48 protein-coding genes and 1 pseudogene are annotated in these 57,671 nt (G+C 72.0%); 38 read left to right on the top strand and 11 right to left on the bottom strand.

What is annotated here, in order from left to right; genetic code table 11:
* The first annotated feature begins 84 nt into the window (after positions 1 to 84).
* The 3 genes from pyrE (at position 85) to fbaA (ending at position 2,801) form a co-directional block, all read left to right on the top strand.
* Positions 85 to 672 (top strand): orotate phosphoribosyltransferase, encoded by a 588-nt coding sequence (gene pyrE / locus AC24HA_RS16310; RefSeq protein WP_425707587.1) that lies wholly within the window; start codon positions 85 to 87, stop codon positions 670 to 672.
* A 238-nt stretch (positions 673 to 910) separates the two neighbouring features.
* On the top strand, positions 911 to 1,594 hold the full coding sequence (locus AC24HA_RS16305) for a TrmH family RNA methyltransferase (RefSeq protein WP_487563550.1): 684 nt from the start codon (positions 911 to 913) through the stop codon (positions 1,592 to 1,594).
* A gap of 184 nt (positions 1,595 to 1,778) precedes the next feature.
* Positions 1,779 to 2,801, top strand: a complete 1,023-nt coding sequence (gene fbaA, locus AC24HA_RS16300; RefSeq protein WP_425707589.1) for a class II fructose-bisphosphate aldolase — start codon at positions 1,779 to 1,781, stop codon at positions 2,799 to 2,801.
* A 242-nt stretch (positions 2,802 to 3,043) separates the two neighbouring features.
* On the opposite strand, the gene cysK is transcribed toward fbaA, so the two are convergent.
* On the bottom strand, positions 3,044 to 4,006 hold the full coding sequence (gene cysK / locus AC24HA_RS16295; RefSeq protein ID WP_425707590.1) for a cysteine synthase A: 963 nt from the start codon (positions 4,004 to 4,006) through the stop codon (positions 3,044 to 3,046).
* Between the two features lie 228 nt (positions 4,007 to 4,234).
* Here cysK and AC24HA_RS16290 point away from each other — a divergent pair, with 228 nt between their 5' ends.
* Positions 4,235 to 5,521 carry an adenylosuccinate synthase gene (locus AC24HA_RS16290; RefSeq protein WP_425707591.1) on the top strand — a complete coding sequence of 429 codons (1,287 nt, stop codon included), beginning with the start codon at positions 4,235 to 4,237 and terminating at the stop codon, positions 5,519 to 5,521.
* 233 nt (positions 5,522 to 5,754) lie between these two features.
* On the opposite strand, the gene AC24HA_RS16285 is transcribed toward AC24HA_RS16290, so the two are convergent.
* Positions 5,755 to 6,717 carry an LppM family (lipo)protein gene (locus tag AC24HA_RS16285; protein WP_425707592.1) on the bottom strand — a complete coding sequence of 321 codons (963 nt, stop codon included), beginning with the start codon at positions 6,715 to 6,717 and terminating at the stop codon, positions 5,755 to 5,757.
* Positions 6,718 to 6,888: 171 nt separating this feature from the next.
* Here AC24HA_RS16285 and AC24HA_RS16280 point away from each other — a divergent pair, with 171 nt between their 5' ends.
* From AC24HA_RS16280 to purQ, 5 genes and pseudogenes are all read left to right on the top strand, one after another.
* The gene (locus AC24HA_RS16280) at positions 6,889 to 8,754 is read left to right on the top strand and encodes a phosphoenolpyruvate carboxykinase (GTP) (RefSeq protein ID WP_425707593.1); all 1,866 of its coding nucleotides are present in this window, start codon (positions 6,889 to 6,891) and stop codon (positions 8,752 to 8,754) included.
* Between the two features lie 477 nt (positions 8,755 to 9,231).
* Complete coding sequence (gene purD / locus AC24HA_RS16275) at positions 9,232 to 10,605, top strand: phosphoribosylamine--glycine ligase (protein WP_425707594.1); 1,374 nt, start codon at positions 9,232 to 9,234, stop codon at positions 10,603 to 10,605.
* Positions 10,606 to 10,747: 142 nt separating this feature from the next.
* Positions 10,748 to 11,665, top strand: a complete 918-nt coding sequence (locus tag AC24HA_RS16270) for a phosphoribosylaminoimidazolesuccinocarboxamide synthase (protein WP_425707595.1) — start codon at positions 10,748 to 10,750, stop codon at positions 11,663 to 11,665.
* A gap of 49 nt (positions 11,666 to 11,714) precedes the next feature.
* A pseudogene (locus tag AC24HA_RS16265) lies at positions 11,715 to 11,972 on the top strand (phosphoribosylformylglycinamidine synthase subunit PurS); the annotation flags it as partial.
* A 116-nt stretch (positions 11,973 to 12,088) separates the two neighbouring features.
* Positions 12,089 to 12,790 (top strand): phosphoribosylformylglycinamidine synthase subunit PurQ, encoded by a 702-nt coding sequence (gene purQ / locus AC24HA_RS16260; protein ID WP_425707596.1) that lies wholly within the window; start codon positions 12,089 to 12,091, stop codon positions 12,788 to 12,790.
* Positions 12,791 to 12,851: 61 nt separating this feature from the next.
* Here the strand turns inward: purQ and AC24HA_RS16255 are convergent, their stop codons facing one another.
* Positions 12,852 to 13,508: a hypothetical protein gene (locus AC24HA_RS16255; protein WP_425707597.1), complete on the bottom strand. Its 657-nt coding sequence runs from the start codon at positions 13,506 to 13,508 to the stop codon at positions 12,852 to 12,854.
* 242 nt (positions 13,509 to 13,750) lie between these two features.
* Here AC24HA_RS16255 and AC24HA_RS16250 point away from each other — a divergent pair, with 242 nt between their 5' ends.
* The 4 genes from AC24HA_RS16250 (at position 13,751) to AC24HA_RS16235 (ending at position 15,697) form a co-directional block, all read left to right on the top strand.
* Positions 13,751 to 14,014, top strand: a complete 264-nt coding sequence (locus AC24HA_RS16250; RefSeq protein WP_425707598.1) for a hypothetical protein — start codon at positions 13,751 to 13,753, stop codon at positions 14,012 to 14,014.
* A complete protein-coding gene (locus tag AC24HA_RS16245; protein WP_425707599.1) occupies positions 14,011 to 14,403 on the top strand; it encodes a type II toxin-antitoxin system VapC family toxin in 393 nt (130 codons plus the stop codon). Before AC24HA_RS16250 ends, AC24HA_RS16245 begins: the two co-directional genes overlap by 4 nt.
* Positions 14,404 to 14,532: 129 nt before the next feature.
* Positions 14,533 to 15,102 (top strand): dihydrofolate reductase family protein, encoded by a 570-nt coding sequence (locus AC24HA_RS16240; protein ID WP_425707600.1) that lies wholly within the window; start codon positions 14,533 to 14,535, stop codon positions 15,100 to 15,102.
* Positions 15,103 to 15,121: 19 nt separating this feature from the next.
* Positions 15,122 to 15,697, top strand: a complete 576-nt coding sequence (locus AC24HA_RS16235; protein ID WP_425707601.1) for a dihydrofolate reductase family protein — start codon at positions 15,122 to 15,124, stop codon at positions 15,695 to 15,697.
* A 157-nt stretch (positions 15,698 to 15,854) separates the two neighbouring features.
* On the opposite strand, the gene AC24HA_RS16230 is transcribed toward AC24HA_RS16235, so the two are convergent.
* The gene (locus tag AC24HA_RS16230; RefSeq protein ID WP_425707602.1) at positions 15,855 to 17,021 is read right to left on the bottom strand and encodes a hypothetical protein; all 1,167 of its coding nucleotides are present in this window, start codon (positions 17,019 to 17,021) and stop codon (positions 15,855 to 15,857) included.
* A gap of 283 nt (positions 17,022 to 17,304) precedes the next feature.
* Here AC24HA_RS16230 and AC24HA_RS16225 point away from each other — a divergent pair, with 283 nt between their 5' ends.
* The 3 genes from AC24HA_RS16225 to AC24HA_RS16215 all read left to right on the top strand — a co-directional run bounded on the left by AC24HA_RS16225 (position 17,305) and on the right by AC24HA_RS16215 (position 19,068).
* Positions 17,305 to 17,598 (top strand): type II toxin-antitoxin system Phd/YefM family antitoxin, encoded by a 294-nt coding sequence (locus AC24HA_RS16225; RefSeq protein WP_425707603.1) that lies wholly within the window; start codon positions 17,305 to 17,307, stop codon positions 17,596 to 17,598.
* A gap of 38 nt (positions 17,599 to 17,636) precedes the next feature.
* Positions 17,637 to 18,017 carry a PIN domain-containing protein gene (locus AC24HA_RS16220; protein ID WP_487563549.1) on the top strand — a complete coding sequence of 127 codons (381 nt, stop codon included), beginning with the start codon at positions 17,637 to 17,639 and terminating at the stop codon, positions 18,015 to 18,017.
* A gap of 157 nt (positions 18,018 to 18,174) precedes the next feature.
* A complete protein-coding gene (locus AC24HA_RS16215; protein ID WP_425707605.1) occupies positions 18,175 to 19,068 on the top strand; it encodes an NADP-dependent oxidoreductase in 894 nt (297 codons plus the stop codon).
* Positions 19,069 to 19,100: 32 nt separating this feature from the next.
* Here AC24HA_RS16215 and AC24HA_RS16210 read toward each other — a convergent pair whose 3' ends face one another.
* Entirely contained in the window at positions 19,101 to 19,556 is a 456-nt protein-coding gene (locus AC24HA_RS16210) for an SIP domain-containing protein (protein ID WP_425707606.1), read from the bottom strand.
* A gap of 216 nt (positions 19,557 to 19,772) precedes the next feature.
* Between AC24HA_RS16210 and AC24HA_RS16205 the strand changes: the two genes are divergently transcribed.
* Positions 19,773 to 21,986 (top strand): malate synthase G, encoded by a 2,214-nt coding sequence (locus tag AC24HA_RS16205; RefSeq protein WP_425707607.1) that lies wholly within the window; start codon positions 19,773 to 19,775, stop codon positions 21,984 to 21,986.
* A gap of 375 nt (positions 21,987 to 22,361) precedes the next feature.
* On the opposite strand, the gene AC24HA_RS16200 is transcribed toward AC24HA_RS16205, so the two are convergent.
* From AC24HA_RS16200 to AC24HA_RS16185, 4 genes are all read right to left on the bottom strand, one after another.
* Positions 22,362 to 24,320 carry an ABC-F family ATP-binding cassette domain-containing protein gene (locus tag AC24HA_RS16200; protein WP_425707608.1) on the bottom strand — a complete coding sequence of 653 codons (1,959 nt, stop codon included), beginning with the start codon at positions 24,318 to 24,320 and terminating at the stop codon, positions 22,362 to 22,364.
* A 222-nt stretch (positions 24,321 to 24,542) separates the two neighbouring features.
* Entirely contained in the window at positions 24,543 to 25,547 is a 1,005-nt protein-coding gene (locus AC24HA_RS16195; RefSeq protein WP_425707609.1) for a MaoC family dehydratase, read from the bottom strand.
* Between the two features lie 76 nt (positions 25,548 to 25,623).
* A complete protein-coding gene (locus tag AC24HA_RS16190) occupies positions 25,624 to 27,003 on the bottom strand; it encodes a 3-oxoacyl-ACP reductase (RefSeq protein WP_425707610.1) in 1,380 nt (459 codons plus the stop codon).
* Positions 27,000 to 28,322 (bottom strand): acetyl-CoA C-acetyltransferase, encoded by a 1,323-nt coding sequence (locus tag AC24HA_RS16185; protein ID WP_425707630.1) that lies wholly within the window; start codon positions 28,320 to 28,322, stop codon positions 27,000 to 27,002. Before AC24HA_RS16185 ends, AC24HA_RS16190 begins: the two co-directional genes overlap by 4 nt.
* 130 nt (positions 28,323 to 28,452) lie before the next feature.
* Here AC24HA_RS16185 and AC24HA_RS16180 point away from each other — a divergent pair, with 130 nt between their 5' ends.
* The 5 genes from AC24HA_RS16180 (at position 28,453) to AC24HA_RS16160 (ending at position 33,746) form a co-directional block, all read left to right on the top strand.
* Complete coding sequence (locus tag AC24HA_RS16180; protein WP_425707611.1) at positions 28,453 to 29,430, top strand: TetR/AcrR family transcriptional regulator; 978 nt, start codon at positions 28,453 to 28,455, stop codon at positions 29,428 to 29,430.
* On the top strand, positions 29,427 to 31,580 hold the full coding sequence (locus AC24HA_RS16175) for an acyl-CoA dehydrogenase family protein (RefSeq protein WP_425707612.1): 2,154 nt from the start codon (positions 29,427 to 29,429) through the stop codon (positions 31,578 to 31,580). The genes AC24HA_RS16180 and AC24HA_RS16175 overlap by 4 nt, the downstream gene beginning before the upstream one ends.
* 401 nt (positions 31,581 to 31,981) lie before the next feature.
* Entirely contained in the window at positions 31,982 to 33,085 is a 1,104-nt protein-coding gene (locus tag AC24HA_RS16170) for a hypothetical protein (protein WP_487563548.1), read from the top strand.
* Positions 33,082 to 33,360, top strand: coding sequence for a hypothetical protein (locus AC24HA_RS16165; RefSeq protein WP_425707614.1), 279 nt, complete (start codon positions 33,082 to 33,084; stop codon positions 33,358 to 33,360). The genes AC24HA_RS16170 and AC24HA_RS16165 overlap by 4 nt, the downstream gene beginning before the upstream one ends.
* A complete protein-coding gene (locus AC24HA_RS16160; protein ID WP_425707615.1) occupies positions 33,357 to 33,746 on the top strand; it encodes a TA system VapC family ribonuclease toxin in 390 nt (129 codons plus the stop codon). The genes AC24HA_RS16165 and AC24HA_RS16160 overlap by 4 nt, the downstream gene beginning before the upstream one ends.
* Before the next feature lie 114 nt (positions 33,747 to 33,860).
* Here AC24HA_RS16160 and AC24HA_RS16155 read toward each other — a convergent pair whose 3' ends face one another.
* Complete coding sequence (locus AC24HA_RS16155) at positions 33,861 to 34,829, bottom strand: hypothetical protein (RefSeq protein WP_425707616.1); 969 nt, start codon at positions 34,827 to 34,829, stop codon at positions 33,861 to 33,863.
* A 376-nt stretch (positions 34,830 to 35,205) separates the two neighbouring features.
* Between AC24HA_RS16155 and AC24HA_RS16150 the strand changes: the two genes are divergently transcribed.
* A complete protein-coding gene (locus AC24HA_RS16150) occupies positions 35,206 to 36,168 on the top strand; it encodes a nucleoside hydrolase (protein WP_425707617.1) in 963 nt (320 codons plus the stop codon).
* A 266-nt stretch (positions 36,169 to 36,434) separates the two neighbouring features.
* On the opposite strand, the gene AC24HA_RS16145 is transcribed toward AC24HA_RS16150, so the two are convergent.
* On the bottom strand, positions 36,435 to 37,250 hold the full coding sequence (locus tag AC24HA_RS16145) for a QueT transporter family protein (protein ID WP_425709963.1): 816 nt from the start codon (positions 37,248 to 37,250) through the stop codon (positions 36,435 to 36,437).
* A gap of 581 nt (positions 37,251 to 37,831) precedes the next feature.
* Here AC24HA_RS16145 and AC24HA_RS16140 point away from each other — a divergent pair.
* The 15 genes from AC24HA_RS16140 (at position 37,832) to AC24HA_RS16070 (ending at position 57,624) form a co-directional block, all read left to right on the top strand.
* Positions 37,832 to 39,547, top strand: a complete 1,716-nt coding sequence (locus AC24HA_RS16140; protein WP_425709964.1) for an ABC transporter ATP-binding protein — start codon at positions 37,832 to 37,834, stop codon at positions 39,545 to 39,547.
* Positions 39,544 to 40,323, top strand: coding sequence for an energy-coupling factor transporter transmembrane component T family protein (locus tag AC24HA_RS16135; RefSeq protein ID WP_425709965.1), 780 nt, complete (start codon positions 39,544 to 39,546; stop codon positions 40,321 to 40,323). The genes AC24HA_RS16140 and AC24HA_RS16135 overlap by 4 nt, the downstream gene beginning before the upstream one ends.
* Before the next feature lie 67 nt (positions 40,324 to 40,390).
* Positions 40,391 to 41,308: a nucleoside hydrolase gene (locus AC24HA_RS16130; RefSeq protein ID WP_425709966.1), complete on the top strand. Its 918-nt coding sequence runs from the start codon at positions 40,391 to 40,393 to the stop codon at positions 41,306 to 41,308.
* A 123-nt stretch (positions 41,309 to 41,431) separates the two neighbouring features.
* A complete protein-coding gene (locus AC24HA_RS16125) occupies positions 41,432 to 42,181 on the top strand; it encodes an MBL fold metallo-hydrolase (protein WP_425709967.1) in 750 nt (249 codons plus the stop codon).
* Positions 42,182 to 42,301: 120 nt separating this feature from the next.
* Positions 42,302 to 43,279, top strand: coding sequence for a phosphoglycerate dehydrogenase (locus AC24HA_RS16120; protein WP_425709968.1), 978 nt, complete (start codon positions 42,302 to 42,304; stop codon positions 43,277 to 43,279).
* 10 nt (positions 43,280 to 43,289) lie between these two features.
* The gene (locus tag AC24HA_RS16115) at positions 43,290 to 44,087 is read left to right on the top strand and encodes a hydroxypyruvate isomerase family protein (protein ID WP_463647816.1); all 798 of its coding nucleotides are present in this window, start codon (positions 43,290 to 43,292) and stop codon (positions 44,085 to 44,087) included.
* Entirely contained in the window at positions 44,084 to 46,132 is a 2,049-nt protein-coding gene (otnK, locus tag AC24HA_RS16110) for a 3-oxo-tetronate kinase (RefSeq protein ID WP_425709970.1), read from the top strand. The genes AC24HA_RS16115 and otnK overlap by 4 nt, the downstream gene beginning before the upstream one ends.
* Positions 46,125 to 46,793 (top strand): class II aldolase/adducin family protein, encoded by a 669-nt coding sequence (locus AC24HA_RS16105; RefSeq protein ID WP_425709971.1) that lies wholly within the window; start codon positions 46,125 to 46,127, stop codon positions 46,791 to 46,793. Before otnK ends, AC24HA_RS16105 begins: the two co-directional genes overlap by 8 nt.
* Before the next feature lie 4 nt (positions 46,794 to 46,797).
* Complete coding sequence (locus tag AC24HA_RS16100; RefSeq protein WP_425709972.1) at positions 46,798 to 47,517, top strand: substrate-binding domain-containing protein; 720 nt, start codon at positions 46,798 to 46,800, stop codon at positions 47,515 to 47,517.
* A 125-nt stretch (positions 47,518 to 47,642) separates the two neighbouring features.
* Positions 47,643 to 48,392: an NAD-dependent epimerase/dehydratase family protein gene (locus tag AC24HA_RS16095; RefSeq protein ID WP_487563545.1), complete on the top strand. Its 750-nt coding sequence runs from the start codon at positions 47,643 to 47,645 to the stop codon at positions 48,390 to 48,392.
* 53 nt (positions 48,393 to 48,445) lie between these two features.
* Positions 48,446 to 49,120 carry a GntR family transcriptional regulator gene (locus AC24HA_RS16090; protein ID WP_425709973.1) on the top strand — a complete coding sequence of 225 codons (675 nt, stop codon included), beginning with the start codon at positions 48,446 to 48,448 and terminating at the stop codon, positions 49,118 to 49,120.
* 455 nt (positions 49,121 to 49,575) lie between these two features.
* Positions 49,576 to 51,933: a phosphoribosylformylglycinamidine synthase subunit PurL gene (gene purL, locus AC24HA_RS16085; protein WP_425709974.1), complete on the top strand. Its 2,358-nt coding sequence runs from the start codon at positions 49,576 to 49,578 to the stop codon at positions 51,931 to 51,933.
* Positions 51,934 to 52,230: 297 nt separating this feature from the next.
* Complete coding sequence (gene gdhA, locus AC24HA_RS16080; protein WP_425709975.1) at positions 52,231 to 53,565, top strand: NADP-specific glutamate dehydrogenase; 1,335 nt, start codon at positions 52,231 to 52,233, stop codon at positions 53,563 to 53,565.
* A 215-nt stretch (positions 53,566 to 53,780) separates the two neighbouring features.
* On the top strand, positions 53,781 to 54,647 hold the full coding sequence (locus tag AC24HA_RS16075) for a DsbA family protein (RefSeq protein ID WP_425709976.1): 867 nt from the start codon (positions 53,781 to 53,783) through the stop codon (positions 54,645 to 54,647).
* Between the two features lie 418 nt (positions 54,648 to 55,065).
* Positions 55,066 to 57,624: a bifunctional metallophosphatase/5'-nucleotidase gene (locus tag AC24HA_RS16070; protein WP_487563544.1), complete on the top strand. Its 2,559-nt coding sequence runs from the start codon at positions 55,066 to 55,068 to the stop codon at positions 57,622 to 57,624.
* Positions 57,625 to 57,671 lie beyond the last annotated feature (47 nt).

Here is a 57,671-nt window from a genome sequence, read left to right as displayed (position 1 = left end):
GGGCCGGGGTGACCGGCCGCGCCGGGCGTCGGACCCGCGCGGGGTGAGCGTCGGCGTCGGGCCGGGTCCGGCTACCCTCGCTCCGTGACCTCGACGCCCGCACCTGCCTCGAACGACCCCCAGCGCGCCCGCCTCGCCGCCTTCGTCGGCGAGCTCGGCGTGGTGCGCGGGAGGGTCGTGCTCTCCTCGGGCAAGGAGTCCGACTACTACGTGGACATGCGTCGCGTGACGCTGCACCAGGAGGCCGGTCCGCTGCTCGGGCACGTCCTGCTCGACCTGCTCGAGGAGGAGGGGCTCGGGGCCGGCGAGATCGACGCCGTCGGCGGGCTCACCCTCGGCGCCGACCCGGTGGCGACGGCGATCATGCACGCCGCGTCGTCGCGGGGTCAGGGGGTGGACGCGTTCGTCGTGCGCAAGGAGGCCAAGGCCCACGGCATGCAGCGGAGGATCGAGGGCCCGGACATCGCGGGCCGGCGGGTCGTCGTCGTGGAGGACACGTCGACGACCGGCGGCTCCGCCCTGACCGCCGCGCACGCCGTGGCCGAGGCGGGGGCGGAGATCGCCGCCGTCCTCGTGGTGCTCGACCGCGCGACGGGTGCCCGCGAGGCCGTCGAGGAGGCCGGTCACCGCTACCTCAACGCGCTCGAGCTCGCCGACGTCGGCCTTGCCTGACGAGCCGAGTCGCTCATCCGCCGACCGGCGCTTTCCCGCCGCCGGCGGGCCCCAAAGTGCCGTGGCCGGCCACCTCCCGCCTGCCGCTGACCACCCCGCTGCTGCCGCCGACCACCTCCCTCCTGCCGCGGCCAGCCCTGACCGGCCCCCTCCTGTCGCCGAGGCAGTCGGCAAACCGGTGAGTCAGCGCCCCGCGTCGACTGACTCGGCGGTTGCCCGATTGACTCGACGGGGCGGGGTGCCGGACGAGGGCGAACCGAGGGAGTCCGAGCCGAGGAGCTTCCCCGCCGACACCCCGGACATCGCCGACGACGACGAGCGCAGCGTCGGCGTCGGACCGTGGCAGGGAGAGGTGCCGGACGACCCGCGGCTGGACCCCGAGCTGCTGGCTGCGGGGGACCGGCGCAACGTCGCGGACCACTACCGGTACTGGAGCGTCGAGGCGATCCGCGCCGACCTCGCCTCCCGGGCGCACCCGCTGCACCTCGCACTGCTCAACACCGGGCGCGACCTCAACATCGGCTCGCTCGTGCGCACCGCGAACGCGTTCAACCTGGCGTCGGTGCAGATCGTCGGCCGGCGCCGGTGGAACCGCCGTGGCGCCATGGTCACGGATCGCTACCTGAACGTCGAGCACCGCGCGGACGCCGCGGACCTGCTCGCGTGGGCGCGCTGCCGGGGGCTCGCCGTGCTCGGGCTCGACAACCTGCCGGGCGCCGTCCCGCTCGAGGGGCGGGCGCTGCCGCGGGAGGCGGTCCTCGTCCTCGGCGAGGAGTCGGCGGGGCTGCCGGACGAGCTGCTGGCCGGCTGCGACCTCCTGCTCGAGATCACCCAGCACGGCTCCACGCGGTCGCTCAACGTGGCCGCCGCCGGCGCGATCGCCATGCACGCGTGGATGACGCAGCACGCGGTGCTCGGGTAGGTGCACCGATGCCGACTCCCTCCGGCGCCCTCTCGGCGACCTCGGGCACGCGGGCACGTCGGCCGCCGTCCCAGGAGCGACGGATGCCCCGGACATGTCGGAGGGACGGATGCCCCGAACATCGCGCCCGGATCGGTGGGATGATCGGGCCGACAGCACCACGCCCCAGTTCAGGAGGTCCACGATGCCCATCGCTACCCCGGACGTATACGTCGAGATGATCGACCGGGCCAAGGCGGGCAAGTTCGCCTACCCGGCCATCAACGTCACGTCCTCGCAGACCCTGACGGCCGCGCTGCGCGGCTTCGCCGAGGCCGAGTCCGACGGCATCATCCAGGTCTCCGTCGGTGGCGCGGAGTACGCGTCCGGCTCCACCGTCAAGGACCGCATCGCCGGCTCCCTCGCGCTCGCCGCATATGCGAAGGAGGTCGCCAAGGGCTACCCGGTGACCGTCGCGCTGCACACCGACCACTGCGCCGAGCCGAACCTCGACTCGTGGGTCCGCCCGCTCCTGGAGATCGCCAAGGCCGAGGTCGACGCCGGTCGTCTGCCCGCGTTCCAGTCGCACATGTGGGACGGCTCGACGGTCGACCTCGAGACCAACCTCCGCATCGCCGAGGAGCTCCTCGAGAAGTCCGTCGCGGCCCGCACGCTGCTGGAGATCGAGATCGGCGTCGTCGGCGGCGAGGAGGACGGCCACGAGGCCGAGATCAACGAGAAGCTGTACACCACCGCGGAGGACGGCCTGGCCACGGCCCGCGCCCTCGGCACCGGTGAGAAGGGCCGGTACCTCACGGCCCTGACCTTCGGCAACGTCCACGGTGTGTACAAGCCGGGCGCCGTCAAGCTGCGCCCCGAGCTGCTCGGCGAGATCCAGAGCGCGGTCGGCAAGGAGGTCGGCAAGGAGAACCCGTTCGACCTCGTGTTCCACGGCGGCTCCGGCTCGACCTCCGAGGAGGTCGCCACCGCGGTGCGCAACGGCGTCATCAAGATGAACGTCGACACCGACACCCAGTACGCGTTCACGCGCCCGGTCGTGGAGCACATGTTCCGCAGCTACGACGGCGTGCTGAAGATCGACGGCGAGGTCGGCAACAAGAAGCAGTACGACCCGCGCGCCTGGGGCAAGGCGGCCGAGGCCGGCATGGCCCAGCGCATCGTCGAGTCCTGCGAGTGGCTCGGCTCGGCGGGCACGAAGATCGCCTGACGAGCCCGTAGCGCCGGCCGCCCCGGCGCGAAGCGCGATCCCCACGACGGCGGGGCGCGGCACCCGTAGGTGCCGCGCCCCGCCGTCGTCCGTGCGACAGAGGTCCGCTCACTCGTGGGCCGGACGCACGTGCGTTAGAACCGCGCTCATTGGTCATGTGGGGTGGGCAGGAGTCCGCTGACTGGTCATATGGGGCGGGCAGAAGTCCGCTCACTCGTCGTGCGGGGCGGGCAGAAGTCCGCTCACTCGTCGGTGGGGCGGACATGGTCGAAGAGCTCGGAGGAGACGTAGCGCTCCCCGCCGTCGGGCAGGATCGCCACGATCGTCCGCCCCGCGTGCTCCGGTCGGCGCGCGAGCCGTGCCGCGGCGTGCAGGGCCGCCCCGGAGGAGACGCCGAGGAGCAGCCCCTCGGTGCGCGCCGCCCGCCGCGCCCAGCCGATGGCCTCGTCCTGCGGGACGGTGACGATCTCGTCGATGAGCTCCAGGTCGGTCACGGGCGGCACCCCGTTGCCCCCGGTGATGCCCTGGATCTTGTGCGCCTGCCACTCGCCGCCGCTGAGCACCGGGGCCTCCGCGGGCTCTACGCCGACGAGCCGGACGTCCGGGTTATTTGTGCGCAGGAACCGCCCGGCCCCGCTCAGGGTGCCGCCGGTGCCCGTGGTCGCGACGAGCACGTCGACCCGCCCGCCGGTGTCCGCCCAGATCTCCGGTCCGGTCGTGGCCTCGTGCACCCCCGGGTTGGCCGGGTTGCCGCCCTGGCCGGACAGGAACAGCGTCGGGTCCTCCTCGACGAGCCGGTTGGCGTACTGGTTCGCCCCCGCCATGCCCTCGGCGCCGGGCGTGAGGACGAGCTCGGCGCCGAACGAACGGATGAGGGCGCGGCGCTCGTGGGACACGTCGTCGGGCAGCACGATGACCACCCGGTAGCCGAGGAGCGCCCCGATCCACGCGAACGCGATGCCGGTGTTGCCGCTGGTCGCCTCGAGGATGGTCCCGCCCGGGGCGAGCCGCCCGTCCGCCTCCGCCGCCCGCACGATCGACAGCGCGGTGCGGTCCTTGACGCTGGAGGCCGGGTTGTACGCCTCGAGCTTGCCGAGCACGGTGGCCGGCGGTGCCTGCCCTGCGTCGTCGTGCAGGAGGCGGCCCACGCGCACCAGCGGGGTCCGGCCGACCAGGTCGGTGGCGTTCTCGGCGATCGCGGTCATCTCAAGCTCCTCGGGGATCGATGACGGTGAGCCTCGCACCAGCACCCGACGTCGTACCCCGCTACCGCACACGGTTCCGGATCGTGGACACGGAGCGCCCGGCCCGCGTCGGCGCGCCCGCCGTCCCCGAGCACGCAGGACACGGAGCGCCCGGCCCGCGTCGGCGCGCCCGGGTACGCTCGAGCGGTCGTCGGGGCGCCCGGCGCCAGCGAGCAGAGGGAGCAGCACATGCCGGCAGTCGTGGTCGTCGGGGCCCAGTGGGGCGACGAGGGCAAGGGCAAGGCGACCGACCAGCTCGGCAGCCGCGTCGACTACGTCGTCAAGTTCAACGGCGGCAACAACGCGGGGCACACGGTGGTCGTCGGCGACGAGAAGTACGCCCTCCACCTGCTTCCGTCGGGCATCCTCAGCCCCGGCGTGATCCCGGTGATCGGCAACGGCGTCGTCGTCGACGTCGACGTGCTCTTCGAGGAGCTCGACGCCCTGGCGGCCCGCGGCGTCGACGTCTCGCGCCTGCGGGTCTCCGCGAACGCGCACCTCATCCCCAGCTACAACCGCACCCTCGACAAGGTGACGGAGCGCTTCCTCGGCAAGCGCCAGATCGGCACCACCGGCCGCGGCATCGGCCCCACCTACGCGGACAAGATGAGCCGCGTGGGCCTGCGCGTCCAGGACCTGTTCGACGAGTCGATCCTGCGGCAGAAGGTCGAGGCCGCGCTCGACTTCAAGAACCAGGTGCTCGTCAAGCTCTACAACCGGCGCGCGGCGGACGTCGACGTCGTCGTCGACGAGCTCCTCACCCACGCCGAGCGGCTACGCCCGATGGTCAGTGACGTCGCCCTCGAGCTCAACCAGGCCCTGGACACGGGCAAGATCGTCCTGTTCGAGGCCGGCCAGGCGGCCATGCTCGACGTGGACCACGGCACCTACCCGTTCGTCACCTCCTCCTCCGCGACGGCGGGCGGCGCCTGCACCGGCTCGGGCGTCGGCCCCACGCGGATCGACCGGGTCGTCGGCGTCATCAAGGCGTACACGACCCGGGTCGGCGAGGGTCCGTTCCCCACCGAGCTCGACGACGACATGGGCGAGCACCTGCGCAAGACCGGCGGCGAGTTCGGCGTGACCACCGGACGCCCGCGCAGGACCGGCTGGTACGACGCCGTCATCGCCCGCTTCGCCTCGCGCGTCAACGGGCTCACCGACCTCGTGCTCACCAAGCTCGACGTCCTCACGGGCCTGGAGCGAGTCCCGGTGTGCGTGGCCTACGACGTCGACGGCGTCCGCCACGACGAGATGCCCGCCGACCAGTCGGCGTTCCACCACGCGACGCCGATCTACGAGGAGCTGCCCGGCTGGTGGGAGGACATCAGCGACGTGCGCCGCTTCGAGGACCTGCCACAGGCCGCCCAGGACTACGTGCTCGCCCTCGAGGAGATGTCCGGGACGCGGATCTCGGCGATCGGGGTGGGACCGGACCGCGAGGCGACGATCGTCCGCCACGACCTCATCGACTGACCGAGTTCGGCTGCCGGAAGGGCACGAAGGGCCACAACCGACGCCGACGCCTCCGGGCTCGACGGCGACGACACCTCTCGCCCCGGCTCCTCCTGTCACGGCTCCTCCCGTCACGCCACGCCCGACGACGACGGCCGCCTCCCGAAGGAGGCGGCCGTCGTCGTTGCTGCGGGACCGGGGCTCCGCCCGGCCGGACGTCTGCTCCGGAGGTGCGCTCCGGCGTCGTGCGGGGTCTACTGCCAGCCCTGGCCCTGCGGGGGCTGCTGACCCGGCTGGCCGGGAGGCGGCTGCTGGCCGGGCTGACCCCAGCCCTGCTGGCCCTGACCGGGGCTCTGCGCGCCCCAGCCCTGCGGCGGCTGTCCGCCGCCCCACTGCTGACCCTGCTGGTCCCATCCGGCCTGGCCGGGCGAACCCGCGCCCCACTGCTGCCCGGGCTGCCCGCCGGCGCCCCACTGCTGGCCCTGGTCCCACTGCTGCTGGCCGCCGTAGCCGCCGGCCCCGTAGCCGCCACCGCCGTAGCCACCGCCGCCGTAGCCGCCGGACTGCTGCGCGGCCGCGGCACGCTTCTTCTTGGAGCCGCTGCGGACCACACCCACGACGATGAGCACGACGATGAGCACCACGACGCCGATGCCGACCCACAGCGCCCAGCCGGGGATGCTGTCGAGGAATCCCGGGGACGCCGAGCCGGTGGCCGTGATCCCGTCGCGCATGTGCTCGATGCCGGTGAACGTCACCCGGTTGCCGTCGACCTCGCCGCCGCCGCCGTCGATGACCTCGCCGGGGAAGACCACGGTGGTGGTGAGCTCGGGGGCGCCGCCCAGGGCGGCCATCTCGTCGGGGTTGATCGTCGGGTCGCCCTGGAGCTGGAACGTGAGGACGTCGCCCTCCTGCGTGACGACGTAGCTGCCGTCGTCGTTGGTCATCTGGTCCGTGGGGCCGGTCGCCTCGACGGTGCAGCCCGGCTGGCCGTTCTCCTCGTAGTCCTCGGCCGTCACGGTGCCGCCGTTGACAGGCGCGTCGCCACTGTCGGAGATCTCCTGGCAGTCGACCTGCTCACGGGTCACGCCCGGCATGGTGGCGACGCCCTGGGCGTTGATCGTGGTGTTGCCGTCCGTCCCGATCTCGAAGGTCGTCTCCGCCCGGAAGCAGCCGGACAGGACGAGGAGGAGGACGGGGAGGGACAGAAGGGCCATGATGCGGCGGTACAGCCCGCTAGGCTGGCGATGACGTCTCATGGCGTCACGGTAGCGGTCCGCGGGCGGGTCGTACGTGGGTAGATCACCACCGATGTCGCCGTTCGTGGCGCTCGGTGCACGATCAGCACCGGGGGAGCGGACCCCCGGCATCAAGGAGGATGATCAGTGATGACCACCCAGAGCCCGGCCGTCGATCTGGCCCGAGCATCGGCGCCCGAGGGAGTCCCGGAGGACCTGCTCGCCTGGGTCGTCGGCATCGCGGAGCTCACCGGGCCCGCGAAGGTCGAGTGGGTGGACGGCTCGCAGGAGGAGTGGGACCGGCTGACCTCCGAGATGGTTGAGTCCGGCACGCTCGTCCGGCTGAACGAGGACCGGCGGCCCAACAGCTTCCTCGCGCGGTCCCTGCCCTCCGACGTCGCCCGCGTGGAGTCGCGGACCTACATCTGCTCGGAGCGGGAGGAGGACGCCGGCCCGACGAACAACTGGGCGGATCCGGCGGCCATGAAGGAGACGCTGCGCGGCGTGTTCGCCGGTGCGATGGCCGGGCGCACGATGTACGTCGTCCCGTTCTCGATGGGTCCGCTGGGCGGGGACATCTCCAAGCTGGGCGTCGAGGTCACGGACTCGCCCTACGTCGTGGCCAACATGCGGATCATGACGCGCATGGGCACCCCCGCGCTCGACCTCATCAAGGGTGGTGAGTTCTGGGTGCCCGCCGTGCACTCGGTGGGCTACCCGCTGATCGACGCCGAGGGCAACGAATGGCCGGACGTCCCCTGGCCGTGCTCGGAGGACAAGTACATCACCCACTTCCCCGAGACCCGCGAGATCTGGTCCTACGGGTCCGGGTACGGCGGGAACGCCCTGCTGGGCAAGAAGTGCTACGCACTGCGCATCGCCTCGGTCATCGCCCGGGACGAAGGCTGGATGGCCGAGCACATGCTCATCCTCAAGCTGACGAACGAGCGGACCGGGCGGTCCTACCACGTCACGGGTGCGTTCCCGTCGGCCACCGGCAAGACGAACCTCGCGATGCTGCAGCCCACGATCGAGGGCTGGAAGGTCGAGACCGTCGGGGACGACATCGCCTGGATGCGGCAGGGCGCGGACGGGCGGCTCTACGCGATCAACCCGGAGGCCGGCTTCTTCGGCGTCGCGCCCGGGACGGGACGGTCGACGAACCCCGTCGCGGTCGACACCCTCACCGAGAACATCCTGTTCACGAACGTCGCCCTCACCGACGACGGCGACGTCTGGTGGGAGAGACTGACCGACGAGGCGCCGGCGCACCTCACCGACTGGCAGGGCAACAGCTGGACGCCGGACAGCGAGGCCCCGTCCTCGCACCCCAACAGCCGGTTCACCGCGCCCGCCGCACAGGCCCCGACGATCGCCGACGACTGGGAGGACCCGGCCGGCGTGCCGATCGACGCCATCCTCTTCGGCGGCAGGCGCGCGTCGAACGTGCCGCTCGTCGCCGAGGCGTACGACTGGGAGCACGGCGTGTTCATGGGCGCGACCGTGGCCTCCGAACAGACCGCCGCCGCGGAGGGGACCGTGGGCGCGCTGCGGCGCGACCCGTTCGCCATGCTCCCATTCTGCGGCTACAACATGGCCGACTACTGGGGGCACTGGCTCCGCATGGGCGAGAAGCTCGGCGAGAACGCGCCCCGGATCTACCAGGTCAACTGGTTCCGCAAGGACGCCGACGGGAAGTACATGTGGCCGGGGTTCGGCGACAACTCCCGGGTGCTGGACTGGATCATCCGCCGCGTGAGCGGGGAGGTCGACGCCGTGGACGGCATCACGGGGCGGATGCCGCGCGCGGCGGACCTCGACCTCACGGGGCTCGACCTCGCGCCCGAGGTGCTCGAGGAGATCTTCCGGGTCGATCCGGCCGCGTGGGCCGCAGAGTCCGACGCCACCGAGGCCTACCTCGAGCAGTTCGGCGACAAGGTGCCGGCCGAGGTGCGCGACCAGCTGGCCAGGCTCCGCGAGCGCATCGCCGCTGCGCAGGGCCGATCCGGCGAGTGAGCGGGATTCTGCTCGGCGAGTGAGCGGGGATCTGTCCGCTCCGCATGGCGAGTGAGCGGACTTCTGCCCGCGCCCTCGCCAGCGGTGCCGCCGCGGCCGCTCTCCCCATCGAGGCAATCGGGTAAGTGCCCAGTCAATGCCCCCGGGGCGCTGCCTCGGTGGTTACCCCATTGCCTCGGCGACCACAGGCGGGGGAGCGGATTGTTCGTTTCTGAACGCGGCTGTCGATATCGGCGTGATTGTTAGCTTCGCTGTCAATATCGCTTTGATTGACAGGTCTCGCTCGGGACGGCAACACCTCCGCGCCGTCCCGGCGGGCGGAACCGCGCTCACTCGTCCGACAGATCTCCGCTCACTCGCCAGCCGGAATCGTCCAGCGCTGGCTGCTCGCGCGCGGGGGCGCCGCGCCACCGCCCCGGGCCGGCCGACCTGGGCGGCCCATGAGGGGTGTGCCCACTCACCCGTACCCTTGCGCGGGTGAAGATCCTGCTCCTTGGTTCCGGTGCCCGTGAGCACGCGCTCGCCCGCGCCCTCGCCGCCGACCCCGTCACCGAGTCGCTCGTGCTCGCCCCCGGCAACCCCGGGTCCGCCCACCTGGGGGAGCGGGTCGACATCGACATCCTCGACGGCGCCGCGGTGGTCCGGCTGGCGATCGAGAAGGCGGTCGACCTCGTCGTCGTCGGTCCGGAGGCCCCGCTCGTGGCGGGCGTGGCCGATCCGGTGCGCGCGGCCGGGATCCCCGTGTTCGGGCCCAGCGGGGAGGCGGCCCGGCTCGAAGGCTCCAAGGCCTACGCCAAGGAGATCATGGCGCTCGCCGAGGTCCCCACGGCGATGGCCCACGTGTGCGTCACCCTCGACGAGGTCGAGAGCGCGCTCGACGCCTTCGGCCCGCCCTTCGTGGTCAAGGACGACGGTCTCGCCGCCGGCAAGGGCGTGGTCGTCACCGACGACCGCGACGCCGCACTCAACCACGCGGTGGCCTGCCTGGCGCCCGCCGTCGGGGGCGACGAGTCCACGGGGGGGCGCGCCGCCGTCGTCGTCGAGGAGTTCCTCGACGGCCCGGAGGTCTCGCTGTTCTGCCTGTCCGACGGCGAGCGCGTCCTCCCGCTCGCGCCGGCGCAGGACTTCAAGCGCATCGGCGACGGCGACACCGGCCCCAACACCGGCGGCATGGGCGCGTACTCGCCGCTGCCGTGGGCGCCGGAGGACCTCACCGAGCAGGTGGTCGAGCGTGTTGCGCGGCCGGTCGTCACCGAGCTGGCGCGGCGGGGGACGCCGTTCGTCGGGCTGCTGTACTGCGGGCTGGCGCTGACCTCGCGGGGGCTGCGGGTCATCGAGTTCAATGTGAGGTTCGGCGACCCGGAGGTGCAGGTCGTGCTGCCGCTCCTGCGCACGCCGCTCGCCGGGCTGCTGCACGCGGCCGCCACCGGGAGCCTGCCCGAGGGCGGCGTGCTCGAGTGGGACGAGGGCGCCGTCGTCGGCGTGGTCGTCGCGTCCGCCGGCTACCCCGGCATGGTGCGCACCGGCGACGTCGTGGATGGGCTGGCCGCGGCCGACGCCGTCGAGGGCGTGCACGTGGTCCACGCCGGGACGGCCGACGCGGACCGACCGGACGACGACGAGACCCCTGACCGCGACGGGGCCACCGAGAGTGCGAACACCGCGGACGGCGCGGTGGTGTCTGCGGGCGGGCGGGTGCTCACCGTCGTCGGGCAAGGCGCAGATCTGGCCGCCGCCCGAGACGCCGCCTACGCGGGCGTGGCCGAGGTGCGTCTCGAAGGTTCGCAGCACCGGACCGACATCGCGCTCGCGGCCGTCGAGGGGCGCGTCCAGGTTCCCGAGACGGCCTGACGCCGCGGCGCACCCGTGCGTCGAACCGCGCCGTCGAGGGGCGCGTTCGGGTTCCCGAGACGGCCTGACGTCGCCGCCCACCACCTGGCCCCCCGGACGGACGTCCCTGTCCCGGCACGCGCCCCGGTGAGAAGATGACGGCATGAGCATCGGGGTCGGTGAGGCGCCGCACCTACGCGGCTGGAGCCACGTCTACAGCGGCAAGGTCCGGGACATGTACGTGCCCGCCGACCAGGAGTCCGGCCGCGGCGGCGACGTCGTCCTCATGGTGGCCTCCGACCGCCTGTCCGCGTTCGACCACGTGCTCCCGACGCCGATCCCGGGCAAGGGGGTCGTCCTCACGCAGCTGACCCTGTGGTGGTTCGAGCAGCTCGGCGACCTCGTCACCAACCACGTGGTCTCCCTCGACGTGCCGGACGAGGTCGCGGGCCGCGCGATGATCTGCCGGCGCCTGCAGATGTACCCCGTCGAGTGCGTGGTGCGTGGTTACCTCACCGGCTCAGCGCTCGCGGAGTACCGCGCGACCGGCGAGGTCTGCGGGGTCGAGCTGGAGCCGGGCATGACCGACGGCGACCGCATCGACCCGCCGATCTACACGCCGGCGTCGAAGGCGGCCGTCGGCGAGCACGACGAGAACATCACCTTCGAGCAGTCCGTCGACAAGGTCGGCGTCACCGCAGCGCGCCGCCTGCGTGACCGGTCGCTCGCCGTCTTCGACCGGGCCGCCGAGATCGCGGCCGCGCGAGGCCTGGTCCTCGCGGACACCAAGTTCGAGTTCGGCCGCGAGAACCGCCCCGGCGACCCCGAGCTCGTCCTCGCCGACGAGGTCCTCACCCCCGACTCCTCCCGGTTCTGGCGGGCTCAGGACCTCGTGCCGGGGTCGACCCCGCCGAGCATCGACAAGCAGTACGTGCGTGACTGGCTCACCTCGCCCGACTCGGGCTGGGACCGCGCCTCCGACGCGCCGCCGCCCCCGCTGCCCACCGAGGTCGTCGAGCGCACGCGCGAGCGCTACGTCACCGCGTACGAGACGCTCACCGGTCAGACGGCGGACGTCTGACGTCGCGCCCCGGCATACCCTGGGGCCAGCCGTCACGAAGGGACATCACATGGGGCGCATCGTCGTCGACGTCATGCCGAAGCCGGAGATCCTCGACCCGCAGGGCAAGGCCGTCGCCCGCGCGCTCGAGCACCAGGGCCTCGCCGGCTTCGCCGTGCGCCAGGGCAAGCGGTTCGAGCTGAGCGTCGAGGGCGACGTGACCGACGCCCACCTCGACGCCGCACGGAGGGCCGCCGAGGACGTGCTGTCCAACCCGGTCATCGAGGACGTCGTCGCCGTGCGCGCCGAGGTCACCGGAGGGGCAGCCGGGGCGGGCTCGGCCGCCGCGGGGCAGGCCGCCGACGTCGCCGCGGGCCTGGGTGGTCCTGCCGGTGACGCGGCGGGTCCCGGTAGCGACGCCAACGACGACGCCGAGGTCGCGCGGTGACCGCACGCATCGGTGTGGTCACTTTCCCCGGCACCCTCGACGACGTCGACGCCGCCCGCGCGGTGCGCCTCGCCGGCGCGGAGCCGGTGGCCCTGTGGCACGCCGACGCCGACCTCAGGGGCGTCGACGCCGTGGTGCTGCCCGGTGGGTTCTCCTACGGCGACTACCTGCGCGCCGGTGCGATCGCTGCCCTCGCGCCCGTCATCCGTTCGGTGGTCGACGCGGCGCGCGCGGGCACGCCGGTGCTCGGCATCTGCAACGGCTTCCAGGTCCTGTGCGAGGCCCACCTGCTGCCCGGTGCGCTCGTGCGCAACGAGCGGCAGCGGTTCGTGTGCCGGGAGCAGCGGCTGCGCGTGGCGTCGAACCGTACTGCCTGGACGAACCGGTTCGAGGCGGGCCAGGAGATCGTCGTGCCGCTGAAGAACGGTGAGGGCCGGTACGTCGCGACCGACGAGACGCTCGACGAGCTGGCCGCCGAGGGGCGTGTGGTCTTCGAGTACGTGGGCGTGAACCCGAACGGGTCGCTCCGGGACATCGCGGGCGTCTCCGACGCGAGCGGTCGCGTGGTGGGGCTGATGCCGCACCCGGAGCACGCCGTCGAGCGCGGGTTCGGGCCCGACACCGCCGACGGCGCGCGCGCCGGCACCGACGGCCTCGAGCTGTTCCGCAGCGCGATCGAGTCGCTCGTCGCCGCCTGAGGGGGCGTTGTGGACGCAGGTCATCGGGATTGCTGATCGATCAGCGGTGACATCGGCACGGTCAGTGGCCGAGGGGCCGGTGACCCGATACGCGCGCAGCCGGTCGGCGACTCGAACGTGAGGCGATGAGCCCCGCCGCGACCGAGGCGGCGACGAGGAACGCCCTCTCTGCTTTTCCTGATGAGGGCCTGTCCTTCGGCCGATCGACACGCTCGACTGACCGATCGCGATCGGTCAGCGAAGTGCGCGCAGCGCCGGGGATGTGAAACGTGCCGATCGCCACCGAGGAGGCGAGTATCAGCGAGAGTGTCGGGACCAGGACGAACATGGTGCCGAAAGCGGCAGCGGACGTGGCGCTGACCCATGTAACGAGAAGTAGCGCGGGTAGGAACGCCGCGACGGTCAGGTGGCCGGCCCACGTGAGGTGGTGACGGAGCTTCACTGCATCTGGGTCATCCGACCGGCGAGTTGCGACGAGAGTCGCGAGGATCGCGCCGAGGGTGGCGACGAGCATCGCGCATACCCAACCAATCGAATGAGCGACCTGGGCGCCCCAACGCGTCGCGGCATCGTCGGCCCGCGTCCACGGATCGCCCTCCTGACCCACGAACCAGACCACCAGGAAAGTCGCCGCGAGGCTGACCATGCTGCAGCCTGTCGTGACGAGCGCGGCCTCGTGCCAAGCAAGGGTGGTGCGGTTGTCGCTGGTGCGTCTCATTGTTCCCCCATGCTGATGACGCTACGAGGGCACTCCGACATCCGTGCGGCGTCGGTCGTCCAGCACACATCGTCTCTACCGGTGCGCACTTGCTGCCGCCGGAGGAGGACCAGGTGAATCGGCCGCCCGGCCGGAGTGAGGTCTGGATCCCGACGTGGACCAGGGAGATCTCGCCGGCCCATGGTCGACGTGAGTGTCCCGCCCCCGTGGGTCACCGCGGTCGCTGGTGGTACACTGGGGGGATGCCGACCACCCGACCGCGCCATCAGGTCACTGAGACCGACGAGGTGGCGCGCGCACTCGACGTCGCGGCGCGTCGTTGGCCTCGTGAGTCACGCTCCAGGTTGCTGGTGCGGCTGGTCCAGACCGGCAGCGAGGCACTCGAGGAGGAGCGCGCCGGCAGGGTTCGTCGCCGACTCGCTGCGATCGAGGCGACCAGCGGCAGCTACGCGGAGGCGTTCGGGGACGACCACCTTGATGAGCTCCGACGCGACTGGCCTACGTGATCACCCTCGATGCCAGCGTGGTCATCGCCCACCTGCGGCCCAAGGATCTCCACCACGAGGCGGCGACCGCCTACCTGCGCGCACATGCCGACGAGGAGCTGCTCATCCATCCGCTGAACCTCGCCGAGGTTCTAGTCGGCGGAGTGCGCGTCGGCCGCGGGGACGAGCTGCAGGCCGATCTGAACGCTCTCGGGATCCAGGCCGTCGTGCCGCGCGAGGGTGAGCCGCTCCGGCTCGCGACTCTGCAGGTCGAGACCGGTCTGAAGCTGCCCGACTGCTGCGCGCTGAACACCGCCGTGACCTCCGGGTCGGCACTGGCCACGTTCGACGACAAGCTTGCCGAGGCGGCCCGTGCGCGTCACGTGCCGGTGGGTGGTCGGCCCGTGTAGGGACCTGCCCGCGCTCGTCACCGGCCTGCGCGCGCGCCCGCGCAGGAGTATGTTCTGGCGCACCGGCCGCCGGGTCGCCCGGCCACCCGGCCGACGGACGGAGCCGGCACAGGACCGCGAGGGAGCGGCATGGGACGGCTCATCTACTCGATGCAGGTCTCGCTGGACGGCTACGTGCAGGACGAGAACGGCGACTTCTCCTGGGCCGCCCCCGAGGCCGGCGACCATCAGGCCATGAACGACGCGATGGCCGACGTCGGCACCTATCTCATGGGCCGGAAGATGTACGAGATGATGCACGTCTGGGAGACCGACCCGGCGATCGCCGAGGAGGGCCCCGAGGCCGCCGAGTTCGCCCAGATCTGGCAGCGCGCCGACAAGATCGTCTTCTCGACGACGCTCGCCGAGCCGATCACCGCGCGCACCGGCCTTCGGCGGACCTTCGACCCCGACGAGATCCGCGCGCTCAAGGAGGCCTCGGACGAGGACCTCACCATCGACGGACCCACGCTCGCCGCCCACGCGTTGCGCCACGGGCTCGTCGACGCCGTCATGCCCGTCGTCTACCCGGTCTCGATCGGGTCGGGCCTGAGGTTCCTGCCCGACGGCGTCCGCCTCGACCTCGCACTCCGGAGCGACCAGGTGGTGGGGCGCGGGATCGTCTTCCTCGAGTACGAGGTCCTGCACGGCCGGGACTGAGCGGACGGGGGAGAACGCGATGGGCCGCCTGATCTACTGGATGAACGTCTCGCTCGACGGTTACGTCGCGGGCCCGGACGGCAGCCCCGGCTGGGCCGAGCCGAGCGCCGAGGTGATGGCCGCGTTCAACGCCGACACGGCCGACGTGGGCACGTTCCTCTACGGCCGCCGCATCTACGAGCTGATGAGCGTGTGGGAGACCGACCCCACGATCGCCGCCGGGTCGGCCGGCAACGCCGAGTTCGCGCGCCTGTGGCAGGCCGCCGACAAGGTCGTCCACTCCGCGACCCTCGGCGTCGTCCCCACCCGGCGGACCCGGGTCGAGCGGGCGTTCCGGCCCACGGACGTGGAGACCCTCAAGCGGTCGACGACGGCGGACCTCACCGTCAACGGCCCCACCCTCGCCGCTCAGGCGCTGCGTGCGGGTCTCGTCGACGAGGTCGGGATCTATCTCTGGCCGGTGGCCCTCGGCGGGGGCCTGCGGTTCCTGCCCGACGACGTCCGCCTCGACCTGCGCCTGACGAGCGAGCGACGGTTCGCGGGCGGGACCGTCCGCCTGCGCTACGACGTCGTCGGCTCCCGCGCGACCGTCTGACGGCACGCGGCTCCCGCGCGACCGTCTGACGGCACGCGGCTCCCGCGCGAGCGTCTGACGGCACGCGGCTCCCGCGCGAGCGTCTGACGGCACGCGGCTCCCCCGCGAGCGGCTGGTGGCGCGCCGGCCGATCCGCGTGGTCGTCAGCGACCTCGGGTCAGAGTCCGGCGTCCTCGGGACTCAGCCGGGCGCCCTCTGCCCAGGCGCTGACAAGATCCGGGCCGGCCTGACCGAGCGGGCCGACCACGTACTCCAGCTCGTCGGTCGACAGCGGCTCCGCGTCGTCCACGGCGGCCAGGGCCTCGTCCACGCTCTCGACCATCTCGCCGGTGGTGGTGAGGTAGTCCGGGACCTCCAGCTCCGGGTCCACCGTCCCGACCAGCGGCGTACCTACGGCCGCGATCTTCGGGAACACGCTGCCGGGGATCCCCACGGCGACCTCGGCCCGTGCCGCTGCCTCCGCGGACCCCTCCTCGGCGATCTCGAACTCCTCCCAGAGGGACTCGTCCTCACGCGGGTGCAGCCCGACGAGGATCTCGTACCCCTCGTCGCTGAGCGCGTGCGCCGTCTCCAGGAGGAGCTCGGCCCCCGGTGCCGCACCACCGGTCTCGTCCGGGTGCGTCACGCTGGTCAGGATCAGCACGGTGTCCGGCTCCGGTGCCGATTCCGGGGTGTCGTCCAGCTCCGGGACACCGACGACCTCGATCTCGTCCTCGCTGATGCCGAGGTACACCGCGAAGGTCTCCTGCTCGGCGTAGGAGCCGGCCGTCACCGCCGTCAGCCGTGGCCGGACGTCGTCGGCGTACGGGGCCTCCTCGGGCTGGAGATAGGCGGTGCTGCTGGCCACCACCGGCAGGCCATCGAACTCCTGGACCACCTCGGCGGGCCATTCCTCGGCGCCGTTGATCACCAGCAGGTCGTAGTCGAGGGGATCGGCCTCGTCGAGCGGGACGGACGCCACCGCGGACTCCTCGTCGACCTCGGACATGTCGGGGACGATCAGCTCGATCGTCCCGGCCTGTGCCGCGATCTCGTCAGCGACATGCTCGACGTGGTAGGCGCCCCACGGTTCGTTCGTGGCCACGGCGACCCTCAGGCCGGCACCGTCTGCCGCCTCCGGGTCGGCGTCGCTCTCGGCTTCCTCGGTCGCGGCTTCCTCGTTATCGGCGTCCTGCTCGGTGCCGGCGGCGTCCGCGTCCTGGATCTCGGTACCGGTGCCCGCGTCCGTCTCGGTGCCGTTGTCCGCGCCCTCCCCGCAGGCGACGAGGAGCAGGGCGATGGTGGGGACGGCGGCGAGGGCCGTGATGCGGGTTGTGGGTGCCATGGTGCCGGACTGTGCCCCGGCTCCATGAACCGGATGCGAACGCGGGGCGATCGCCTCCTGAACCGCTAGGCGTCGCTTCGCACCTCTGCCGGAGTACGGCTCGTGATGTCACGGAGGCGGGGGTGAGCGACTCGCGGGCCGGAGGGTGCGGTTCATGTGCGACGTCGTGGGGCGAGATCGTCGGCGGCGCGCGCCGGATGGTGTGGCGTCACCAGATCGTCACGTGGACCCGCTAGCAAGCGCCGTCCTCGACGCATCGCTATGAGAACGCTATGCTTTCGCTATGAGTGTGGAGATTCGCCAGTCCGACCTGCGGAACGACAACGCATCGGTCATGCGACGCGTCGCTGAGGGTGAGTCCTTCGTGGTGACGGTCAACGGTCGGCCCGTCGCCGACGTCGTGCCGCACCGGCGTGACACGGGGCGCCGCCACTTCGTGACCGTCTCCGCCGCCGCCGAGGTGCTGGCCGTTGAGCCCGGACCGGAACCGGCGGCGTGGAAGGCCGACCTGCGTGCGGCCGACGAGGTCTTCGGTCCGGACGAGCTCGTCGATCCGTTCGACCGGGCGCTGCGGTGACCGCGGATCAGCCGCGTCGTGCCTTGCTCGACACCTCGGTGCTGATCGACTTTCCGGCCGCACAGGTGGCGGAGGCCGCGGACGAGGTCGCGGTCTCGGCCGTGTCGATCGCTGAGCTGCAGTACGGCGTGACAGCAGCGGCCGACCCGGTCGCCCAGATGTATCGACGCAGGCGCGTGCAGACGATCCTCGAGCACTTCGAGGTGCTCGCCTTCGACACGGCGAGTGCCGAGTACTACGGGGCGCTTGCCGCGCTCGTGCGCCACCACGGCCGCAACCCGCGACCACGACGGATGGACCTGCAGATCGCCGCGACCGCAGCACGGCACGGTCTCCGGCTCCTGACGCGCAACGGTGCTGACTTCCGGGGCCTGGAGTCGGCGCTGACCGTGATCGACCTCGGGGTGCCGGCCGGCTGAGGTCGCGCCGGGCCGCCGGGCCGCCGGGCCGCCGGTCCGCCGGGCAGCCGCTGGAACGTCTCGCGGATCGGGTCTCCGACGTCGGAATGACTCGTGGGCCTCACCCGTTGGCGCCGGTATGAAGGTCATCGGATTGCAGAGCCCAGGCGGACCCGACGTGCTCGAGGTGATCGAGCGCCCCGACCCGACGCCGAGCGAGGGTGAGCTCCTCGTCCGCGTGCACGCGGCCGCCGTCAACCCCACGGACACGACCCGACGGGCGGGGACGGCACGGCGGCCTGCCGGCGACCCGCCGATCGTGCCGGGCATGGACGTCGCGGGCGTCCTGGAGGAGATCGGGCCGGGCGCCGAGACCACGCTCAAGGTCGGGGACCGCGTGATGGGCATCGTCGTGCCGAACGGCTCGCACGGCGGGTATGCCGAGAAGGTCGCGCTCCCGGCGGACTCGGTGGTGGCGGCTCCGCGCGACACGAGCCACGCCGAGGCGGCCTCGCTGCCCATGAACGGCCTCACCGCGCGCCTCGCGCTCGACACGCTGGCGCTCCCGCGCGGCGGCGTCGTGGCCGTGTCCGGGGCCGCGGGGGCGATGGGCGGCTACGCGGTGCAGCTCGCGAAGGCGGACGGGCTCACCGTCGTCGCCGACGCCGCCGAGAAGGACGTCGAGCTGGTCAAGGAGCTGGGTGCCGACGTCGTGCTCGAGCGGGGCGACGAGTTCGCCGCGCGTGTGCGGGAGAAGTACCCCGACGGCGTGGACGGCGCGATCGACGGGGCGCTCCTGCACGCCGCGTTCGTCCCGGCGTTGAAGGACGGCGGCGAGATCGTCACCGTCCGCGGCTACGACGAGCCCGCCGAGCGGGGCGTGACCTTCGCGCCGATCTTCGTCGGAACGTACGCCCAGGAGCGCGCCAAGCTCGACACCCTGCGCAAGCAGGCCGAGAAGGGGGCGGTCACGCTGCGGGTGGCCGCGGTGCTCCCGAAGGACGAGGCGCCCGAGGCGCACCGCAGGCTCGAGGCCGGCGGCGTGCGCGGCCGCCTCGTGCTCGCGCTCTGACCGTCGAGCGTGCCGAGCCACGGAGGTCCGGCTCAGGCCTCCGGGGGCCGGTGCCCCGGGCGCGCCCGGTCCGTGGCGGACCGGGCGCCCTGCCGGTGGTGGTGCTGGTGGATCCGGGCGTGCAGCTCGAGGTGCAGCTCCGCGAGCCGGGGGTTGTCCGAGCCGCCGACCCAGACGACGATCGGCCCCTCGTCGGGTGCGTCGCACAGCCACTCGGACAGCCACGCGCGCACGGCCCGCTCGAGGCGCGCGCCCTTGGGGAGCAGCAGGTGCCCCTCGTCGCCGACGTCCGCACGCGTCAGCCACCGGATGCCGATGCGCTCGGGCGCGACGACGTCGGGCAGGTGCTCGTCGGTGTCGACCTCCAGGTAGACCTGTCCGTAGGCGTTCTCGGGCAGCCGCGCGAGGACCGACCGGATGTAGGGGATGTCGTCGTGCTCGCCGACCAGGAGCACGTGCGGGCTGGGTCCGGCGTCGCAGAGGCACATGACCCCATAGTTAGGTAAGGCTGCCCTCACTGGCAAGGTCGTGCCGGGTCGTGGACGCATCGACCCGCGCTCGGTCGAAACCGGGTTTCCGCTCAGTGGATTATCCTGCTCCCAGGTACCCGGATGTCCGTAGGCTGGTGGTATAGCGGCCGCAGCGAGGGGGCGTGCGGCCCGCCGAGGACACGTATCGCGACATCGAGCCAAGGAGTTCAGAAGATGACGACCGAACAGCCCGCCGACCACGAGCGCTCCACCGCCGAGGACCGGGTCGGGCGCGCGGGCCTCGACGTCTTCGCCCCGTTGGCCGCGTTCGTGGAGGACGAGGCGCTGCCGGGCACCGGCCTCGACGCCGACGCCTTCTGGCAGGGCCTGGCGTCGATCATCGCCGACCTCACGCCGGAGAACCGCCGCCTGCTCACGGTGCGCGACGACCTCCAGGCCACGATCGACCAGTACCACAAGGACCAGCCCGGCCTGCCGGACCCGGTGAAGTACAAGGAGTTCCTCACCGGGATCGGCTACCTCGTCCCGGAGCCGGCCGACTTCACCATCACGACGACGAAGGTCGACACCGAGGTCGCCGACGTCGCCGGCCCCCAGCTCGTCGTGCCCCTGCTCAACGCGCGGTTCGCCATCAACGCCGCCAACGCGCGGTGGGGCTCGCTGTACGACGCCCTCTACGGCACGGACGCAGTTCCCGACGCGGGCGAGCACGCCCGCGGCAAGGAGTTCAACACCGTGCGGGCCGCCGAGGTCGTCCGCCGCGGCCGCGCGATCCTCGACCAGGCCGTCCCGCTGGCCTCCGGGTCGCACGCCGACGCCACGGCCTACCGGGTCGAGGACGGGGCCCTGCGCGTGGACCTGGGCTCGGGGGAGAGCGTGAGCCTCGCCGAGCCCGGCGCGTTCGCCGGGTACACGGGCGACGCGACCGCGCCGGACACGCTGCTGCTGCGTCACAACGGGCTGCACCTGGAGCTCGTCGTCGACCGGTCCGGGGCGATCGGCGCCACCGACGGCGCGGGTGTGCAGGACATCGTGCTCGAGTCCGCGATCACCACGATCATGGACCTGGAGGACTCGGTCGCCGCCGTCGTGCCGGAGGACAAGGTCCTGGGCTACCGCAACTGGCGCGAGCTCGTGCAGGGGACGCTCACCGCGGACGTGACGAAGAACGGGAAGACGTTCAGCCGCGTGCTCAACGCCGACCGCGAGTACACGGCGCCGGACGGCTCGACCCTGACGGTGCCGGGGCGCTCGCTGCTGTGGATCCGCAACGTCGGCCACCTCATGCGCACCGACGCCGTGAAGGACGCCGACGGCGAGGACGTCTTCGAGGGCATCCTCGACGCCGCGATCACGGCGCTCGGCAACCTCCCCGACCTTGCCGGTGAGCGCGCGGGCACGAACTCCCGCGAGGGTTCGATCTACATCGTCAAGCCCAAGATGCACGGGCCCGAGGAGGTCGCGTTCGCGGCCGAGCTGTTCTCCCGCGTCGAGGCGCTCCTCGGTCTCGAGCACGGCACGATCAAGATGGGCATCATGGACGAGGAGCGGCGCACCACCGTCAACCTGCGCGCCGCCATCGCCGAGGCCGCGGACCGCGTGGCGTTCATCAACACCGGGTTCCTCGACCGGACGGGCGACGAGATCCACACGTCCCTGCATGCCGGTCCGATGCTGCCCAAGGGGCAGATCAAGGGCCTGGAGCTCATGGCGGCCTACGAGACGGCCAACGTCGACGCCGGACTGGGAGCCGGCTTCTCCGGCAAGGCGCAGATCGGCAAGGGGATGTGGGCGATGCCCGACCTCATGGCCGACATGCTCGAGCAGAAGATCGCCCACCCGCGCACGGGCGCGAACACGGCGTGGGTCCCCTCGCCGACCGCCGCGACGCTGCACGCCCTGCACTACCTCGAGGTCGACGTCGACGCCGTGCGCGCCGAGATCACCGGGCGCGAGCCGCAGGTCGTGGACCCGATCCTCGTCCCGCCGTTGTCGGCCCACGACCTCTCCGACGACGAGGTGAGCTCCTCGCTCGACGACAACGTCCAGTCGATCCTCGGCTACGTGGTGCGCTGGATCGACCAGGGCGTGGGCTGCTCGAAGGTGCCGGACATCCACGGCGTGGCGCTCATGGAGGACCGGGCCACGCTGCGGATCTCCTCCCAGCTGCTCGCGAACTGGCTGCACCACGGCGTGATCACCGAGGCCGACGTCGACGACTCGCTGCGCCGCCTGGCCCCCGTGGTCGACGAGCAGAACGCCGGCGACCCCGGGTACGAGGCGCTGATCGGCCCGGACGGGCCGGGCGTGGCCTACCGGGCGGCGCGGGCGCTCATCGTCGAGGGCGCGACGCAGCCCAACGGGTACACCGAGCCGATCCTGCACCGGATGCGCCGCGAGAAGCTGGGCGCTGCGCCGCAGGACTGACGGGCGCGGTGCGGTGCGGCACCCGGGGCCGTCCCTTCCTGGGGCGCCGCTCCCTGGGGCCGCCGTTCGCTGGGGCGCCGCTCCCTGGGGCCGCCGTTCGCTGGGGCGCCGCTCCCTGGGGCCGCCGTTCGCTGGGGCCGCCTCGCTCCGGGTCCGCGCCACCTCCTCCACCCCCGGGTTCGCCGAGGCAATCGGGTAGCGCTCGAGTCAGTCCACCGCGTCGACTGACTCGGCACATATCCCGCTGCCTCGGCGCCATAGGAGCCGTTGCACGCCGCCGCTCCCCACCGGTCGGTGGGCAACGCGACCGGTCAGCGGACAGGGGCCGCTGAGTCGTCGCTCAACCCATTGCCCGCTCGTGGTGCGGCCGGTCGGCTACCGCTCCTCGGTGAGGCGGCCGGCGTCCATCCGCCAGCGCCGCGTGGCGCGCACGCCGGCGAGCATGCGGCGGTCGTGGGTCACGAGCAGCACGGTGCCGCCGAACGAGTCCACCGCCTGCTCGAGCTGCTCGACGGCCGGCAGGTCGAGGTGGTTCGTCGGCTCGTCGAGCACGAGCAGGTTGACGCCGCGGGCCTGCAGGAGCGCGAGCGCGGCGCGCGTGCGCTCGCCGGGGGACAGGGAGGCGGCGGGCCGGGTCGCCCGGTCGCCGGCGAGGGCGAACTTGGCGAGCAGGGTGCGGGACGCCTCCGGGTCGAGTCCGGAGGCATCGGTGAACACCCTGGTCAGAGGCTCGTTCACGGCGAAAGTGTCGCGCGCCTGGTCCACCTCCCCGACGACGACGCCGGACCCGAGCGACGCCCGCCCCTGCTCCGGCGCGATCCGCCCGAGCAGCATCGCGAGCAGCGTCGTCTTGCCCGACCCGTTCGCCCCCGTGAGCACGACGCGGTCGCCCCACGAGATCTGGGCGGTGATCGGACCGAGCGTGAAGGTGCCGTGCGGGGGTGGGGCCGTTGGTGTGTGGCCGTTGGCGTTGGCGTTGGCGTTGGCGTCGGCCGGATCCGGGGGTGTGTCGCCGTCGGCCGGTGACGAGGTGACGGGGGCCGTCGGCCCGGATGGCGGGGCCCCGAGGGTGACGCGGGCGTCGTCGAGCGTGGCGACGACCGTCCCCGAGCGCGGCGCCTCCGCGACGCTCATCCGCAGCTCCCACTCCTTGCGCGGCTCGGGGACCTCCTCGAGCCGCTCGATCGCCCGTTCGGTCTGGGAGATCTTCGACGCGAGCTTCTCGGTGCGGGCCCTGGCCGCGTGGATGATGTGCTTGTCGCCGTCGGTGGCCTTCTTACGGGCGTTGCGGATGCCGGTCGACGTCCACACCTTCTGCTGCTGGTGCCGCGCGCGCAGGTCGGCGACCCTGCCCGCGTACTCGTCGTGGGCTTCCCTCGCCCGGCGGCGAGCGAGGGCGCGCTCGGCCAGGTAGGAGTCGTAGCCGCCGTCGTAGACCGTCACCTGGTGCTGGGCGGCGTCGATCTCGACGATGCCGGTGGTGGTGCGCGCGAGGAACTCGCGGTCGTGACTGACCACGACGATGCCCTGCCGCGCCCCGACGACGAACTGCTCGAGCTGCTCCAGCCCCGCGAGGTCGAGGTCGTTGGTGGGCTCGTCGAGGAGCAGGACGTCGTAGCGCTGGAGCAGCAGCACGGCCAGCGACGCGCGCGCCGCCTCACCGCCGGACAGCGTCGTCATCGCGCTGTCGACATCCGCTCCGAGCCCGAGGCGGGAGACGACCTCCTGCGTGCGTTCGGCCAGGTCGGCGCCACCGAGCGCAAGCCATCTGTCGAGCGCCGCGGCGTACCGGTCCTCCGCGCCGCGGCCGGGCTCCGGGGCGGCGAGCGCCGTGGCGGCGGCGTTCATCTCGGCCTCCGCCGGCGCGACGCCGGTGCGCCGGCCGATCATTCCCGCGAGCGTCTCGCCGGGCCGGCGGTCGGGCTCCTGGGTGAGCAGGCCGACGGACGCCGTCGGGGGAGCGAGGAGCACCTGACCGGAGACCTCCGGGCCGCCGTCGGCGGGAGTCCCCGGTGCGCTGTCGGCGGGAGTCCCCGGTGCGCTGTCGGCGGGAAATCCCGGTGCGCCGTCGGCGGGAAATCCCGGTGCGCCGTCGGCGGGAGACCCCGGGCCACCGTCGGTGGAGAACCTCGGTGCGCCGTCTGGGCGGGCCGGCGAGCGAGATGCGCCCGTGCCCGCGGCGGCGAGGATGGCCAGGAGCGTGGACTTGCCCGCGCCGTTCGCGCCGGCGAGCCCCCAGACGTCGCCGGGCGAGACGGTGAGATCGAGATCGGCGAACAGCTCGCGCGGACCTCGAGAGGCGCGCAGACCAAGCGCGCGCAGGGTGGCGGACATGAGGGCAACGGTAGGTCGGCGCCGGGGCGGCACCCAACCGGTTAACCGTCGCCGGACCGGACGTCCGGTGCCGGCGGGACCCCGGCGACGGTCACAGGTTCCGGACGGATCTCCACGCCCAGGTGTCCGACGGGTATCCGCACGGTGTCCGTAGGTGTTCCACAGGATGTTCCGCTTGTCCACGGCTCCGTGCACACGGGTGTGGACACAGGCTGTGGACAGCTAGCCGTCCCGGTCGACCGTCCAGGTGGTCACGGAGCTCGTGAGGTGGACCTTGCCGCGCCTCGGGTCCCATACCACGGCCCGGGACGTGATCGGACCGTGAGGTGCGTCGCCGGCCGGCTGTTCGCCGTCGGGGGTGCTCCGAGAAGGCTCCGATGCGTCCGTGACCTGCGCAAATGCCACCCGTGCGGGAATGATCACGGGGCTGCCGAAGTCGACGTCCCAGGCGGTGGCGCCGGGTCGACCCATCGCGTGCATGGCCCGGGCGGCCGTGTACATGCCGTGCGCGATCCGCCTCGGGAACCCGAACGCACGAGCGCCCAGCCAGGACGTGTGGACAGGATTGCGATCCCCCGAGACCTGTGCATATGTGTGGATGTCGGACTCGGAGACCGCCCAGAGGGCCTGCGGCCGCTCGGGCAGGTCGACGGTCGGTCGCGGCTCGGGAGCCGGCCCTCGCTCGAGTCCGTCCGGAACCGATCCCTTGGACAGGTACGACGCCCGGCCGGACCACACCGCCTCGCCGTCGAGGGTCCGGGCGAGCACCGACAGCTCGACGGTCGTGCCGCGCCGGTGCTCGCGCGCGTCGTGCGCCCAGGCCGTGAGGGTGAGCTCCTCCCCGAGCTCGACCGGGCGCAGCTGCTCGATCCGGTTGGCCACGTGGATCGCCCCGAGCGGGGAGAACGGGAAGTCCGCCCGGGCCATGAGGCTGACCGCCAGGGGGAAGGCGAGCACGTGGACGAGGCCCGGCGGGACGGTGTCGTCCACGGGCGCTCCCAGCAGGTGCTGGTACGCCGTGAGGTGCTCGGGTTCGGCGCGCACGGGGCCGGCAGTGAGCGCGACCTCGGGCAGCCCGGCGGCCGAGCGCGTCGCGAGGACGGCCCGCGCGGAGCGCGCGAGCACCGCCAGGTAGGTCTCGCCCAGCGGCGGCACGTCGCCGACGTCCTCGATCCGGTACGACGACGGCGGCCCGGCGTCCGCACCCTCGAGGGTCGAGAACCGCACGCTCGACGACCTCGGGGTGGGGTTCGTCGTCGGGGCGCCGTCCCCTATGGACTCGGGGGTCGGGGTCGTCACAGCCTTACCGCCCCACGAGGAGCTGGCCGCACACGCGCAGCACCTCACCGTTGATGCCGCCGGCCTGCGGGGAGGCGAGGAACGCGATCGCCTCGGCCACGTCGACCGGGAGCCCGCCCTGCTGCAGCGAGGACATCCGCCGGGACGCCTGCCGCGGCACCGCCGGGATCTTCGCCGTCATGTCCGTCTCGATGAAGCCCGGCGCCACGGCATTGGCAGTCCCGCCGGATGCGGCCATCAGCGGCGCGAGCGCCCGCGTCATCCCGATGATCCCGGACTTCGCGTACCCGTAGTTCGTCTGGCCGCGGTTGCCCGCGATGCCCGACGTCGAGGCGAGCGAGATGATCCGCGGCGCGTGCGCGGCGTCGCCGAGCGCGCCCGGCTCGGCGAACGTCTCGTTCATCAGCACGGGTGCCGCGATGTTGACGGCGAGCAGGTCGGCGAACCGGTCCTCGGTCATGTTGGCGAGCAGCTTGTCGCGCAGGATCCCGGCGTTGTGCACGACCACGTCGAGCCGCCCGTACCGTGCGTGGGCGGCGGCGAGGATCCGCTCCGCGGCGTCGTCGCGGGTGACGTCCAGCTGGAGCGCGATCCCGCCCGCCGCGTTGACCGTGGCGGCCAGGGCCTCGCCGGCCGCGGGCACGTCGACCCCGACCACGTGGGCGCCGTCGCGGGCCGCGACCCGGGCGATCTCCGCGCCGATGCCGCGCGCGGCCCCCGTCACGGCGACGACGAGACCCGTCAGCGGCCGTGCCCAGTCCGCAGGGGCCTGCCCTCCGGGCCCGGCGGTGAGGATCTGTCCGTCGACGAACGCCGAGCGGGCCGAGAGCAGGAACCGGGCGGCCCCCGCCGGCGACGGATCGCCCGCAGACGCACCGCCGGCCAGGGCGATCCCGTTTCCGGTCGCACCGGCGCGCAGCTCCTTGGCGAGCGAGCGCACGAACCCGTCGACCCCGGCGCGCGCCGCCGCGAGCCCCGGGGAGTCCTCCGGCCCGGCGGCGCGGGAGAGCACGAGCACCCGCGCGCTGGGCGCGAGCTCCCGCAGCGTCCCGCCGACGGCGAGGGCCGGCTCGGTGAGGTCGGCGCTGCGCTCCAGGCCGGTCGCCACGAGGACGACGGCGCCCAGCTTGCGCGCGCCGCCTGGACCTGCGTCGCGGCGCACGTCGGCGCCCCAGGCGAGCAGGTGCTCGACCAGGGCGTCGGCGTCGACCCGCGCGGCGTCGGAGCCGTCGGTGAGGACGACGACCCGCCCGGGCACGAGCGGGGAGTCGACGTCCGTCAGGTCCGCCGTCCGGCGCAGGACGGCGGGTCGGGGCAGGCCGAGCTGCTTGGCGACCGCCTTGCCCGGGCCGCCATTGACGAAGGAGAGGTAGGAGTCGTTCACGCCGCCTCCAGGACCATCGCGACGGCCTGGCCGCCGGCCGCGCACACGGAGATGAGGCCGAGGGCCTTCTCGCCGGGGCGGACCTGGGACTCGCCGCGCTCGGCCAGGAGCTTGGCGAGCGTGCCGACGATCCGCCCACCGGTTGCGGCGAACGGGTGGCCGGCGGCCAGCGACGAGCCCGCCACGTTGAGGCGGCTGCGGTCGACCGTGCCGACCGGCTCGCTGCGGCCGAGGCGCTCGCGCGCGAACGTCTCGTCCTCCAGCGCCGCAAGGGTGGCGAGCACGGTAGACGCGAAGGCCTCGTGGATCTCGACGAGGTCGAAGTCGGCGAGGGTGAGGCCGGTGCGCTCGAGCAGCGCGGGGATGGCGAACGCGCCGCCCATGAGCAGGCCCTGGGCGCCGTCGACGAAGGAGACCGCGCCCGGCTGGGCGTCGACGACGTGCGCGAGCACGGGCAGGCCGCGCTCGGTCGCCCACTCGTCGGAGGAGAGCAGGACGGTGGAGGCGCCGTCGGACAGCGGGGTGGAGTTGCCGGCCGTCATCGTGGCGGGCGGCGCGCCCTCGGGCAGGTTCTTCGTGCCGAACACCGGCTTGAGCGTGGCGAGCTTCTCCAGCGACGTGTCCGGGCGCAGGCCCTCGTCCTTCGTCAGGCCGCGCAGCGGGGTCATGAGGTCGTCGAACAGGCCGCGCTCGTAGGCGGCGGCGAGGTTGGTGTGGGAGGCGAGCGCGAGCTCGTCCTGCGCCTCGCGGGTGATGCCCCAGGCGGCGGTGGTCAGCGCCTGGTGCTCGCCCATGGACAGGCCGGTGCGGGGCTCGTTGACGTCGGGCGCCACGGGTGCGAGGTCCCGGGGGCGCAGCGCGGCGAACGCCTTGAGGCGGTCGGCGGTCGAGCGCGCGCGGGACGCCTTGAGCAGGACCCGCCGCAGCTTGTCCGTCACCACGATGGGTGCGTCCGACGCGGAGTCCGTGCCGCCCGCGATCCCGACGTCGATCTGGCCGAGCGCGATCTTGTTGGCGATCCCGACCGTGGCCTCCATGCCCGTGGCGCACGCGCGCTGGACGTCGTAGGCGGGGGTCGTCGGGTCGAGCGCGGTGCCGAGGACGGACTCGCGCGTGAGGTTGAAGTCCTTGGGCTGCTTGAGCACGGCGCCGGCCACGACCTCGTCGATCCGCTCGCCGGCGAGACCCGTGCGGGCCACGAGGCCGTCGAGCGCGGCCGTGAGCAGGTCCTTGGTGCTGAGGGAGTCGTAGGCCGATCCGGCCTTGCCGAACGGGGTGCGGTTCGCGGCCACGACGGCGGCGCGGCGCGGGGTGGGCATGGGGATCACGTGGGGGTCCTCGCTTCGCTGGGACGACGGTGCTGGAACGCGGGCTGGAACGACGGTGCTGGAACGACGGTGCACACGGGCGCATCTGGCCGGTACTCAAAGTACCTGATACTTTGGGTACATGGTACAGGCCGGGACCGAGGATGTCTCGGGCGCCGCTGCGCCCGGGGCGGCCGCGCCGCGCGCCGACGGCCGCACGACGGAAGCCGCACCGCGCGCCGACGGCCGGACGACGAGATGGGACGACCACCGCGCCGCCCGGCGACTCGAGCTCGTGCGGGCCGCGCGCCGCTGCGTCCACGAGCGCGGGCCGGACGTCTCCATGGACGACCTCGCCGCCCACATGCGCACGTCGAAGTCGATCCTCTACCGCTACTTCACGGACAAGGCCGGGCTGCAGCGCGCCGTGGGGCAGCACGTCCTGCACCGCATGCTCCGCGAGCTGACCGAGGCCGCCGCGCGCACCGGCGGCCCGCGCGAGCGGATCCACTCGATGGTGGCGGCCTACCTGCAGATGGTCGACGACGCCCCGCACGTCTACGCCTTCGTCACCTCGCCCACGGGGGAGGCGGCCGGGGACGTGCGCGGGTTCGTCGCCGAGGTCGACGTCGTCATCGCCCGCACGCTCGTCCCCGCGGTCCTCGGGCTCGACGACGACGCCGAGGTCGAGCACGTCTCGCCCGAGCAGGCGACCCGCGCCACGCTGTGGGCGTCCGGCGTCACCGGCACCGTGCGGTCCGTCGCCGACCGCTGGCTCGCGGCCCGCGCCGAGCTCGAGCGGATCGGCGTGGACGCCTCCTCCGCGGCCCCGGCCACCTCCGGACCGGACGCAGCCGCGGCGGCGGGCTCCGGCGTCGGGCAGGACGTGCCCGACCCGACCACCTCCGGACCGGACGCGGCCGCGGAGGTGAGCTCCGGCGTCGGGGGACTGACCCACCTCGACCTCGAGACCGCCGTGGCCGGCGTCGACCGCGACGAGCTCGCCGCCTTCATCGCCTCCTGGCTGTGGGACGGGGCCGTCGGCGTGCTGCGGCGCGCCCGCAGCGACACCCGCCCCCGCACCGTCCCGACCACCCGAACCGACAAGGACGTCACGTGACCCAGACACCCATCCGCCCCACGCACGACTCGCCCACGACGACGCCATCGGCGCACACCCCGGCGAGCGTCCAGCGGGCCGACACGCGTATCGACGGCGCCGAGATCACGCGGCTGCTCGGCGGCCGCTGGTGGCACCTGCGCTCCGCCGCGCGGGACCTCGCGCTCGACCCGCGGATGCGCAAGATCGAGGGGCTGACCCACCACGAGCACCGCGAGCGCGTGCTCACCCAGCTCCACCTGCTCACCGAGATCGGGGACCCGCTGCGCGCGTTCCCCGCCCGGCTCGGCGGCCAGGACGACCACGGCGGCTCGTTGGCGTCGTTCGAGGAGCTCGTCGTGGCGGACCCGTCGCTGCAGATCAAGGCGGGCGTCCAGTGGGGGCTGTTCGCGTCGGCGATCCTCCACCTCGGCACCGCCGAGCAGCACGACCGCTTCCTGCCCGGCGCCATGGACCTCAGCGTGCCCGGCGCGTTCGCGATGACCGAGCGCGGGCACGGCTCCGACGTCTCCGGCGTGCTCACCACCGCCACCTACGACCCCGACACCGACGAGATCGTCGTCCACACGCCGGTCGAGGCCGCGCAGAAGGAGTACCTCGGCAACGCCGCCCTGCACGGGAAGGCGGCGGTCGTGTTCGCGCAGCTGATCGTCGACGGCGTGAACCACGGCGTGCACGCGATGTACGTGCCGGTGCGCGAGGAGCGGCCGGACGGGTCGCTCGTGCTGCTGCCCGGCGTGGGCAGCGCCGACGACGGCGTCAAGGGCGGCCTCAACGGCATCGACAACGGGCGCCTGTGGTTCGACCACGTGCGGATCCCGCGGGTCAACCTCCTGCCGCGCTACGGGGCCATCGCTGCCGACGGCACGTACTCCTCGCCGATCGAGTCCCCGGGCCGCCGGTTCTTCACCATGCTCTCGACCCTGGTCCAGGGGCGCGTGTCCCTGTCCAACGCGGCGACCGGCTCCGCGCGGATGGCGCTCGCGATCGCCGTCACGCACGCGGAGCAGCGGCGCCAGTTCACCGGCGGTGACCCGCAGGAGGAGGTCGTGCTGCTCGACTACCAGCGCCATCAGCGGCGGCTGCTTCCGCGGATCGCGCGCACGTACGCGCTGACGTTCCTGGGGGCCGAGCTGCTCGAGCGGTTCGACGACGTCTTCTCCGGCCGTCACGACACCGACGAGGACCGCCAGGACCTCGAGACCCTCGCCGCCGCCACCAAGCCGCTCGCCACCTGGAACGCGCTCGACACGATCCAGGAGGCGCGCGAGGCGTGCGGCGGCGCCGGGTACATGGCGGAGAACCGGCTCACCGGCCTGCACGCCGACCTCGACGTCTACGCCACGTTCGAGGGCGACAACAACGTGCTCCTCCAGCTCGTCGGGAAGCGGCTGCTCACCGACGCCGGCAAGGAGATGATGCAGATGGACGTGGCGGGCACCGTGCGGTGGGTCGCCGCGCGCGCCGCCGACACGGCCCTGCACCGCACGCCGCTGCGTCGGGCGGCCCAGTCGATCCGGGACTCCGGGTCGAAGGCCCGTTCCGCGGGGCACCTGCGCTCCGCGGACGTGCAGCGCGAGCTCCTCGAGGAGCGCGTGGAGACCATGGTCGAGGAGATCGTCATGGGGATGCGCTCTGCCCGGGGGATGTCCGACGAGAAGGCGTTCGAGGTCTTCAACTCCCACCAGGACCGGATCATCGCGGCCGCCCGCGCGCACGGGGAGCTGCTCGCGTGGGAGGCGTTCACCGACGCGCTGTCGCGGGTCCGGGACAAGGAGACCTTCGAGGTGCTGCGCACCGTGCGGGACCTCTACGGCCTCACCGTCATCGAGGACGACCTCGCGTGGTACCTCGTCAACGGGCGGATGACCGCCCAGCGGGCGAAGACCGTGACCAGCTACGTGGAGCGGCTGCTCGCGCGGCTGCGGCCGCACGCCAAGGCTCTCGTGGACGCGTTCGGCTACTCGCCCGAGCACCTCGGCGCGCCGATCGCCGGGCCGGGCGAGGCCGAGCGGCAGCAGGAGACGCGCGAGTACCAGCGGCGGCTCCGTGCGTCCGGCGAGGCGCCCGTGGACGAGAAGACGTTGCGGGCACAGGCGAAGCAGGAGTCCCAGGACGCGAGGGCGGAGCAGCCCGGCGCTCCGGCGTAGCTGCCGGTGTGCCGGCGTAGGCGGGTCGGCGGGTCGGCCACCTTTCCCGCGTCTTCGCCGAGGCAATCGGCTAGCCGCCGAGTCAGTTCCCGCGGGGGATTGACTCAGCACTTTGCCGATTGACTGGGCGTCGCTGCGCCCGCCCCGCCGAACAGCTCGGCGCCGACCGACTGGTCCTCCTCTGGGCGCGCCACCCCGTCCACCTGTCTCGCGTCTTCGCCGAGGCAATCGGCTAGCCGCCGAGTCAGTTCCCGCGGGGGATTGACTCGGCGCTTTGCCGATTGACTGAGCGTCGCCGTCGCCGTCGTCGCCGTCGTCGTCGTCGCCGCCACCGTCGACGACGTCTCCACAGGCGGCCCTCGCGCGATCTGATCCACAGCAACCGAGGACGCCCGCGCTCGGTGGCCCAGCCCCGCGGCAGCCTGCCCCGGGTGACCTCCCAGCAACGACCAGAGTTCCGCCCACCGACGATCCCGCTCGTCGTGGAGGCCAGCCGTGGGCGGCCGCTGATCATCCCGGGCGGCCGCGCCGAGCAGCTCCTGACGGCCGGCGGAGACGGAAGGCCCGCCTACTCCCTGCTCCCCGTCCGCCGCGGCTGGGTGGCGTTGATTCCCCAGGGACTGGACCGGTTCGCGCTGCTCGCGGCCACGCACCTCGCGCGAGCCGTGGCAGTCAGCCGATCGACGCCGTCGTCGCAGGCTCTCTCGCGTTACACGGCCGCGCTGCTGCACGGCATCCGCACCTGGGGCGTCCCCGACCGCCCGGAGTTGTGCGGCCCCACGCGTCGGCGCCAGGGTGTGCACCTCGATCATGTACGGCACGTCGCGGCGCTCCCCGAGGAGGATGTCGTTCATCTCGAAGGGCTGCCGGTGACGTCGCCCCACCGCACGGTCCTCGACATCGTGCGCTCGGCCCACCCGCGCGACGCCCTCGTCACGGCAGACGATCTGCTTCGCGTCGCCGGCGGCTTCGACCGCTATCACCGCCCCGAGACCGAGCGCGCCGCCGAGCTCGCGCGCGATCAGCTCTTAGGGCTCGTCGATGAGCTCCCTGCCGGCGCGCGAGGCAGACGGAGGGCGATCACTGCCCTGACCTGGGCAAGCCCGTGGGCGGAGTCGCACTGGGAGAGCCACACCCGGTGGGTGGTCCTGCGGTGGGGGAGGCGCGACGTGATCGCACAGTGCCCGGTGGAGACGGCGATCGGCACGTTCTTCACCGACCTCGCGATCCCGGACGGGAAGCGGCGGGACGGGTCGACGCGCTACCTCCACGTCGAGTTCGACGGCGGCGACAAGTACACCCACGCGGACCCGCGGGAGCGGTCGCTTGAGCGGATCGCGGAGCGTGACCGGCAGCGCGCGATCGAGGCGCTCGGCGACACGATGATCAGGCTCGACGCCAAGGACGCCGCTCGCCCCGAGGTCGTCGTCGCGCGGATCGAGTCGGAGCTCCGCGGCCCGCGACCGCGTCTCCGCCCCGTCCGTGAGCTGGGGGAGCAGCGGTGACGCGCACTGTGCATCATATCTGCATCACCTATGATTCAGATGTGCGTACCACCGTCGACCTGCCCCCGGCCGTGCACCGCCGTGCTCAGGAGCTCGCGCGCTCCCGTGGCACGTCGCTGTCGTCGGTGCTCGCCGATCTCACCGTCCGCGGTCTCGCGCAGCTCGATGCGCCTGTCGAGATCGGGACGAGCCCACGAACGGGTCTTCCCGTCCTGTCGGTGGGTAGGCAGGTCACCGCGGACGAGGTCGCAGCGGCACTGGACGACGATTCGTGACCGTCCTGCTCGACGCGAACGTCCTCATCGCCCTGGCGGTCGCCGAGCACGAGCACCACGACCGCGCAGAGCGGTGGGTTGACGGCGTCGAGTCGTTCGCGCTGTGCCCGGTCGTCGAGGGCGCGCTCACGCGCTTCCTGGTCCGGACCGGTGAGGGGAGCCGTGCCGCGGCTGCGCTCCTTGAGGGATTCGGGACGCATCCGGCATGCGTGTTCTGGCCGGACGACCTCTCCTACCGGGACGTCGACATGACCGGGACGCTGGGACACCGGCAGGTGACCGACACCTATCTGGTCGCTCTCGCACGGCACCGTGGGGGCCGGCTCGCGACGTTCGACGCCGCGCTCGCCGCCAGATTCCCGGACGTGGTGACGCTCGTTCCGTAGATGCGGTCTGCCGCGGACCGTGTCCTGGTCACGCCTGCCGGCTTCCGTCGGCCGCGCCCCGAACGCGCGGTTGGTCCTCTGCGCGGTGCCGACATGCCGTCGTGGGCGAACGACCTATCGGGCGGCGCCGCGTTGTCGGCGTGCAAGTCCGCGGGCCCACGTCCGCCGCGTCTCCAGCGCCCAGAACCATACGAACAGCGCGATCTCGTACCACTCGACGGCGAGCAGCCGGTACTCCCAGCCGAGCAGGTGCAGGACGCCGAAGAGGGGCGCCCCGGCGACCATGAGCCAGAAGATGAGGCGGTAGCGGCGCCGCAGGTCACGCCGTCCGGCGTCGAGGGAGGCGTGCGGCCCGCCCGTCAGCTCCGGCCACGCGTGGCTCGCCACGGCGATCGCCAGGTTGACGATGAGCAGCACTGCGGCGGACACGTGGACGCCGGCGAAGTCCTCCCCCTCGACCAGTCGCCAGACGACGAGCCCGACGAACATCACCAGCACCGCGTTCATCACGTTCGCCACGACCCGCGTGAGCCGATGCCTGTTGAGCGGCGCCGGCCGGGACGGGGCGAACCGCACCTCGACGACGACGAACACCACCGACATCACCAGGACCGTCACGCATGTGGCCCTCAGGGCGGTGATCATCTCGTGGCGGGCGGCGGCGTCGAGGGCGTCGAGCGTGGGGCCGATCGACGTGGGGACCAGGGCGACGAAGATCGCGAAGAAGCCCGCGACGTCGAGGCTGAAGTCCTCCAGCGCCGAGGCCCCGCGGTAGGCCACGAGGCACGCCGCGATCCCCATCATCACGCCGACGAACATGTCCCGGATCGGGCCCAGGTAGTACGCGCTGACCGACTCCTCGATCGCGCCGAGCCAGAAGAACGCGAGGACCGAGCCGAGCAGCAGCAGCGCCGGCAGCGTCATGAGGATGAGACGCAGGTACAGGTAGGTGATGCGGGCGACCGGCTCAGACGGAGTGGCATGCTCCGGGGCGTCGGCCGTGCCATGGGAGGTGGACGGTTCCGTCGCGGGGCTCCGTTGCGTGGACTGCCCGACGTCCTCACGATCCGCCCCTCCGCTCACGTCGCCAGGCTATCCAGGGCAGCCGAGGTCGAGCGCGCTGACGAGCGCGGCGGTGGCGATCGCCGGTCCGACGGCCAAGTGGGAGCCGCCCGTGCGACGTGCGATGCGTGCTCGACGACGGTCGGCACGGGCCGGCGCAGGAGCCGTGTCCGAGCCCGGGTCGCGGGTGGACGTCTCACTGCCCGAGCGGCCGCATCTATGAAACGATCTTCCTATCCTATAGGATTTGCGATGGCATTCGAAGGGGCGTGCATACGCCTTTGTGCACGTGCGGGGCGCCACGGCGACGCGAGGCCACAGGCCGACGTGTCGGTCGCCTCGCCCGCGTCAGAACGTTCGGCAACGACCGGACACCTGCGAGAGGTATGGAGTGACAATGGAGCGCTTGATCATCGACACGGATCCTGGGATCGACGACGCTGCGGCGCTGTTCTGGGCCCTGGCCGCCGACGAGTTCCAGGTGGAGGCCATCACGACGGTCTTCGGCAACGTCGACGTCGACACGGCGACACGGAACATGCACAAGATCCTCGCGGTGGCGGGGAGGACCGGGATCCCGGTGCACAAGGGCGCCGCCAGGCCGCTGGTCGGAGAGCCCAACTTCGCCGAGCACATCCACCGGGTCGGCGGCCTGGGCTTCTGGGATTTCCCGGAGCAGGACGCGGATTCCTCCCCGACGCGGACAGCGGCGAAGGCGATCGTCGATGCGGTGATGGCCGAGCCCGGGGAACTGACGATCATGGCGCTCGGTCCGCTGACGAACGTCGCGCTCGCGCTGACGATCGAGCCCAAGGTCGCACAGTCGGTCCGCCGGATCATTTACATGGGCGGCGCAGCGTTGACGTGGGGGAACGTCACGCCCGTGGCGAGCGCGAACATCTACAACGACCCCGAGGCCGCGCACATCCTCGTCCGGTCCGGCGCGCCGCTGACGCAGGTCGGTCTTGACGTCAGCAGGCAGTTCGCGCTGTCCGTCGAGAATCTCGAGGGCCTGTGGACGTCCGGCTCGGATGCCGCTCGAGCACTCTGCGAGATGATCGGCTACCCGGACAATCAGGAGGATCGCCTCGACATGCCCGAGTGGAAGGACGAGGGGATGCACCTCAACGACGTGCCATGCATCGCCTACGCGATCAACCCCGGCTGGTTCGAGGTCCGGCACCTCCATGTCGACATCGAGCTCCACGGTGAGTTCACCAGGGGGCAGACGGTGGTGCACATGATCGACCGCTGGAAGCAGACCCCCAATGTCGACGTGCTCCTGGGTATCGACACCCCGGCGGTGGCGCGGTCGTACGTAGAGACAGTGGGGGCGCAGCGCGGCACGCGCTCGAGCTGAGCCCCGTCACGCCCCGCCGACCGTGCACCCGCGCGGCCGGCGGGGCGTCGCTCCGCCCGGCGGCAGAGGCCCCCGGTGGGCTCCGGCAGAGGCACCCGGAGGTCTCCGGCAGCAGCGCCCGCGAACACCGGCGGGGTATGGGGTTCGCCCGGGAGTGAGAGGCGCGTGTGCTCCGAGCGCGGACTGTCGACAGGACGTGAGGGACGGGGGCGTGCCCGGACGGGATCGTCCGGGCACGCCCCCGTCCCGGTCGGAGGTGGTGCCGGTCAGTGACGCCGCTGCGTCTCGTTCGCGAGCGCTTCCACCTGCTCACGGCCGCCGCACATCACCGAGCCGGCGAAGACGAGGAGGATGAACGGCAGCGGTGCGAATCTGACGAGGGTGGTGCCGGATCCGGCATCGGCGACGTACAGGAGGATGAGCATGGTCACGACGCCACCGATCGCGCCGATCGCGGTGAGGATGAAGCCCACCTTGCGGAACCGTCCGGACGAGACCTCCTCCGGCTCGAGGATGTCGGTCCACAGCAGCCCCCACTTGTGCAGCCGGGGGTAGACGATGCGGATGACGAACGGCGTGACGACGGCGGCGAGGAGCCAGCCCGGCACCAGGACGGCGATGAAGTAGAACTCTGCCGGCGCGAGGCCGAGCAGCAGGGCCACCCAGAAGGTGAGGATGAGCGCGAGAGCGCACTGACGCACCACCTGGATCGCCTGGTACCTCACCACGCGGTTCGTGCTCGTGAGGTTGAGGCCCATGTCGTTGCGGGGGCTGAGTGCGTTCCACAGTTTGTAGGCGAGGAAGCCGTTGACGAAGTTGGCGACGAAGCCGCCGATGGCCCCGGGGCTGAGGGTGCCGAAGAAGTCGCCGATGAGGTTGCCGATCGCTACACCCCAGGCCCCCGCCGGCCCGAAGAGCATGCCGAGGGCGACGGGGAGGATGTCGGCCACCCGGAGTGAGACGTGGCCGGGGATGATCGGGATGCTCTGGAACGGGATCAGCAGCGCGGCGTACATCGCAGCCGACAGAGCGACCAGCACGATCATGTTGGTGTGCCGCCACATCGTGAATATCTCTCGCATCATTGCCACTTTCGACGTCGGGATAGTGGGGGGCTCGTCGCAGCCGCGCGTCCAGCGCAGGCATCCTTGGCGCGCTCGAGGTAGATCGTATAGTATTTGAACAGGCCTGCGGGGTCAACCGTTGCGATCCGATCTGCAGCTTTACGTGGGGTGGGGAGTGCACGGCCGGATGCTTCGGGTGTGGCGCCGCATGGAGCGGGTCGAACTCACGCATGGTGCCGGCCGGCCACGACGCCCTCCTGGGCGTCGCGGCCGGCGGTCCCCCCGTCCTCGAGCTCGGCCGTCGGAGGTGCGTTCCGCGCTCGCTCATGGTGCGGCTGGCGACGCGGGTGGTCGTGTTCCGCAGGGGTTGACACGACCAGAGCTTCAAATACTATAGGATCATTCATCGGTCGGAAGCGGCAGCGTGGCCAGCTGGGTTCGAGCTCTCGTACGGGCACCGGCCGCTCGAGCTCGGAGGTAGCGACGATGCGCGAAGTGTTCACGGCATGGCGGCACACCAACCTGAAAGTGCTGATCGCCCTGTCCGCAGCACACCAGCCTCTGTCCATGACGACGCGGACGCGAGAGGAGTCTTTTCGATGACGAGTGCCACCACCACAGCCGTCGAGCTGCGGGATGTGCGGTTCACCTACCGGGGAGCGCCCGAGGAGACCTTGCGAGGGGTCGACCTCGAGGTCGAGGCGGGCGAGTTCGTCGCCGTGATGGGAGCGTCCGGCGCCGGCAAGAGCACCATCTGCCAGACGCTGAACGGGATCGTCCCCAGGCTCGCCAAGGGGTCGTTCCAGGGGACGGTCATGGTCGGAGGTGTCCTGGTGTCCGACCGGCGGATCGCCGAGATGGCCGAGGTCGTCGGACTCGGGTTCCAGGACTTCGAGGCGCAGCTCTTCTCGACCAACGCGGAGCTCGAGGTCGCCTTCGGCCTGGAGAACATGCGCATGCCCCGCGAGGAGATCCGGGAGCGCGTCGCGACCGTGCTCGAGCAGGTGGGGCTCACGGGGTACAACGACCGGCAGCCGGCCACCCTCTCCGGCGGGCAGAAGCAGCGGCTCGCGATCGCCTCGATCCTCGCCGCGCAGCCAACGGTCGTGTGCCTCGACGAGCCCACCACCGACCTCGACCCGGTCGGCAAGAACGAGGTCTTCGCGATCGCCAGGCGTCTGGCGCACTCGGGTGTGACGCTCATCGTCGTCGAGCACGAGACCACCGAGGCCCTGATGAGCGACCGCATCGCACTCGTCGACCAGGGCCGGGTCGTACGGATCGGTGCGAAGGAGGAGATCCTGCGCGAGGCGGAGCTCTTCGAGGAGCTGCGCATCATGCCGCTGCAGGTCCCACAGCTGTTCGCGCGGCTGGGCGTCGAGACGCGGCAGCGACCGCTGACGGTCGAGGAAGGGGTCGATCGGTACCGGTCCGACGGCCTCGAGCTCGACGTGGACGCCCACCGTGCGCTCCTCGCGGCGGATGCCGACCGCGCGGCGTCCTACGGCGAGGACGTCATCGTGCTGGACAACCTCTCGCACAAGTACCCCACGGGCCTGACGGCGGTGGACGGCGCGACCTTGTCCATCCGGCAGGGTGAGTTCGTCGCCCTCCTCGGTCAGAACGGCTCCGGCAAGACGACGCTGGTCAAGCACCTCAACGGGCTTCTGCAGCCGACGACCGGACGCATCTCGGTCAACGGGAAGGATGTCCGCGAGCACTCGCTGCTGAGCATCGGTAGCCACGTGGCGTACGTCTTCCAGAACCCGGACCACCAGATCTTCTCCGACACCGTGTTCGACGAGGTCTCGTTCGCCCTCCGCAAGCGGCACATGGACGACGACGAGATCAAGGTGCGTGTCGCCGAGGTGCTCGAGGCCGTCGGGATGTCCGGCCAGGAGGAAGAGGACCCGTTCTCGCTGACGAAGGGCCAGCGACAGCGAGTGGCGGTGGCTTCGGCGCTGGCGCTCCGCCCCGAGGTGCTCATCCTCGACGAGCCGACGACCGGCCTCGACTACCACGAGCAGCGCAGCATGATGGAGTTGGTCCGCCGGCTCAACGAGGAGATGGGCGCGACCATCGTCGTCGTCACCCACGCCATGTGGGTCGTGTGCGAGTACGCGCACCGCGTCGTCGTCATGAAGAATGGCTCGGTCGTCAGCGACGGCACGACGCGCGAGGTCTTCGCGCAGGAGGAACAGCTCGAAGGGATGGCGCTGGTACCGCCGCCGGTCGTCTCACTGTCCAACGAGCTCGGCCACACCGTCCTGTCGGTGGACGAGATGCTCCAGATCACCGGGGGCGGTGCGCGATGAACCTCTACCTGTACCTCGACAAGGACACGATCTTCCACCGGCTCGACCCGCGGACGAAGATGCTCGTCCTGGCAGGCCTTTTCGTGCTGGCCTTCCTGTTCATGTCACCGATCGCGAACCTGGCGCTCCTCGTTCTCGAGCTCGCGCTGGTCACGTGGTCGCGGTCCTGGCCCAACGTCCGGCGCTTCGCCGTGCTGCTCGTCATCATCATGATCGGGACGATCGTGATGTTCGGTCTCATCCAGGGCGGCGAGACACCGCTGATCGGATTCATCAAGTTGGAGGGCATCGTCCACGGTGTCTCGATCGGCCTGCGGGTCGTCTGCCTCATCATCGCCGGGCTGATGTTCCTCTCGACGACGACGAACGAGGAGCTGCTCATCGGCCTGGTGCGCATCGGCGTTCCCTACCGGTTCGCCTTCGCGCTCTCGACAGCCCTCCGGCTCGTCCCCACCGTCCTCGGTACGGCGCAGATCATCATGCAGGCGCAGCGGAGCCGCGGCCTCGACATCGAGGCGGGCAACATCATCAAGCGCCTCAAGAACATGGCGCCGATCGTCATCCCCGTCTTCATCTCGACGATCCGGTCGACCCACGTCTTCTCGATGGCGCTCGAGTCGAAGGGCTTCGGCGCGTTCGAGGACCGCACGTTCCTCCTCGACCCGAGGTTCCGCGGTATCGACTGGGGCTTCGTCACAGCCATCGTCGTGCTGCTCGCAGGCGCCGTCGCGCTACGACTCATGGGGGTGGGCGCCTCCCTCTCCCCGTTCGTCTAGGCCGAGGTCGGCGAAACCCACCGAGGTGCCACCAGTCAACGTCCATGAACGACCTGAGAGGTGAGAGATGCTCATCGTAGATACCGACCCGGGGATCGACGACACCGTCGCGATCATGACGCTGCTCGCTGCGGGCACGAAGGTCGATGCCTTCGTCAGCGTGTACGGCAACGTCCCGGAGAGCCTGACGACCGCGAACATGCAGCGTGTCCTCGACCTGGCCGGCGAGACCACGGCCGCACGCTTCCGCGGAGCGACGGCGCCGATGTTCGGGGACCCGGTCACGGCGTACCACGTCCACGGCAACGACGGCCTCGGCGGCGCGCTCGAGCACACCGCGACGCCCTCGCTCGACCCCGTCGACTACCCCGCTCTCATCCGCTCGGCGACCGACCCGGTGACGATCGTCGCCCTCGGGCCCCTGACGAACGTCGCGCGAGCCATCGTCGCGGCGCCGGATGTCGTCGACCGGATCGAGCGCATCGTGCTCATGGGCGGTGCGGTACTGACCTGGGGCAACACGACTCCGGCGGCGACGTTCAACCTGGTCAACGACCCGTTCGCGGCGGCGTTGGTCTACGACTCCGGCATTCCGCTGGTCCAGGCCGGGCTCGACGTGTGTCGAAAGGCGGGCGTGCCCGGTTCGCGCCTGATGGAGTTCCGAGACTCGACGACGGAGACCGGGCAGTTCCTCTGGCGGATGTTCAACGGGCACCACATGGTCGACAAGGAGCGCGGGCTGCAGGACGACTCGAGCCTGTGGTTCAACGACGGCCCCGCGATCGCGTACCTGCTCAGGCCCGAGCTGTTCGCGACGAGCCGCCTGCCCATGATGGTCGAGTCCGAGGGGCGCTTCGCCCGCGGGGCCACGTTCGCGGACTTCGAGGGCGTCACAGGGCGTGCGCCCAACGCCGAGCTTCTCCTCGAGATCGACACCGAGGGGTACATCGACCTCGTGACCTCGATGCTCGCGACCTACCGATGAGGTGCGGCCCGGTGGACTCCGGCGTTGCAGCCGAGGGTCCGACGGCGGGGACGACGACGCGCACCGTCCGTCCGGCTGCCGCCCTCGTGGCGGGGGGATCCAACAGGACGAGAGGAGGCTGCCATGTATGACCTCGAACCGGTCGTCGACGGATTCCCCGGCAAGTCCTCGACCCACGGCGCCGTCGGGTGGAGCAGCGTCCACCTGCTCCGCGGCGAGGGGCGGGTGGTGCTCGTCGAGACCGGGCCACCGGCCTACGCGCCGCTGCTCGCGGCCGGGCTGGAGCGCCTGGGCCTCGGACCGGGCGACGTGACCGACGTCCTCCTCACCCACTCGCACTGGGACCACCTGGCGAACTTCCCGACCTTCGAATCGGCACGCGTGTGGATCGGCGGTCGCGAGCTCGCCTGGGCGGAGGGCCTTCCGGTCGGCACACCGCACCAGTCGAGCCTCCACGTCGCCGCGCTAACCGTGCGGCGGGGCGGCCTCGGTCTGGTCTCCGACGGCGATGAGGCGTGCGCCGGCATCGAGGTCCTCGACGTGCCGGGCCACACCCCGGGACACGTCGCCTTCTGCGTCGAGACGGGCGGCGGACCGGTGATCTTCGCCGGCGACTCCGTGAAGAACGTCTATGAGCTCACCACCGGTGAGGTCGACATGACGCTCGACGCCGAGGCGAGCCGGGCCAGCATCGAACGGCTGCGGTCCCGGATGACAGACAACGACGCGACCTTGGTCCCCGGCCACGACGTGCCGCTCCGCCTCGAGGGAGGACGCGTCGTCCGCGTACGGCCGCAAGGGGCCCAGGTGACGTTCTTCGCCTCGGCTGCGGGGCCGGAGGACCGATCGATCTCGGACCTGCCGGACGGATGACCGCGTGGCCCGCGGACCGCCCGACCGGGCGTCCGGCAGGCCGTCCGCAGGCGCGGCCGCGCCCCACGCACACGAACCTCGACCGCCAGTCGGTCGCACGATCACACAGCAGGAGAAGACATGCCACACCGTCGCGTACTGATCACCACGGGCTATCTCGGGCCGGGCGACGAGATCGACGCGATGCTCACCACGGCCGGGTGCGAGGTGAGCTACTCGAGGCCGCAGGACCGCACTGACGACGCGCACCTGACGAGCGCGCTCGCGCAGGCCGACGCGCTGATCGCCGGCACCGACCCGTACGGGGCGGACCTCATCGCCGCGGCACCGTCGCTGGGGGTCATCGCGCGGACGGGAGCGGGCTACGACAACATCGACCTCGCTGCCGCCGGAGAGCGCGGAATCGTGGTGTGCTGCACGCCCGGCGCCAACAGCCGGTCTGTCGCCGAGCTCGCGATCGGGCTCGTCCTGGCGTGCGCGCGCAACATCGTCTCGTCCGCCGCGCAGGTACGGGACGGCCGGTGGGTCCAGGCCAGCGGACGACAGCTCTCCGGCTCGACGCTCGGTATCGTCGGGTTCGGTGGCATCGGGCAGGAGGTCGCCTCTCTGGCGCGCGCCTTCGGCATGCGGGTGCTCGTCCACGACCCGGTGGTGGACGAGTCGCGTGCCGCCGAGCTCGGCGTCGAGCCGCGGGACCTGGCGGAGCTCCTCGCCGAGTCCGACTTCGTCACCCTGCACCTCGGCCTGTCGCCTGCCACGCGGCACCTGATCGACGCCGATGCGCTCGCGCTGATGCGGCCGGACGCCTACCTCATCAACACCGCGCGCGGCGGCATTGTCGACGAGCGTGCGCTCGCGGGCGCCCTGGAGCGCGGCGAGCTGGCGGGGGCGGCGCTCGACGTGCTCGAGACCGAGCCCATGGCGCCGGACGACCCCCTGCGCGGCGCCCCCAACCTCGTGGTCGTCCCGCACGTCGCCGGCGCCACGACCCAGGCTCGCCGCCGGTCCGGGGAGATGGCCGCCGCGCAGGTGATCGCGCATCTCGACGGGCTCCCCGTCGAGCACGAGGTCGCCGTCCCCGCCCCTCCGACGGAATGAAAGCGGGCCGATGATGACCAACGCACACGAGCCGCGGTTCGCCGCCAACCTCAAGTGGCTCTTCACGGAGGACCCTCTCGAGGGCAGGTTCGCCGCCGCCGCGGACGAAGGTTTCGCGGGCGTCGAGCTCCCGGCTCCTGGGGGCCTGACGGCCGCGAGGACCGCCCGGCTGCTCGAGGAGAACGGGCTCGAGGCCGTCCTCCTCAACGTCGCGCAGGGCCCCTCGGGCTCACCCACCGCGGGCGGCGCCGCGTGCCTCCCGGACCACGTCGACACCTTCCGAGACCTGGTCGACGAGGGGCTGGACTTCGCCGGTGAGATCGGCTGCCGCACGGTGCACGTCGTGGGCGGTCGCATCCCGGACGGTGTCTCCCGCGACGACGCGTTCGCCCGGTACGTGCACAACATCGGCTGGGCCGCCGCGCGCGCCGAGGGGACCGGCCTGCGCATCGTGCTCGAGATGCAGAACCAGCGCGACGCACCGGGATTCGTCCTCGGGTCCCAGGCCATGGCAGCGGCCGTCGCGAAGGCCGTCGGCGGCCCGGTCGGCCTGCTCTTCGACGTCTTCCACACCCAGGTCGCCGAGGGCGACGTGACGAGGACCTTCGACGCCGTACGACCGCTCGTGCAGCACATCCAGATCGGAGACGGGCCGGGGCGGACGGAGCCCGGTACCGGGGAGCTCGACTGGCACTACGTCGTCGAGCACGTCCGGGCGTCCGGCTACACAGGATGGTTCGGGTGCGAGTTCATCCCGGCGGGAACGTCCGCCGGTGTCCTGCAGCGACTCAAGGAGGCGGTCCGATGACACGCGACGAACGCACGGTGGCACTCATCAGCGCGACACCGGTGGCGATCCCGCCCGCGACCGACGCGCTCGCCGAGGCACTGCCCGACGCGACGGTCTGGAACCTGCTCGACGACCGGCTGCTCGCCGACGCCGCAGACGCCGGTGAGCTGACCGAGCCGCTCCGGGAGCGCATGGTCAGGCTTATCGCGCACGCCGTCGACGGCGGCGCCGACGCCGTGCTGCTCACCTGCTCGATGTACGGCACGGTGGCCGAGGGGACCGTCGCGGACATCCCGGTGCTCGCCCCGGACGGTCCGGCCTTCGAGGAGGCCGCGACCGGCGGGTACGGCACCGTGCTGGTGGTCGCCTCCCTGGAGTCGGCGCTCGCCGACTCCGTGCAGCGGTTCACCGAGGCGGTGTCCGACGCCGGCACCGAGGTCGACGTGCGCGGCCTCGCAGTGCCCGCCGCCCTCGCGGCGGCCAAGGCCGACGACCCGTCCGCGCTGGCGACGGTGCTGATCGACGCGTGCCGGCCGTTCGTCGACGGCGAGGCCGGCGTGGACGCCGTCCTGCTCGCGCAGTACTCGCTCTCACCGGCGCAGGCCCAGCTCGCCGAGGCGCTCGGGGTCACCGTGATCTCCGGCCCGAGCAGCGCGGCCGCGACCCTGCGGGACGCGCTCGCCGGGCTCTCCGCCTCCGGGCTCTCCGCGGACGAGCCCGGGGCACGCTCGGCGGACGCCCGGGGAGGACCCGCCGAGGACAGGCTCGACACCCGCTCCACGGACGCGCCGCTGGGCGCGATCGCCGACGACTACACCGGCGGCACCGACCTCGCTCTGGCCTGGCGTCGTGCGGGGCTGCGGACCCTGCTCTTCTTCGGACCGCCGCCGCGGAACATCGACCTGCCGGAGCACGACGCGATCGTCGTCGCGCTGAAGTCCCGGACGGCGCCGGTCTTCGAGGCGGTGGAGGAGAGCCTCCGGGCGGGCGAGTGGCTCCGGGCCCAAGGAGCGCGGCAGCTCTACCTCAAGTACTGCTCCACGTTCGACTCCACCCCGCAGGGCAACATCGGCCCCGTCCTCGACGCGCTCGCGGACGCCGTGGGGGCAGGTGTCGTCGTCACCACGCCCAGCTCGCCCGAGCACGCCCGCACGGTCTACGCGGGGCAGCTCTTCGTCGACGACGTCCTGCTCGCCGAGACGCACATGGCGAACCATCCGCTCACGCCGATGACGGACTCCTACCTCCCCCGCGTCCTGCAGGCGCAGAGCGGGCGGTCGGTGGGTACGCTCCCGCTCGCGACGATCCGCCAGGGCACACCGGCGGTCCGCGCCGCGATCACCGAGCCGGCTGGCGGCGGGTCGAGGCATGTCCTGGCCGACGCCGTCGAGGCCCATGACCTCCGCGTCCTCGCGGAGTCCGTCGCCGACCAGCCGCTCGTCGCCGGTGCGGCCGGCCTCGGCGGTGCGATGGCCGAGCTCCGGACCGCCGCCACGTCCTCCGACGAGGCGACGGCGCCGGACCCTGTCGGCGACGGACGGGCCGCGGTCCTGGCCGGCAGCTGCTCCGCGCGGACCCTAGCGCAGATCGCCGATCTGCAGCGCCGCGGTCACCCGACCTACCGGGTCGACGCCCTCACGGCGGACGACCCGGCGGTGCTGGCGGACGGCGCGCTGGCCTGGGCGGACGCCCTTCCCGATGGCCCGGCACCACTCATCTACACGTCACTGCCCGCGGATGAGCTCCGCGAGGTGCAGTCGCGGCTCGGCACCGCGGAGTCGGCCGCGCTCCTCGAGGGTGCGCTGTCCCGCATCGCCGTCGGACTGGTGGACCGCGGGGTCCGGCGACTCGTCTCGGCCGGCGGAGAGACGTCCGGGGCGATCGTCCACGCGCTCGAGGTCGCGGGCGCCGCCGTCGGGGGCGAGGTCTCGACCGGGGTGCCGTGGATCTACGCGATCGGCGCCGAACCACTCGCGCTGCTCCTGAAGTCCGGGAACTTCGGCGATGTCGCGATGTTCTCCCGCGCGGTGGACGTCGACCAGGGATGGGGCACGCATGAGTAGCCGCACGGTGAGCGAGGGCAGCGAGGACGAGGCGCGCGACGAGGTGGTCGCGGCCGCTCGTGCCGTGGCCGCCCGCGGGCTCAGCCACGGCAGCACGGGCAACGTGTCCGTCCGTCACGGGGAGCGGATCATCGTCACCCCGACCCGCAGCAGCCTCTCGACGGTGGAGGCCTCAGAGCTCGCCGTCGTCGATCTCGACGGGCGACCGCTCACGGATGCGCGCCCCTCCAAGGAGGCGTTCCTCCACGCCGCCGTCTATCGAGGCCGTCCCACGGCGGGAGCGGTGGTCCACACGCACTCGCTCCACGCGACGGCGGTCTCCTGCCTCGGCGGGCTGGACCCCGACGACGCGATGGCGCCGTTGACTGCGTACTACGCGATGCGCGTCGTGGCGCTGCCGCTGGTCGACTACTTCGCCCCGGGCGACGAGCGTCTGGCCGATCGTGCGGGTGAGGTCGCGCGCGGCGACGCGTGCATGCTGCTGCGCAACCACGGTCCGGTCGTCGCGGCGGACCGTGCGCTCGCTGCCGTCGACGTCGCCGAGGAGATCGAGCACATGGCCCGGATCGTCCTGCTCGTCGGCGCTCGCGAGACGTCGCCACTGACGCAGGACGAACGGGAGCGCCTGTATGCGAACAACCAACGTGGAGAGAGGACGTAACACCGTGGAATCGACGCAGGTGACGCTGTTCAGCGGGCTCGCGGTCCGCGACATCCTTGAGGACACCGTCCTTCCGGCCTTCACCCGGGCCAGCGGCCACGAGGTCGCCCCCACCTACGAGCCGACGAAGGTGCTCACCGGCCTCATCGCCGACGGCGAGCGGCCCGACCTGGTGCTCGGCGTGGGCGGTGCGCTCGAGAAGCTGGCGGCCGACGGGATCCTCGACCGGCCCGGCCTGACCCCGCTCGTGCGGTCCGGGATCGGTGTGGCGACCGCACCGGGTGCCCAGCCCCCCGAGGTGGGGACGATCGACGAGCTCGTGACTGCCATCCGCTCGGCACGATCGGTCGCCTACTCGCGCACGGGCGCGAGCGGCGAGCACTTCGCCGCCCTGCTCGACCGGTTCGGGATCGCCGACGAGGTCAACGCGACCGCCACGGTCGTGGAGAAGGGGTTTACGGCAGAGGCGCTGTACGACGGGCGGGCCGACCTCGCCGTCCAGCAGGTCATCGAGCTGGCCTCGGTCGGCGGCGGCCACCAGATCCGCCCGCTGCCGACGGACGCCCAGCATCATGTCGACCTGTGGCTCGGGCATGCACCGAACGCGTCGGTGCCCGCCCGCGCGCTGTACGACTTCCTCGTCTCGACGGTGGCCGCGGACGCCTACCGGGCGGCCGGACTCGAGGTGTCCGTACCCGGCGGCGGCACCGTTCCGATGTCGTGAACCACGGGATGGCCCGGCCCATCCGTCCGGACCTCCCGCTCACGTCAGCACTCGACCAACCCCCTGACCCGCCGAATCGCGAGGACTCAATGACTGCATTACTTCTCACCGGAGCATCGGGCCGGATGGCCGCTGCACTTCGCCCCGCGCTCCGAGAACTCTACGACGAGGTTCGACTCTTCTCTCGGTCCGAGATCGATGACGTGGCCGACGGCGAGACGCTCGTGCGAGGCACGCTGGAGGACCTGGCGGCGCTCAGGCAGGCGTCCGCCGGAGTGGACGCGGTGGTCCATCTCGGTGGTCGCGCGGACGAGGCCGAGTTCGCCGCCATCCTCTCCGCGAACATCCTCGGTACGTACAATGTGTTCGAGGCCGCACATGAATCTGGGGTCGGACGCGTGGTGTACGCGAGCTCCCACCACGTCACGGGATTTCATTCCGCCGACGAGATGGTCAGCGTCGACTCGGACGTCCGGCCGGACACCTACTACGGCGTGAGCAAGGTGTTCGGGGAGGCGATCGGGCGGCTGTACCACGACAAGTGGGGGCTCGAGGTGGTGTGCCTCCGTATCGGTGTCTGCCGCGCGGAGCCGGAGAACTCCGACCAGCTCCGCACGTGGTTGAGCGTGCCGGACAGTGTTCGCTTGGTCCGGGCAGCACTGAGCCACGACCTTCCGGGTGGTTTCGCCACCGTGTACGGGGTCTCGGACAATTCCACTCGATTCTGGGACGCGTCCGGCGGTGAGACGATCGGATTCATGCCCGAGGACAGCGCCGACGAATTCGCTGACAGGTTCGGTGGTCATCAGGAATTCTCCACCGCCCATCAGGGTGCAGCATTCACAGCGCCCGATTATCGTGGGGGGATATGGTGACAGGCCGGATCGAAGACGCCCGGGTGCCGCCGTCGCGACGGCGGTCGACCCGCGTGCCTCTCGCGGACAAGGTGCACGACATCCTGCTCGTGCAGTTCATGAACGGCATGCGACCTCCGGGGCAGCGGCTCAACATCGAGAAGCTCTCGCGCGAGCTCGACCTCAGCCCGACCCCGGTGCGGGAGGCGCTCGCGCGCCTGGAGCACACGGGTTTCGTCCGTCGGGAGGCGCTGCGCGGGTACGAGGTGGCCCCGCTGCTCACTCCCAAGGAGATCGTTCAGCTGATGGACGCGAGGCTCCTCATCGAGCCGACGCTCGCCGCAGAGGCCACCCCCCGCAGCACCCCGGAGTTCCTCGCCGAGCTGGACGAGACGATCGCGGTGATGGAGCGGGTGGGGGCGGTGGCCGACGGCGAGGCGCTCCGCCAGTGCTGGCTCGCCGACGAGGCCTTCCATGCGCTCATCAGCAAGCAGGCGGGCAACCCGTTCACCGAGCGCGCCTACCAGGCGCTGGGCGGACAGCTTCAGAGGTTCCGGCTGATCGGAGAGGCGGGTGTGTCGCACGCGCACCGGGCGGCCCGGGAGCACCGGCGGCTCTTCGAGGCGCTCAGCGCGGCCGATGCCGAGCAGGCGGCGAACCGGATGCGGGAGCACATCGAGAGCGCGAAGAACCGCACCCTCGACGACGAGCGGGCTGCCCAGGATGCGAAGCAGGCCGCGCGCGACTGACGTTCGCCCGATGGGATCGAGACGAAGCCGGCGGCCGTCGTCGGACATGGACGGACCGCGCCCGATGACGACGGCTAGTCCTAGCGCTCAGTCAGTCAGGTAACCACCGAGGCAGTGCCCCGCGTCGATTGACTCGGTGGTTACGTGACTGGCTCGGCGCTCGTGCTGCGCGGTGGGAGACATCTGACCGCGCGGGAGGGGGCGCACGGGACCCGGGTAATGGCGGCGGAGCTCGCTGCAGGCAGCCGTTCGGACCCCTGGGCAGCCGCGCCGACCTCTCGGCAGCCGCGCCGACCCTCTCGGCGGCCCGTGGCGCGGACGGGATCGGGCCCCGCCGGACGCCCCGGGTAGATTCGGCACCAGCCCAGCCACCGGTGGCGCCTGCGCCCGCACGAGCGGCGCGCAGCCACCGGTCCGACCACCAGCCCAGCCCGCGAGTCCGTGAGGTCGCCCGCATGTCCGCAGATTCACCAGCATCCGACGCCGCGCCGAGCGCCCCGCAGCACGACGCAGCGCCGAGCGCCCCGCGCCCCGACGAGACCGTCGACGACGCCGCCGCGACCCCCGACACCCCGATGCCCTACGCGGAGCTCGGCCTCACGGCCGACGAGTACGCCCGCATCACCGACCTCCTCGGCCGCCGCCCCACCTCGGCCGAGCTCGCCATGTACTCCGTCATGTGGTCGGAGCACTGCAGCTACAAGTCCTCCAAGCGCCACCTGCGCCAGTTCGGCGACAAGACGACCGACGCCATGCGGCAGAACCTCCTCGTCGGCATCGGCGAGAACGCGGGCGTCGTCGACGTCGGTGACGGCTGGGCCGTCACCTTCAAGGTCGAGTCCCACAACCACCCCAGCTACGTGGAGCCGTTCCAGGGCGCGGCGACCGGCGTCGGCGGCATCGTGCGGGACATCATCGCCATGGGCGCCCGCCCGATCGCGGTGATGGACCAGCTCAGGTTCGGGGCGCCCGACCACCCGGACACGAGCCGGGTGGCGCACGGCGTCGTGGCGGGCATCAGCTCCTACGGCAACAGCCTGGGCCTGCCCAACATCGGCGGCGAGCTCGACCTCGATCCCGTATACCAGGGCAACCCGCTCGTCAACGCCTTGGCGATCGGCGTGCTGCGCCACGAGGACATCCACCTGGCCAACGCGTCCGGCGCCGGCAACAAGGTCGTCCTGTTCGGCGCGCGCACCGGCGGCGACGGCATCGGCGGCGCCTCCATCCTCGCGTCGGAGACGTTCGACGAGGGCGGCCCGGTCAAGCGCCCGTCGGTGCAGGTCGGTGATCCCTTCATGGAGAAGGTCCTCATCGAGTGCTGCCTGGAGCTGTTCGGCAAGAACCTCGTCGAGGGCATCCAGGACCTCGGCGCCGCCGGCATCTCCTGCGCCACCTCGGAGCTGGCCTCCAACGGCGACGGCGGCATGCACGTCGACCTGGAGACTGTCCTGCTGCGCGACCCCAGCCTCACTGCCGGCGAGATCCTCATGAGCGAGTCGCAGGAGCGGATGATGGCTGTCGTCGCGCCCGAGCGGCTCGAGGAGTTCCTCGCCGTCACCGAGCGCTGGGAGGTCGAGACCTCCGTCATCGGCGAGGTGACCGGCACCGGCCGCCTGACGATCGACCACCACGGGCGCCGGATCGTCGACGTCGAACCCCGCACCGTCGCCCACGACGGCCCCGTCTACGACCGCCCCTACGCCCGCCCGGCGTGGCTCGACCCGATCGTCGCGAGCTCGGCGGCCGACCTCGAGCGACCCACCGACCCGGAGCGGCTCGCTGCCCAGATCCGAGAGGTCGCCTCCGACCCCAACCAGGCGCACAAGGGCTGGGTCACCGACCAGTACGACCGGTTCGTCCAGGGCCGCACGGCCCTCGCCCAGCCCGACGACGCCGGCGTCCTGCGCATCGACGAGGACACCGACCGCGGGGTGGCGCTGGCGACCGACGCCAACCACCGATACGCCTTCCTCGACCCGCGCGCCGGCGCCGCCCAGGCGCTCGTCGAGGCGGCGCGCAACGTCGCGACCGTCGGCGCCCGCCCGCTCGCGGTCACCGACTGCCTCAATCTCGGCAACCCCGAGGACCCGGGCGCGATGTGGCAGCTCGTCGAGACGATCACCGGGCTCGCGGACGCCTGCCAGGAGTACGGCATCCCCGTCACCGGCGGCAACGTCTCGCTCTACAACTCCACGGGCGAGCCGGGCACGGCGTCGTCGTCGATCCATCCCACCCCGGTGGTGGGCGTGCTGGGACTGCACGACGACGTCACCCGCGCCACGCCGTCGGGCTGGCGGGGTGCGGGGGAGACGATCGTCCTGCTCGGCGCCACCGCGCTCGAGCTCGACGGGTCCGCCTGGGCGCAGACCGTGCACGGCCACCTGGGCGGGACGCCGCCGCGCGTCGACGTCGCGCAGGAGAAGGCGCTGGTGGAGACCCTGCTCGCGATCCACGGCGAGCGGCTCGCCACGGCCGCCCACGACCTCGCCACCGGCGGGCTGGCCCAGGCGCTCGTCGACGCGACCACGAGGTACGGCGTCGGGGCCGAGATCGATCTCACGGGCGTGACCGACCGGGACGGCATCGACCTTCCGACGGCGCTGTTCAGCGAGACGCAGGCCCGGACGATCGTGGCCTGCGCGCCGGCGGACGTCGACCGCATCACGGCGCTGGCCGCCGCCCAGGGCGTACCCTGCGCGACGATCGGTTCCACCGGCGGCGGGTCCCTCGCCGTCGGGGGCGTGACCGGGATCGACGTGGCCGCGCTCGCCGAGGCGTCGGCCGCGGTGCTGCCCGCACTGTGGGACTGAGCACGGTCCCGGGCCTGAAACGAGGATCGTGTGGCGGACCGAGACGAACATTTGGCACGATCCTGAGACAATTGTGAGCAGTGCCGGGTGCGTCCCGGGCCGCCGCGGTCGACGCGGGGCGTCATGCCCCGTGCGCCGCGCCGGTGAGGCCGCGGGCGACCTTGCCCCGCGCACCGGGCGGGCCCGGCCCGCCACGCACGACCGCACCATCCATGACCGCACCACGCGCGAGCACCCCTCGGGCGAGAACCAAGGACCATCCGCCCGGCGTGAGCCGGGCCCGACGTCAGGAGCCGCATGATCGACGAGCTGCAGGCGGTGTACGACGAGGTCGTCACCCGCGACCCGGGCCAGCCCGAGTTCCACCAGGCCGTGCACGAGGTGCTCGGCACGATCGGCGACGTGGCGCTCAAGCCGAAGTACGAGGGGCAGGCGATCCTGCGCCGCCTCATCGAGCCGGACCGCCAGATCATGTTCCGCGTCCCCTGGGTCGACGACGCCGGCCGGACGCAGGTCAACCGCGGCTACCGCGTGGAGTTCTCCTCCGCGCTGGGCCCGTACAAGGGCGGCCTGCGGTTCCACCCGTCGGTCAACCTCGGCGTCATCAAGTTCCTCGGCTTCGAGCAGATCTTCAAGAACGCGCTCACCGGTCAGGGCATCGGCGGCGGCAAGGGCGGCTCGGACTTCGACCCGCACGGGAAGTCCGACGGCGAGGTCATGCGCTTCTGCCAGTCCTTCATGACCGAGCTCTACCGCCACATCGGCGAGTACACCGACGTCCCCGCCGGCGACATCGGCGTGGGCGGCCGCGAGATCGGCTACATGTTCGGCCAGTACAAGCGCATCACCAACCGCTTCGAGGCCGGCGTGCTCACCGGCAAGGGCACCGGCTGGGGCGGCTCGTTCGGCCGCACCGAGGCCACCGGCTACGGCACGGTCTTCTTCACCGACCGCATGCTGCGCCGCGCGGGCAAGCAGCTCGACGGGCAGCGCGTCGTGGTCTCCGGCTCCGGCAACGTGGCGATCTACGCGATCCAGAAGGCCCAGCAGCTGGGCGCGCACGTGGTGGCGTTCTCCGACTCCTCGGGCTACGTGCTCGACGAGCAGGGGGTCGACGTCGAGCTGCTGAGCGAGATCAAGGAGGTCCGGCGCGGCCGCGTGTCGGACTACGTCGAGGCCCGTCCCGGGGCGGAGCTGCGGACCGAGGGCTCGGTGTGGGACGTGCCGTGCACGATCGCGCTGCCCTGCGCCACGCAGAACGAGCTCGACGAGCACCACGCCCGCACCCTCGTCGACAACGGGGTCATCGCCGTGGCCGAGGGCGCGAACATGCCCACGACGCCGGAGGCCGTCGAGGTCTTCCAGGCCGCCGGGACGGCGTTCGGTCCGGGCAAGGCCGCGAACGCGGGCGGGGTCGCGACGTCGGCGCTGGAGATGCAGCAGAACGCCTCGCGCGAGCAGTGGGGCTTCGACAAGACCGTCGCCAAGCTCGAGGTCGTCATGACGCACATCCACGACACCGTGGCGCGGACCGCCGAGATCCACAACGCGCCCGGCAACTACGTCCTGGGTGCGAACGTGGCCGGCTACGCCAAGGTGGCAGACGCGCTGCTCGCGCACGGGGTGGTCTGACGGGACAGGGCCGGTTGGCGTTCCGCGGTCGGCCGGCGGCTCCCCGACGTCGTCGAGCGTGCGGTTCGGAGTGGGCGAGTGTGCGGTGTCACGGCGTCGAGCGTGCGGTTCACCCCGTGCGGACCGCACACTGGAGGGTCGAGAACCGCACGCCCGAGGGGCGCGAACCGCACACTCGATGACTGGGAGGGCCGCTCGTGACAACCGGAGGAAACATGTCCCGAACCGCTCGTCCGGCGCTCGCCGCCGGAGTCCTCGGCGCCGCGCTCGCGCTCGCCTCGTGCTCGTCCGATCCTGAGGACCCCGCGGCCACCGAGTCCGGCACCGAGCAGGACGCGCCCGACGAGGACGAGGACGCCCGGGCCGAGACGGAGGCCCAGGAGCGTGCGGACGAGGACCAGGAGCGTGCGGAGGAGTCCCGGGAGCGCGCGGAGGAGGCCGCCGCCGTGCTCGAGGACGTGCCGACCACGGACGTCGACGTCGTCGCGGAGGATCCCGCGTACCCGACCGCGGTCGGCGAGGCGGACGCCGAGGTGACAATGGTGGTCTTCGAGGACTACCTGTGCAGCTACTGCCAGGCGATGGCCACCCAGTCGATGCCGGAGCTGCAGGATCTGGTCGACGACGGCACGCTGCGCATCGAGTACCGCGACGTCGGCGTCCTCGCGCAGCAGTCCCTCACCCTCGCGGAGGCCGCGTGGGCCGCGGGCCAGCAGGACGGGTTCATCGAGTACCACGATGCGCTGATGGCCGAGCCGATGCAGGCCGCGCAGGTGACGACCGAGGCGCTGGTCGAGCGCGCCACAGAGGTCGGGCTCGACGCCGAGCAGTTCGCCGCGGACCTCGAGGACCCGGCCACGGCCGAGCAGATCCGGGCCAACGGTCGGCTCGCGACGGACCTGGAGCTCACCGGCACCCCGACGACGGTGGTCGGCGGGTACGTGATGGTCGGTCTGCAGGACGCCGAGACGCTGCGGCTCGCCGTCGAGGGCGTGGCGTCGGGGGGCACGCCCGGCGGTGCCGAGACCGAGAGCGGCGAGGGCGCGAGCGACGGGGCGAGCGAGGGCTCCGTCGCGAGCTGACCGGGGTAGCGGGGCCTCGGCGCGGTGAGTCAGTCAGGTATCCGCCGAGTCAATCGACGCGGGGGACTGCCTCGGCGCTTACCCAACTGCCTCGGCAACGGACTCGTCGCACCCCACTGCCTCGGCGCTTACCCCACTGCCTCGGCAACGGGCTCGTCGCACCTCGCCTCCTCCGCCCCGGCGAGGCGTCGGGCAAGGGCTGACCGGGGTCGGCACGGTGCGCATCAGCACCAGGCTCCGCACGCGAGAATCCGTGCACGCACCGGTGACCACGTGGTGAAGCCACAGGTCGGACCGACCAACCGCGGGTGAACTCTTGGTGGCCGCTCGGTGAGACCCGGGGATCGGCATGGGACCGGCGATAGCCTGGCCGCGCCCTACCCCTGTCGGCCCGACGAAAGACTGAGGTCTCCCCCATATGTCACGCCCCTCTACGGTGAGGATCACGGCCAGCGCCGGCGTCCTCGCGCTCTTCGGATCGGTCGCCGCGGCGGCCCCGGCCCTCGCGGTCGAGAACGAGGACGGCACGGTCACCATCGACCTCGCCGTCATCACCGATTTCCACGGACACATCGAGACGGCCGCCCAGGTGCAGACCGTCGTCGACGGCATCCGCGCCGAGAACGAGACAGGGACCCTGTTCCTCTCCGCCGGCGACAACATCGGCGGCTCCGCCTTCGTCTCGGCGATCGCCAACGACGAGCCGACCCTCGAGATCCTCAACGCGATGGGCCTGGACCATGCCGCCGTCGGGAACCACGAGTTCGACCAGGGCTACGCGGACCTGCGCGACCGTGTGATCCCCGCGTCGGACTTCACCCACCTCGGCGCCAACGTCGACGGCGCGCCCGAGATCGCGGACCCGGGTTACGCCATCGAGGAGATCGACGGCGTGCGGGTCGGCATCATCGGCACCGTCACCTCGGACACCCCGAACGTCGTCTCGCCGGCCGGTATCGAGGGCCTCGAGTTCCTCGACGAGGTCGAGGTCGCCAACCAGCGCGCCGCCGAGCTGTCCGACGGTGTCGACGAGGAGGGCAACGGCGAGGCCGACGTGGTCGTCGCGCTCATCCACGAGGACGCCGACATCATCGCCCCGGGCCTGTCCGAGGACATCGACGCCGCATTCGCCGGCCACTCGCACCTGGTGAAGTCCACCGAGACCGGCGCCGGTGCCCCGCTGCTGCAGCCCGGTAATTTCGGCAGCCACGTCGCCAACACCCAGCTGACGATCGACCCCGAGTCCGGCGAGATCACGGTCGACACGGCGGAGAACATCGAGATCACCGAGGAGACCGCGCGCGACGCGGACATCGAGGCGCTCTACCAGGACGCTCTGGCCGAGAGCGAGGAGCTCGGCCAGGAGCAGGTCGGCTCCGTCGTCGCGCCGTTCGACCGCGGCTCGCGCACGGGAGCACCCGACGGCACGAACCGTGGCGCGGAGTCCACGCTCGGCAACTTGCTCGGCGACGCCGCGCTGGCGTCGGCGAACGAGTTCAACCTCGGCGCCGACATCGGCGTCATCAACCCGGGCGGTATCCGCGCGGACCTCGACCCGGACGGCGACGGCGTTGTCACCTACCAGGAGGCGTTCGACGTCCAGCCCTTCGGGAACACGATCGGCGCCGTGACGATCCCGGGCTCCGACCTGCGCCTGCTCCTCGAGCAGCAGCAGCGCACCGTGACGGACTCGCACCCGTACCTGGCGCTCGGCTGGTCCGAGAACCTGGACTACGTGTGGGACCCGGAGAGCAACGAGATCCTCTCCCTGACGATCGACGGCGAGCCCGTGGCCGACGACCAGCAGGTCCGCATCGCCGGTAACACCTTCCTGCTCGCGGGCGGTGACGCGTTCACCGGGTTCACCGACAACGCGAGCAACTTCGTCGACGCCGGAGTGCAGGACGTCCAGGCGCTCAACGACTACCTGGCGGCGAACGAGGAGCTCTCCCCGACCTACGAGCAGCGCTCGATCGGCTGGACCGGTCCGACGTCGGCTGCCGCCGGCGAGACCGTCTCGGTGGACCTCTCGGGCCTGTCGTTCACGACCGAGGCGGCCGCCAAGCCATTCGAGGTCGAGGTGCTCCTCGGCGACGAGGTCGTCGGGACCGCCGACGTCGACAACACCCCGTCCGACGGTTACAACACGACCGGCACGGCGACCGTCGACATCACCATCCCTGAGGGTGCCGAGGTCGGCGAGCAGTCGCTGACCGTCAGCGCCGAGCCGACCGTCGCCGAGGTGCCCTTCGAGGTCACCGAGGGTGCCGAGCAGCCTGGTGAGCCGGTGCCGCCGTCGCCGGGTCGTGGGTTCTACCTCAACGACGGCTGGAGCATCTGGGCTGACCACGAGTTCTCCTTCGGTCGCCCGGGTGACGAGGTCCTGGTCGGTGACTGGGACGGCGACGGCGCGGACACCCTCGCGGTGCGTCGCGGGAACGCCTACTACCTGAGCAACTCGCTGTATGGCGGGGCGGCGGAGGTCGAGCTGACCTACGGCCGCGCGGACGACGCGGTGCTGGTGGGTGACTGGGACGGCGACGGCAGTGACTCGTTCGCGGTGCGCCGGGGGAACAGCTACTTCCTGTCGAACTCCCTGACCGGTGGGAACGCCGACGCGGAGCTGGACTACGGCCGCGCCGACGACACCGTGCTGGTCGGGGACTACGACGGCGACGGCATCGACACCTTCACGGTCCGTCGCGGCAACACGTACTACGTGTCCAACTCGCTGAGCACTGGTTGGGCGGAGGTCGAGCTCGACTACGGCCGTGCGTCGGACGACGTGCTGGTCGGTGACTGGGACGGCGACGCGGTCGACACCTTCGCGGTGCGCCGCGGGAACCTCTACCTGGTCTCGAACTCGCTGACGTCCACGGTGGCCGACACCGAGGTCCGCTACGGCCGGGCCGGCGACGAGGTGTTCGTCGGTGACTGGAACGGCGACGGCTCCGACACCCTGGGAGTCCGCCGCTGACACGCACCCCACGAGTGCGGGGATATTTCCTCACCAACGAGGGGATT

Source organism: Georgenia sp. Z1491 (genome assembly GCF_057652395.1).
The sequence above is the reverse complement of the archived record's forward strand: the minus strand, read 5'-3'. Positions and strand labels throughout refer to the sequence as shown.

What these genes read in the sequence shown, in the direction of transcription:
- AC24HA_RS16180 (WP_425707611.1), top strand. Translation starts at nt 28,453, where the DNA reads ATGGTACAGGCCGGGACCGAGGATGTCTCGGGCGCCGCTGCGCCCGGG.
- AC24HA_RS16095 (WP_487563545.1), top strand. Translation starts at nt 47,643, where the DNA reads ATGGCCGCTGCACTTCGCCCCGCGCTCCGAGAACTCTACGACGAGGTT.
- fbaA (WP_425707589.1), top strand. Translation starts at nt 1,779, where the DNA reads ATGCCCATCGCTACCCCGGACGTATACGTCGAGATGATCGACCGGGCC.
- AC24HA_RS16105 (WP_425709971.1), top strand. Translation starts at nt 46,125, where the DNA reads ATGAGTAGCCGCACGGTGAGCGAGGGCAGCGAGGACGAGGCGCGCGAC.
- AC24HA_RS16200 (WP_425707608.1), bottom strand. Translation starts at nt 24,320, where the DNA reads ATGTCCGCCACCCTGCGCGCGCTTGGTCTGCGCGCCTCTCGAGGTCCG.
- AC24HA_RS16270 (WP_425707595.1), top strand. Translation starts at nt 10,748, where the DNA reads ATGAGCATCGGGGTCGGTGAGGCGCCGCACCTACGCGGCTGGAGCCAC.
- AC24HA_RS16285 (WP_425707592.1), bottom strand. Translation starts at nt 6,717, where the DNA reads ATGGCCCTTCTGTCCCTCCCCGTCCTCCTCCTCGTCCTGTCCGGCTGC.
- purL (WP_425709974.1), top strand. Translation starts at nt 49,576, where the DNA reads ATGTCCGCAGATTCACCAGCATCCGACGCCGCGCCGAGCGCCCCGCAG.
- AC24HA_RS16185 (WP_425707630.1), bottom strand. Translation starts at nt 28,322, where the DNA reads ATGCCCACCCCGCGCCGCGCCGCCGTCGTGGCCGCGAACCGCACCCCG.
- AC24HA_RS16140 (WP_425709964.1), top strand. Translation starts at nt 37,832, where the DNA reads ATGACGAGTGCCACCACCACAGCCGTCGAGCTGCGGGATGTGCGGTTC.
- AC24HA_RS16290 (WP_425707591.1), top strand. Translation starts at nt 4,235, where the DNA reads ATGCCGGCAGTCGTGGTCGTCGGGGCCCAGTGGGGCGACGAGGGCAAG.
- AC24HA_RS16150 (WP_425707617.1), top strand. Translation starts at nt 35,206, where the DNA reads ATGGAGCGCTTGATCATCGACACGGATCCTGGGATCGACGACGCTGCG.
- AC24HA_RS16145 (WP_425709963.1), bottom strand. Translation starts at nt 37,250, where the DNA reads ATGCGAGAGATATTCACGATGTGGCGGCACACCAACATGATCGTGCTG.
- AC24HA_RS16125 (WP_425709967.1), top strand. Translation starts at nt 41,432, where the DNA reads ATGTATGACCTCGAACCGGTCGTCGACGGATTCCCCGGCAAGTCCTCG.
- AC24HA_RS16235 (WP_425707601.1), top strand. Translation starts at nt 15,122, where the DNA reads ATGGGCCGCCTGATCTACTGGATGAACGTCTCGCTCGACGGTTACGTC.
- AC24HA_RS16120 (WP_425709968.1), top strand. Translation starts at nt 42,302, where the DNA reads ATGCCACACCGTCGCGTACTGATCACCACGGGCTATCTCGGGCCGGGC.
- AC24HA_RS16115 (WP_463647816.1), top strand. Translation starts at nt 43,290, where the DNA reads ATGATGACCAACGCACACGAGCCGCGGTTCGCCGCCAACCTCAAGTGG.
- AC24HA_RS16135 (WP_425709965.1), top strand. Translation starts at nt 39,544, where the DNA reads ATGAACCTCTACCTGTACCTCGACAAGGACACGATCTTCCACCGGCTC.
- AC24HA_RS16240 (WP_425707600.1), top strand. Translation starts at nt 14,533, where the DNA reads ATGGGACGGCTCATCTACTCGATGCAGGTCTCGCTGGACGGCTACGTG.
- AC24HA_RS16255 (WP_425707597.1), bottom strand. Translation starts at nt 13,508, where the DNA reads ATGAGACGCACCAGCGACAACCGCACCACCCTTGCTTGGCACGAGGCC.
- AC24HA_RS16225 (WP_425707603.1), top strand. Translation starts at nt 17,305, where the DNA reads ATGAGTGTGGAGATTCGCCAGTCCGACCTGCGGAACGACAACGCATCG.
- AC24HA_RS16210 (WP_425707606.1), bottom strand. Translation starts at nt 19,556, where the DNA reads ATGTGCCTCTGCGACGCCGGACCCAGCCCGCACGTGCTCCTGGTCGGC.
- AC24HA_RS16230 (WP_425707602.1), bottom strand. Translation starts at nt 17,021, where the DNA reads ATGGCACCCACAACCCGCATCACGGCCCTCGCCGCCGTCCCCACCATC.
- otnK (WP_425709970.1), top strand. Translation starts at nt 44,084, where the DNA reads ATGACACGCGACGAACGCACGGTGGCACTCATCAGCGCGACACCGGTG.
- AC24HA_RS16280 (WP_425707593.1), top strand. Translation starts at nt 6,889, where the DNA reads ATGACCACCCAGAGCCCGGCCGTCGATCTGGCCCGAGCATCGGCGCCC.
- gdhA (WP_425709975.1), top strand. Translation starts at nt 52,231, where the DNA reads ATGATCGACGAGCTGCAGGCGGTGTACGACGAGGTCGTCACCCGCGAC.
- AC24HA_RS16130 (WP_425709966.1), top strand. Translation starts at nt 40,391, where the DNA reads ATGCTCATCGTAGATACCGACCCGGGGATCGACGACACCGTCGCGATC.
- AC24HA_RS16070 (WP_487563544.1), top strand. Translation starts at nt 55,066, where the DNA reads ATGTCACGCCCCTCTACGGTGAGGATCACGGCCAGCGCCGGCGTCCTC.
- AC24HA_RS16205 (WP_425707607.1), top strand. Translation starts at nt 19,773, where the DNA reads ATGACGACCGAACAGCCCGCCGACCACGAGCGCTCCACCGCCGAGGAC.
- cysK (WP_425707590.1), bottom strand. Translation starts at nt 4,006, where the DNA reads ATGACCGCGATCGCCGAGAACGCCACCGACCTGGTCGGCCGGACCCCG.
- AC24HA_RS16250 (WP_425707598.1), top strand. Translation starts at nt 13,751, where the DNA reads ATGCCGACCACCCGACCGCGCCATCAGGTCACTGAGACCGACGAGGTG.
- AC24HA_RS16075 (WP_425709976.1), top strand. Translation starts at nt 53,781, where the DNA reads ATGTCCCGAACCGCTCGTCCGGCGCTCGCCGCCGGAGTCCTCGGCGCC.